The sequence below is a fragment of the Streptomyces atratus genome (genome assembly GCF_014648655.1).
GTDB lineage: Bacteria > Actinomycetota > Actinomycetes > Streptomycetales > Streptomycetaceae > Streptomyces > Streptomyces atratus.
This window is the reverse complement of the sequence record NZ_BMRN01000013.1, coordinates 1-56,934: the sequence shown is the minus strand read 5'-3', so window position 1 is coordinate 56,934 and position 56,934 is coordinate 1. Positions and strand designations below refer to the sequence as shown.

The following is a 56,934-nucleotide window of genomic DNA, read 5'->3' as shown; positions in this document are numbered from 1 at the left end:
TGAGCATCCGATGGCAGCCGTCACACCGGTCAAGGCGGAGCGGCTGCGACGGCTGGCCGGGATCTGGCTCCACCGGCACGGCGGCCCGCCGCCCGGTGGGGTCCGGATCGACCTGGTCGGCGTGGTGCTGCCCAGGCGCGGAGCGCCCGTCGCCCAGCACGCGCGGGGGGTGGCCTGATGGGGTTCGCGCGGGCGTGTTCGGTGGCGCTCGTCGGCGTCGAGGGTGTGGTGGTGGAGGTCCAGGCGGACCTGGAGGCGGGGGTGGCCGCATTCACCCTGGTGGGGCTGCCGGACAAGAGCCTGGTGGAGAGCCGGGACCGGGTCAGGGCCGCGGTTGCGAACTCGGGGGCCGAGTGGCCGCAGAAGAAACTCACGGTGGGCCTGTCGCCGGCCTCCGTACCCAAGGGCGGCTCCGGTTTCGATCTGGCGGTTGCCTGTGCGGTGCTGGGCGCGGCCGAGCGGATCGACCCGGCCTCCATCGCCGATGTGGTGATGATCGGTGAGCTCGGGCTGGACGGCCGGGTGCGGCCGGTGCGCGGCGTGCTGCCTGCCGTGCTTGCCGCGGCGGAGGCCGGGTACCGCCAGGTCGTCGTGCCCGAGCAGACCGCGGGGGAGGCGGCGCTGGTGCCCGGGGTCTCGGTCCTCGGGGTACGGAGCCTGCGGCAGTTGATCGCGGTGCTCTGCGACGAGCCGGTGCCGGACGAGCGGCGGGCTCACGACGAGGGGCGCCCCGACACCATGCTGGCCGGGCTGATGGTTCCCGGCGCGGGTATCGGCACGGGGCTCGCCCGGGTACCCGGACAGGGTGATGGCAGCCCACCGGATCTGGCGGATGTGGCGGGGCAGGAGCGGCCCCGCAAGGCGCTGGAGGTTGCCGCGGCGGGCGGTCACCATCTGCTGCTCTCCGGACCGCCGGGCGCCGGCAAGACCATGCTGGCCGAAAGGCTGCCGGCGATTCTTCCGGCGCTGACCAGGAAGGAGTCCCTGGAAGTCACGGCGGTGCACTCGGTAGCAGGCATTCTGCCGCCGGGGGAACCACTGGTCACCCGTGCGCCGTACTGCGCACCGCACCACTCGGCGACCATGCAGTCGCTGGTGGGCGGGGGCAACGGGCTGCCGCGGCCCGGTGCGGTCTCTCTGGCCCACCGGGGGATTCTCTTTCTGGACGAGGCGCCGGAATTCTCCGTGCGGGCGCTGGACGCGCTGCGCCAGCCGCTGGAGTCGGGGTATGTGGTGGTGGCACGCAGCGCCGGGGTGGTGCGGCTGCCCGCCAGATTCCTGATGGTCTTGGCCGCCAATCCCTGCCCCTGCGGTCGGCACACCCTCAGCGGTGCCGGTTGCGAGTGTGCGCCCTCGACGGTCCGGCGGTATCAGGCGAGACTCTCCGGGCCGTTGCTGGACCGGGTGGATCTGAGGGTGGTTGTGGACCCGGTCAGGCGCGAGGACCTGATGGGGCAGGGCGGCAGGGGTGAGTCGACGGCCACCGTCGCGGCCCGGGTCCGGGAGGCCAGGGCGCGGGCGGCGGACCGCTTGGCCGGCACCGTGTGGACCACCAACAGTGAGGTGCCCGGCCATGAGTTGCGGACGCGGCTGGTCGCGGCGCCGGGCGCGCTGATGCAGGCCGAACGGGACATGGAACGGGGCGCGCTCACCGCACGTGGCCTGGACCGGGTGCTCAGGGTGGCGTGGACGGTCGCCGATCTGCGCGGTGCCGACCGCCCGGACGCCTCCGACATCGCAGTGGCGCTGGAACTGCGGACCGGGATCCCACGGGGCGCCTTGACGAAGGCCGGAGCGTCATGAATCCGCGGGCGGACCCCGGGCAGGGGCTGGAACCGGGGTGCCTTCCGGAGCGGGACCCGGAGCGGGACCCGGGGCCGGGGGCGGCGGTGAGCGATCGGGAACGGCTGGCGCGGGCTGCGCTGACCCGCATCCTGGAGCCGGGGGACGAGCGCGGCGGCCGCTGGCTGCGCGAGGTCGGTGCCGTAGAACTGTTACGGCGGATCACCACCAGGGACGGGGCCGCGGAGCGGCTGAGCGGAATGACTCCGAAACGGCTGGACGGATACCGGTTACGGGCCGAGAGTGTCGAGCCCGAGCGGGACCTGGCGGCGGTCGCCGTGCTCGGCGGGCGGTTCGTCTGCCCCGGCGACCGGGAATGGCCCAGCCAGCTCGACGACCTGGCAGACGCCAGGCCGACCGGCCTCTGGGTGCGGGGGCCGCGCGATCTGCGGCTCTGGGCGCTGCGCTCGGTCGCCGTGGTCGGCAGCCGTGCCTGCACACCGTACGGATCCCATATGGCGGCGAGCCTCGGCGCGGGGCTCGCGGAGCTGGGGTGGGTGGTCGTGTCGGGAGCGGCGTTCGGGGTGGACGGGGCAGCCCATCGTGGTGCGCTCGCCGTTGACGGGGCGACGATGGCGGTCCTGGCCTGCGGGGTGGACGTCGCCTATCCCCGGGGACATGCCGAGCTGATCGGACGCATGGCGGAACAGGGGCTCGTCATCGGCGAATTACCACCGTCCGAACATCCGACCCGCAGCAGATTCATTCTGCGGAACCGGGTCATCGCCGCGTTGACGCGCGGGACGGTCGTGGTCGAGGCCGAATACCGCAGCGGTTCGCTGGTCACCGCACGCAGCGCGCAGCGGCTCGGCCGCTTCACCATGGGCGTGCCGGGCCCCGTCACCAGTGGGTTGTCAGCAGGAGTCCATGAACTCCTCCGCGGGGAGGGCATCCTGGTGACGGATGCCTCGGAAGTCGCCGAACTGGTGGGGGACATCGGCGAACTCGCTCCGGCCAGACGCGGCCCCATACACCCCAGGGACCTGCTGGACGCGGTCTCCGACAGGGTTCTCGACGCGCTGCCGGCCCGCGGCGCCGTCGGCGGGCGCGATGTGGCCCGCGGCGCGGGAACCAGCATCGATGAAGCGCTCGGCAGACTGTACGAACTGCACTCACTGGGGTTCGTCGAACGCGATGGCGATGGATGGCGGTTGACGGCGAGACCGACATGCGATGGCGACGCGCGGCGAGGCGGTACTTGACCTGGAGCATTCGGGTGAAAAGGTGATGCCGATGACCTCGGCGGATCCTTCAGCGACGCCTCCGGGGCCGACGCACGTGGCGACGGCCCCGGACCTCAGTCATGTTCGATCGGCCGGAATCGCACTGCGCCGATCCACTGTCCTGCGCGGACCGCGACGCCTCAGTCACGCTACGCTCACATGAATTCCGACTCAGACACAAGTCCCCCAGCAATTCACAGCAGAACGGCTCAAGGCACCACATGCCCCAGCACACCTCCGGGTCTGACCGCGCGGCAGTACCACCGGCTGCGCGTGGCACTGTGCGCCCCCCTGCCCCCTCCTCGCTCGACGAGTTGTGGCGTTCGTACAAGTCCACGGGCGACGAGCGGCTGCGGGAGCAGCTGATCCTGCACTACTCCCCGTTGGTGAAGTACGTCGCGGGCCGGGTGAGTGTGGGCCTGCCTTCCAATGTCGAGCAGGCGGATTTCGTCTCCTCAGGGGTGTTCGGACTGATCGACGCGATCGAGAAGTTCGACATCGAGCGCGCGATCAAGTTCGAGACGTACGCGATCACCCGCATCCGTGGCGCGATGATCGACGAACTCCGCGCGCTGGACTGGATTCCACGTTCGGTGCGCCAGAAGGCGCGGGCCGTGGAACGCGCCTATGCCACGCTGGAGGCGCAACTGCGACGCACTCCTTCCGAGCCGGAGGTCGCTGCGGAGATGGGCATCGCACTGGAGGAACTGCACGCGGTTTTCAGCCAGTTGTCGCTGGCGAACGTGGTCGCGTTGGAGGAACTGCTGCACGTCGGCGGCGAGGGCGGTGACCGGCTGAGCCTGATGGACACGCTGGAGGACACCGCCGCCGACAATCCGGTGGAGGTCGCCGAGGACCGTGAGCTCAGACGGCTGCTCGCCCGGGCGATCAATACGCTTCCGGAGCGCGAGAAGACGGTCGTCACGCTGTACTACTACGAGGGCCTCACCCTCGCCGAGATCGGCAATGTGCTCGGGGTGACCGAGAGCCGTGTGAGTCAGATCCACACCAAGTCGGTGCTGCAACTGCGTGCGAAACTGGCCGACGCCGGACGCTGATACCACCGGTGGCCGCTGCCGGTCATGGCTGCTTCGGCCACTGATCGGGGCCGTACCCGCCCTCTCGAACACTGGTCGCCGTAGAGTGGATGCGTGCCCAGGATTCGAGCGGCCTCGGTGGCCGAGCACCGGACCATGCAGCGCGGCGCCCTCCTGGACGCCGCCCGATCCCTGCTGTCCGAGGGGGGTACGGAGGCATTGACCTTCCCCGCCCTCGCCGAACGCACGGGCCTCGCCCGGTCCTCCGTCTACGAGTACTTCCGCTCCCGTGCGGCCGTCGTCGAAGAGCTCTGTGCCGTCGACTTCCCCGTCTGGGCGGCCGAGGTCGAGAACGCGATGGAGCAGGCCACCACGCCCGTGGGAAAGATCGAGGCCTACGTAAGACGGCAGCTCGACCTCGTCTCAGACCGTCGCCACCGGGCGGTCGTCGCGATTTCGGCCAGCGAGCTGGACGCGGGCGCACGCGAGAAGATCCGGGCCGCGCACGGCGGGCTGATCGCCATGATCGTCGAGGCACTCGGTGATCTCGGCCACGAGCAGCCGCGGTTGGCGGCGATGCTGCTGCAGGGCTCGGTGGACGCCGCGGTGCGGCGTATCGAACTCGGCGTGGCGGAGGAGCCGGCCGTGATCGCGGACACCACCGCCGCCATGGTCCTGCGAGGCGTACAGGGCGTACCGGACTGACGTCGGGGCCGCGCCGCGGCAACGACGAACAGAACGCCGGGGGCGGCGAGTCCGTCCCCGGCTCCCTCGGCCGAGGGCCGGGGTTCCGGCACGCCGAACACCGGCAGCAGCCGGGACGGCCCCCGTCGCAGCAGCTCCGGCGGCAGCAGCGACAGCGGATCCAGATATTCGTCACCGCGCCGCAGTCCCCAGTGCAGACAGCCCGACGTGCAGTGGAAGGGCCCCGCCTCCACGACCGCCACTACTTGTCCTGCCGTCACCTTCTCGTCCTTCGCGACCAGCGCGTGCACCGGCTCGTACGTGGTCCGCAGAGGCGGATCGCCGGTCCCGGCCACCTCGATCGCCATCACCCCACGCCCCGCCACACGCCCTGCGAACGAGACCCGGCCCGAGGCTGCGGCGAGCACCGCCGTGCCCGGCTCTGCGGCGAGATCCACCCCGCGGTGGCCCCGTCCGTAGGCGCTGGCCGGCGGCTCCCATCCCCGTACGACCGCGGGCCGCCCGGCAAGCGGCCACAACCGGGCACCGTCCGGCCGGGGCGCCGGTGAGGGAGCGGATGCGGGAGCAGGCGCGGGCGCCGGCTCTTCGGCTGTCGCGACCGGCGCGCCGCACAGCGCTGCGAGAAGGGCCGACGCCGCCACGAGCGCGGCGTCGCAGAATCGGAATCTGTGCCTGAAAAGGGAAACGGTCGGATCCGGTGTGCATCGCATGGCAGAACCGTCCCGCACAGCTCGGAATCGCGGGGATCATGAACCGGATCTGTGGACTACCGACCGGTTGTGGACAGCGCCGTCACCCGGCACCCGACCTGTCCCGTACACTTCCTATGGCGATCCGGGTCACCGGGTCGACTTCGCACGCCCCGCCACCTCCCTCTCTGCGGAGGGTGGCCGCGCTCCTCGGTCCCTTGTGGCACGGCGCGTCGGGGCGTCAGGCGCGACAGCAATCCTGCGGTCGCGACAACCGAGCACCTCAAGGAGTACGGCCATGGCCGTCGTCACGATGCGGGAGCTGCTGGAAAGCGGCGTCCACTTCGGTCACCAGACCCGTCGCTGGAACCCGAAGATGAAGCGCTTCATCTTCACCGAGCGCAACGGCATCTACATCATCGACCTGCTCCAGTCGCTGTCGTACATCGACCGCGCCTACGAGTTCGTCAAGGAGACCGTCGCGCACGGCGGCTCCATCATGTTCGTGGGTACGAAGAAGCAGGCCCAGGAGGCCATCGCCGAGCAGGCGACGCGCGTCGGCATGCCGTACGTCAACCAGCGTTGGCTCGGTGGCATGCTCACCAACTTCTCCACCGTCTACAAGCGCCTTCAGCGTCTGAAGGAGCTCGAGCTCATCGACTTCGAGGACGTGGCCGCCTCCGGCCTCACCAAGAAGGAGCTCCTCGTCCTCTCCCGCGAGAAGGCCAAGCTGGAGAAGACCCTCGGTGGTATCCGCGAGATGCAGAAGGTGCCGAGCGCCGTCTGGATCGTCGACACCAAGAAGGAGCACATCGCCGTCGGTGAGGCGCGCAAGCTCCACATCCCGGTCGTCGCGATCCTCGACACCAACTGCGACCCCGACGAGGTCGACTACAAGATCCCGGGCAACGACGACGCGATCCGCTCCGTCACCCTGCTCACCCGCGTGATCGCCGACGCCGTCGCCGAGGGTCTCATCGCCCGTTCCGGTGCCGCCACCGGTGACTCGAAGCCGGGCGAGAAGGCTGCCGGCGAGCCGCTCGCCGAGTGGGAGCGCGACCTGCTCGAGGGCGACAAGAAGGCCGACACCGAGGTGCAGACCTCTGCCGAGACCGAGAAGGTCGCGGACGCCGCCGAGACGCCGGCCGAGGCCGCTGCCGAGGCCCCCGCTGCCGAGGCTCCGGCCGCGGACGCCGAGCAGGCCTGACACCTCCGTCACGGCTGAATGACGGCGGGGGCCGGTGCCACGGGCACCGCCCCCGCCGTCCACCCGTAGATCTTTCAGACTTCGAGAGAGAAACACAGACTCATGGCGAACTACACCGCCGCTGACGTCAAGAAGCTCCGCGAGCTGACCGGCGCCGGCATGATGGACTGCAAGAAGGCGCTCGACGAGGCCGAGGGCAACGTCGACAAGGCCGTCGAGGCGCTCCGTATCAAGGGTCAGAAGGGCGTCGCCAAGCGCGAGGGCCGTTCTGCCGAGAACGGCGCCGTCGTCTCCCTCATCTCCGAGGACAAGACCTCCGGCGTTCTGCTCGAGCTGAAGTGCGAGACGGACTTCGTCGCCAAGGGCGAGAAGTTCCAGACCGTGGCCAACACGCTCGCCGCCCACGTCGCCGCGACCTCCCCGGCCGACCTGGCCACGCTGCTCGCCTCCGAGATCGAGGCCGGCAAGACCGTTCAGGCATACGTCGACGAGGCCAACGCCAACCTCGGCGAGAAGATCGTCCTGGACCGCTTCGCGCAGTTCACCGGCGGTTACGTGGCTGCGTACATGCACCGCACGATGCCCGACCTCCCGCCGCAGGTCGGCGTCCTGGTCGAGCTCGACAAGGAGAACGCCGAGGTCGCCAAGGACGTCGCGCAGCACATCGCCGCCTTCGCCCCGAAGTACCTCAACCGCGACGAGGTCCCGGCCGAGACGGTCGAGAACGAGCGTCGTGTCGCCGAGGCCACCTCTCGCGAGGAGGGCAAGCCCGAGGCCGCCCTTCCGAAGATCGTCGAGGGTCGCGTCAACGGCTTCTTCAAGGACGTCGTCGTCCTGGAGCAGGCGTTCGCCAAGGACAACAAGAAGTCCGTCCAGAAGGTTCTGGACGAGGCCGGTGTCACCCTGAAGCGCTTCTCGCGCATCAAGGTCGGCATCTGAGTCCGTCCGCGAACAACGGTGGACCCCGATAGGGTCTGGTGCAGTCGTCGGCCGCACACATGCCGTACGACCGCAGAACTGACGAGGAGGCCATTGCCGCTGAGGGACACCAGACCCACCGGCAATGGCCTTCTTCGTATGTGCACGAGGAGAATCTCCATGAACAAGGGCGCGGACGCCGCAACAGGTGACCACAAGCGCGACGACGGCAAGGTACCCGGGCGCTTCATGCTGAAGCTGTCCGGAGAGGCGTTCGCCGGTGGCGGGGGGCTCGGTGTCGACCCCGACGTCGTACACGCCATCGCCCGGGAAATCGCGGCAGTCGTCCGCGACGGTGCGGAAATCGCGGTCGTCATCGGCGGCGGCAACTTCTTCCGCGGTGCCGAGCTCCAGCAGCGCGGCATGGACCGGGCCCGGTCCGACTACATGGGCATGCTCGGCACGGTCATGAACTGCCTGGCGCTCCAGGACTTCCTGGAGAAGGAGGGCATCGACTCCCGCGTCCAGACCGCCATCACCATGGGGCAGGTCGCGGAGCCGTACATCCCGCTGCGCGCCGTGCGCCACCTGGAGAAGGGCCGTGTCGTCATCTTCGGCGCCGGCATGGGGATGCCCTACTTCTCCACCGACACCACTGCCGCCCAGCGCGCCCTGGAGATCGACGCCCAGGGTCTGCTGATGGGCAAGAACGGGGTGGACGGGGTCTACGACTCCGACCCGAAGACCAACCCCGACGCGGTGAAGTTCGACGCCCTTGAGTACAGCGAGGTGCTCGCCCGCGATCTCAAGATCGCCGACGCCACCGCCATCACGCTCTGCCGCGACAACCAGCTGCCGATCCTCGTCTTCGAGCTGACCGCCACGGGCAATATCGCCCGCGCGGTCAAGGGTGAGAAGATCGGCACGCTCGTGAGTGACCAGGGCACCCGGGCCTGAGAACCGGGGGACCTTCCAGGGAAGTCGAGGGAAGGTCCGGGGCCTGCGGGGAACACCCCGGGACAGGTCCCGAAGGATGGACAACGGCCTGCCGGTCGGACACCGTGCAGGTGAGGACGCGACGCAGGACCCGCCGGGCCCGAGCACGCCGGGCCCACTCAAGACACGCAGGAGCACGTGGTGATCGAAGAAACCCTCCTTGAGGCCGAGGAGAAGATGGAGAAGGCCGTCGTCGTCGCGAAAGAGGACTTCGCCGCGATCCGTACCGGCCGTGCGCACCCGGCGATGTTCAACAAGATCGTCGCCGACTACTACGGCGCGCTGACCCCGATCAACCAGCTCGCCTCGTTCTCGGTGCCCGAGCCGCGCATGGCCGTCGTGACGCCGTTCGACAAGAGCGCGCTGCGCAACATCGAGCAGGCCATCCGCGACTCGGACCTCGGCGTCAACCCGAGCAACGACGGCAATATCATCCGGGTGACCTTCCCGGACCTCACCGAGGAGCGTCGCCGCGACTACATCAAGGTCGCGAAGACGAAGGCCGAGGACTCCAAGATCTCCATCCGGGCCGTGCGCCGCAAGGCCAAGGAGACGCTCGACAAGCTCGTCAAGGACAAGGAGTCCGGCGAGGACGAGGTGCGTCGCGCCGAGAAGGAGCTCGACGACACCACCGCGAAGTACGTCGCACAGGTTGACGAGCTGCTCAAGCACAAGGAAGCCGAGCTGCTCGAAGTCTGATGAACGACTCTTCCTGGGGCGCCCCGCAGGGAGCCGGCCGCTGGGGTGCGCCCGAGATGCAGGCAGCCCCGGCGGGTCCTGCATACGATGTGCATGACGCCCAGCAGACTCGGCCCATGCCCATAGTGCCGGACGTTTCCGACGCAGGTAGAGACGCTGACGACCGTGATGACCGGGACCAGGGGGCCGCACGCCTGAGCGGCGGCCCCCTGTTCCGTGACGAGAAGCCGCAGGAGCCCATGTCCACCGCGCCACCGCCCCCGCAGAAGAAACGTGCGGGCCGTGATCTGCGATCCGCAATAGGGGTCGGTGTGGGGCTCGGCGCCGTCATCGTCGCCTCGCTGTTCATCGTGAAGGCCGTCTTCGTCGGTGTGGTCGCCGTCGCCGTCGTCGTGGGCCTGTGGGAGCTCACCTCCCGGCTGGAGGAGCGCAAGGGCATCAAGGCGCCGCTCATCCCGTTGGCGGTCGGTGGCGCGGCGATGGTGGTGGCCGGATACGCACGGGGCGCCGAGGGCGCCTGGGTGGCGATGGCGCTGACCGCACTCGCGGTGCTCGTCTGGCGGATGACCGAACCGCCCGAGGGCTACCTCAAGGACGTCACGGCCGGCGTGTTCGCCGCGTTCTACGTACCGTTCCTGGCCACCTTCGTAGCCATGCTCCTGACCGCGGACGACGGCCCTCAGCGGGTGCTCACGTTCCTGCTGCTGACCGTGGTCAGCGACACGGGTGCGTACGCCGTCGGCTGGCGCTTCGGCAAGCACAAGCTCGCGCCGCGCATCAGCCCCGGAAAGACCCGCGAGGGCCTGTTCGGGGCTGTCGCCTTCGCGATGGTCGCCGGTGCGCTGTGCATGCAGTTCCTGATCGACGGCGGTTCCTGGTGGCAGGGACTGCTGCTGGGGCTCGCGGTCGCGGCCAGTGCCACTCTCGGTGACCTGGGCGAGTCGATGATCAAGCGGGACCTCGGGATCAAGGACATGGGCACGCTGCTGCCGGGCCACGGCGGCATCATGGACCGGCTGGACTCGCTGCTGCCGACCGCCCCGGTGGTCTGGCTGCTGCTGGTGCTGTTCGTGGGTTCCGGCTGACCCCGAGCTCTACTGTCCTGACCTGGGCTTTTACGAGTGAGGGTCCGTTGTCCACAGGGCGGCGGGCCCTCACTGTTGTGTCTGCGGCACTGGAAAAACCATGCCCAAGCCCGGAAAACTCAGCCGGGAACGGGGCGTAAACAGCGTTTGACCTGTGTGTTCTCCGTTGCCCGGCTGGCTCTTTACGCCGCTTGGGCCGCCTTTGGGCTTGGGCCGTCATCGCTCTCACTGCCGCGTTCGTACTGGAGATGCCGACGGCGGGCCGGTCGACGTGCATGGCGGTGATGGGGCTGACGATCAGATAGGGATTGGCGCTCAGCGGCCGGCGACGATGGCGCTCGACCAGCCAGTCCTTGACCGGCCGCAGGGCGAACTCGTCCAGGCAGACTTCGTGGTCGAGCCGATTCGGGCTGCGGATCCGCAGACGTTCTGTCGATCGGTTGAGATCGTCCGGCCGGATCCCGGCTCATCGTGGAGTACCTCGCTGACTGGCTGCGGCGCCCTTGCACTGTGTCGGGGAACCGGCGGGGCGGGGGAGGCGTTGTTCCGGCATGGTCCTGATGTTGGCCGTCTCCCTGCTGATGGCGTCCGTGATCGTCGTACCGCTGGTGCTTTCCGGGGCCCGGCGCCTGGTGCTGCGCACCGGCCGTCCCAGGTGGCTGCGACGACTTGTGGGCAAATTGACGACGGGCGGGGGCGGCAGCGGCGCGGGGGCGGCCGTCGCCGACGAGCTGGCCGCAGTCTTGAACCCGAACAAGCGGGTGGAGATCGAGCAGCGCCGCACGGAGCAGTTGGTACGTCATGACAGCGAGGCCGGTGCACCGCCACACGTCACCGGGGTGGACCTGACCACGGGGCGGGCTGTGATCAGGCGCCGCTAGACCTCTCGTGAGGAACGAGCGACCGCCGCGCCAACAGGTACAGCAGCGGCAAGAGCTGCTGGGTGTCCACAGATCAAACTGCGATGGCACGAATCCGCATCGGTCAGGACTCCATGGCAAACACTCAAGGTTCGCTGCCACTGGACAGCCGCCTTTGGTGTGATCGGTCACTGCCGTGCTCTCGGTCCTGGGCCGTCTGTGGGCCGTCGGAGGGCCGCCGATGACCACCGACGACGGCCAGCGACGACCGGCTGTGCTCCCGTCCGAGCTGGTGACGTCCTCTGGTACCACGGCGTGTCTGCGACACTGGAAGAACCATGCCTAAGCCCGGAGAACTCACTTTCGTCGCGCCCCGCGGAGCCAAGAAGCCGCCGCGGCACCTCGCCGACCTCACGCCCGCCGAGCGCAAGGAAGCCGTCGCCGCGATCGGCGAGAAGCCGTTCCGCGCCCAGCAGCTCTCGCAGCACTACTTCGCGCGGTACGCGCACGACCCGGCCGAGTGGACCAACATCCCGGCCGGTTCGCGGGACAAGCTCGCCGAGGCGATGTTCCCCGACCTGATGTCGGTGGTCCGCCACATCAGCTGTGACGACGACACCACTCGTAAGACGCTGTGGAAGCTGCACGACGGGACGCTCGTCGAGTCTGTCCTGATGCGTTATCCGGAGCGGGTGACGATGTGCATCTCGTCGCAGGCGGGATGCGGGATGAACTGCCCGTTCTGCGCCACGGGACAGGCCGGTCTCGACCGCAATCTGTCGACCGCGGAGATCGTCCACCAGATCGTGGACGGCATGCGCGCGCTGCGCGACGGGGAGGTTCCCGGTGGTCCGGCGCGGCTCTCCAACATCGTCTTCATGGGCATGGGCGAGCCGCTCGCCAACTACAACCGGGTGGTCGGCGCGATCCGCCGGCTGACCGACCCGGAGCCGGACGGGCTGGGGCTCTCGCAGCGCGGGATCACCGTCTCCACCGTGGGCCTGGTGCCCGCGATGCTCCGTTTCGCCGACGAGGGCTTCAAGTGCCGCCTCGCTGTCTCCCTGCACGCACCGGACGACGAGCTGCGCGACACGCTCGTCCCGGTGAACACGCGCTGGAAGGTGGGCGAGGTGCTGGACGCCGCGTGGGAGTACGCGGAGAAGTCCGGCCGCCGTGTCTCCATCGAGTACGCGCTGATCCGGGACATCAACGACCAGGCGTGGCGCGGTGACCGGCTCGGCCGGCTCCTCAAGGGCAAGCGGGTGCACGTCAATCTGATCCCGCTGAACCCGACGCCCGGATCCAAGTGGACCGCCTCGCGGCCCGAGGACGAGAAGGCTTTCGTCGAGGCGATCGCGGCACACGGAGTGCCGGTCACCGTGCGGGACACCCGCGGCCAGGAGATCGACGGGGCCTGTGGGCAGCTGGCGGCAGCCGAGCGCTGAGGCCACAACGTCCCGTGTAACCTGGGCCTGAAATCAACTTCATATTCCGACAGGGGAGCGCCACAGCGCTGAGAGTGCGGCACCGAGAACAGGTCGGCCGCAGACCCTCTGAACCTCGCCCGGGTCATTCCGGGTAGGAAGTTCGGTCATCAACTCATGCTGTTGCGCCCTGCCCGCTTCTCCAGGGGCGGGGCCGCGTCTCTTCCTGGCCAAAACCCAGGAGGAATCCACAATGAGCACCACCCGCAGAACCAAGCGGCTTGCGGCGACGGCTGTCGCCGCCGCGCTCGGCGTCACGGCACTGGCCGGATGCGGGAGTTCCGACACGTCGGACTCCGGTTCCGGCGGCACGAAGAGCTCCGGTTCGAAGACCGTGACTCTCGTCAGTCATGACTCCTTCAACGCCTCCAAGGATGTGCTCAAGGAGTTCACGGAGGAGACCGGGTACACCGTCAAGGTGCTGAAGAGCGGCGACGCGGGTGTCGCGCTCAACCAGGAGATCCTGACCAAGGGCTCCCCGCGCGGCGATGTGTTCTTCGGCGTCGACAACACCCTGCTCTCCCGCGCTCTCGACAGCGGTCTCTTCACGCCGTACGAGGCGAAGGGCCTCGACCAGGTGGCGGCCGGCACCCAACTGGACGCCGAGCACCGGGTCACCCCGATCGACACCGGCGACATCTGCATCAACTACGACAAGAAGTACTTCGCCGACAAGAAGCTCGCGCCGCCGCAGTCCTTCGACGACCTGGCGAAGCCCGCGTACAAGAACCTCCTCGTCACCGAGAACGCCGCGACCTCCTCGCCCGGCCTCGGCTTCCTCCTCGGCACCGTCGCCACCTACGGTGAGAAGGGCTACCAGGACTACTGGAAGAAGCTGAAGAGCAACGGCGTCAAGGTCGTCGACGGCTGGGAGCAGGCGTACAACGAGGAGTTCTCCGGCTCCGCGGGCGGCAAGAAGGCCAAGGCCGACCGGCCGCTCGTCGTCTCGTACGCCTCCAGCCCACCCGTCGAGGTGCTGTATGCGAAGCCGCAGCCGGCAAAGGCCCCGACCGGGGTCGCCACCGGGACCTGCTTCCGTCAGATCGAGTTCGCGGGTCTGCTGAACGGTGCGAAGAACGAGGCGGGCGGCAAGGCCCTGCTGGACTTCCTGATCAGCAAGAAGTTCCAGGAGGACATGCCGCTCAACATGTTCGTGAACCCGGTCACCAAGAGCGCGGAACTGCCGGAACTCTTCACGAAGTTCGGCGCGAAGGTGGACGAGCCGACGACCGTCGCCCCCGACCGGATCTCCAAGAACCGTGAGCAGTGGGTCCAGTCGTGGTCCTCGCTCGTAGTGAAGTAGCGAAGACTCCCGTACGCGGAACGGACGCGGGCGGGAAGAGCGAGCACGGGGAGGGGCCGCGCGGGAAGAGGCCGCGCGCCCGCTCCTGGCACGCGAACCCGGTGCGCGCAAAGGCGTGGCGGGGGAGCGCGGTGCGGCTCGGCCTGATGGCCGTGCCCGTCGCGTTCTTCGCGCTGTTCTTCGCCTACCCCGTCGCCGCGATCGTCGGCCGCGGGCTGAAGGCCGACGGCGTCTGGCAGTTCGGCCGGATCGGCGAGGTGCTGATCCGGCCGGACATTCGCGACGTCCTCTGGTTCACCACCTGGCAGGCGCTCGCCTCGACCGCGCTGACCCTGCTGATCGCGCTGCCCGGCGCCTATGTCTTCGCCCGCTTCGACTTCCCCGGCAAACAACTGCTGCGGGCGGTCGTCACCGTGCCGTTCGTCCTGCCGACCGTCGTCGTCGGGACCGCCTTCCTGGCGCTGCTGGGACGCGGCGGGTTCCTCGACGAACTCTGGGGCGTACGGCTCGACACCACCGTCTGGGCAATTCTGCTTGCCCATGTCTTCTTCAACTACGCGGTGGTCGTGCGGACCGTGGGCGGGCTGTGGTCACAGCTCGACCCGCGACAGGAGGAGGCCGCCCGGGTGCTGGGCGCCGGACGGTTCGCCGCCTGGCGGCGGGTCACCCTGCCGGCCCTCGCGCCCGCCGTGGCTGCCGCCGCGCTGATGGTCTTCCTCTTCACCTTCACCTCCTTCGGGGTCGTACAGATCCTCGGCGGCCCGGGGTACTCCACGCTGGAGGTGGAGATCTACCGGCAGACCGCCCAACTGCTCGCCCTGCCGACAGCCGCCGTGCTGACGCTGGTGCAGTTCGCCGCGGTCGGCGCGATCCTCGCCGTTCATGCGTGGACCGTACGGCGCAGGGAGACCGCGCTGAAGCTGGTCGACCCGGCACAGACCGCCCGCAGGCCGCGCGGCGCCGGGCAGTGGGCGCTGCTCTGCGGGGTGCTGCTGACCGTGCTCGTGCTGATACTGCTGCCGCTCGGGGTGCTGGTCGAGCGCTCGCTGGACACACCTGGCGGCCATGGCTTCGACTTCTACCGCGCCCTGCGGTCCGCCGACGCCGGCGGCGGTACGTTCCTGGTCGCCCCGCTCGAAGCGATCTGGAACTCAACTCAGTACGCACTGGTCGCGACCGTCATCGCGCTGGTCATCGGCGGGCTCGCCGCCGCGGCGCTGACCCGGCGCGGGGGGCGGCTCGTCCGCGGCTTCGACGCCTTGCTGATGCTGCCGCTCGGGGTGTCCGCGGTCACCGTCGGCTTCGGCTTTCTGATCACCCTGGACAAGCCGCCGCTGGATCTGCGGACTTCATGGATTCTGGTGCCGCTCGCCCAGGCGCTGGTCGGTGTGCCCTTCGTCGTACGGACCATGCTGCCGGTCCTGCGGGCGGTGGACGGCCGGCTGAGGGAGGCGGCCGCGGTGCTCGGGGCGTCACCCCTGCGGGCCTGGCGGGAGGTCGATCTGCCGCTGGTGCGGCGGGCGTTGCTGGTCGCGGCCGGGTTCGCGTTCGCCGTGTCGCTCGGTGAGTTCGGCGCGACGGTGTTCATCGCTCGGCCCGACCGCCCGACGCTGCCGGTGGCCGTGGCCCGTCTGCTGGGGCGGGCCGGGGAGCTCAACTACGGCCAGGCGATGGCCCTCAGCACCATTCTGATGGCGGTCTGCGCCCTGTCGCTGCTGCTGCTCGAACGTATCCGCACGGACCGATCCGGGGAGTTCTAGAGATGCTGACACTGGAATCGGCCACGGTCCGCTTCGGTGCGCGGGCGGCACTCGACAGGGTGGATCTGGAGGTCGCCGAGCACGAGATCGTGTGCGTGCTGGGGCCGAGCGGCAGCGGCAAGTCGACCCTGCTGCGGGTGGTCGCCGGACTGCACCCGCCGGACGGCGGCCGGGTGCTGCTGGACGGCGCGGACCAGGCCGGGGTGCCGGTGCACCGGCGTGGACTCGGCCTGATGTTCCAGGACCACCAGCTCTTCCCGCACCGGGATGTCGGCGCCAATGTCGCCTTCGGGCTGCGGATGCGCGGGGTGTCGCGGCGCGATCAGGAGCGCAGGGTCGGTGAACTCCTCGACCTGGTGGGCCTGCCCGGCTCCGAACGACGGGCCGTCGCCGCGCTGTCCGGCGGTGAGCAGCAGCGTGTCGCCCTCGCGAGGGCGCTCGCGCCGAGCCCGAAGCTGCTGATGCTGGACGAGCCGCTCGGCCAGCTCGACCGCGGGCTGCGTGAACGGCTCGTCGTCGAACTGCGCACTCTCTTCGGACGGTTGGGTACGACGGTGCTCGCCGTCACCCACGACCAGGGCGAGGCGTTCGCCCTCGCCGACCGGGTGGTCGTGATGCGCGACGGGCGGATCGCCCAGGTGGGCACCCCATTGGAGGTCTGGCAGCAGCCCGCCTCCGCCTTCGTCGCCCGGTTCCTCGGCTTCGACAACGTGGTGGAGGCGACGGTGGCCGGTACGACCGCCGACACGGTGTGGGGCAAGGTGCCGGTGCCCAAGGGATCGCCGCAGGGGGCGTGCGATCTGCTGGTGCGCCCGTCCGGGGTCCGGATCGGCTCCCCGGACGGGGGGCTGCGCTGCACGGTCCGGACGCGTACGTTCCGGGGCAACCGTGTCGCCGTACAGCTGACGCCGGTGGGCGGTCCGGTCCTGGAGGCGGAGTGTGCGCTGCGGGACGCCCCGGAGGAGGGCGCGACGGTCGGGGTCGGCTTCGACGCGGCGGAGACCGTCGTCCTGCCCGCCGTCTTCTGACCGGCCTCGCGCGTCCGGCGCCGGGTTCACTCGACCGGCCGAGCCGTGTCCGACGATCGTGCCCGCAGTCTCCCGGCGTCCGGAACTGCTGGAGCGGCCCGGACCGATCACACGCGGCAGGTCGGCGCAGTGGTGTCCGTGCAAGCTGGGGGAGGACATGCGGCAGACCCGGGAACGACTCCGAGAAGGACGGGAACAATGACTCAGTCAGCACGCGAGGGCATCGACATCACCCGCATCCTCGACGCCCCGCGGGAACTGGTCTTCGAGGCATGGACGACGCCCGAGCACTTCGCCGCCTGGTACGGCGGGGACGCCGAGGTGCCGCTCGACCGGGTGTCGATGGATGTCAGGCCGGGCGGCGCCTGGAGCCTGGTCCTCGTGGTGCCGGGCACCGAGATGCCCTTCCACGGGGTCTACCGCGAGGTCCTTGCCCCCGAGCGGTTGGTGTTCACGCTGAAGGACGCCACCGCACCCGCCGGCATCGAGGGCGAGACCGTCACCGTCACCTTCACCGACCGCGGCGACAAGACCACCGAAATGGTCTTCAAGCAGCGCGGCGGCAACCTCACGGCAGAGCAGTACGCGGCCGCCGAGGACGGCTGGGAGGCCTTCTTCGACGCGCTCGTGGCCCGTCTCGCGTCCCTCTGAAACGGCCTCGGCCTACCGCTTCGCCGACAACCGGGCGAGCGCCCCGGCGGCCTCGTCCACCGTGTCGACGAGCGCGATCGGCCGGCTGCCGGCCAGCGCGCGCAGCAGTGGCCACACGGGCAGGCACCGGCCTTACCGGTGGCCGGCAGGGCGGCCCCCCGGTCCGTCAGGTCGACGGACTGGACCCGGTGTCCGGCCAGCCTCCCGGAGGCGACCACCGCGTCGAATTCGGCGAGCGACTCGATCTCCGGGCCGGGTACGGGATTGCTGTCGTCCGGGTTGTCCACATTGTCATGCTACGTAGCGGCCGAGGTGCACGGGCGTGGCCGGGACCCGGCGTCCTCAGGCCGTCAGCGGCAGCGCCGCCAGCTCGGCGACCAGCCAGGTCAACGGGGCGAAGACGACGAGCAGCGCGGCGGCGCGCAGGGCCGTCGCGGCCCACAGTACCGAGGCCGGGGCACCCAGCCGCAGCAGCGCCCGCGCCGTCCGGGTGCGGTTCTGCTTCGCCTCCAGCGCCGAGGTCAGCAGCGTCGCCGACGTACAGCCGAGGACGAGCACCGCGCCCAGTGCCGTGAGCGGGCCGAAGGGGCGCGGCCCCGTCCCGTACAGCGCGTAGGCGGCGATCACCGCGGAGAGCACCGCACAGACCACACCGAGCGGCCCGCCGATCCGGCGCGCTTCGCCCATCAGCGCCCGGCCGGCCAGCAGCCGTACGGCGCCGGGCCGCACCGCCTGGAGCAGCCGCCCGCAGAGATATGCCAGGCCGGGTCCGGCCATGGCCAGGCCGATCGCCGTCAGCGTCCACCCTGCCAGCACTCCGGCCGGGGTGGCGTCGAACCTGCCGGGGAGCGGGAGCAGGCTGCGCCCCTCGTCGCGGCTCAGGTACGCCTCCACGGCGAGGCCGGCCGCGATCAGCGCCACCCCCCACGGCAGCCCGGTCGGGGGCGTCACCGAAGCGGGTGGCCGGTCCTCCGGCACGTCGTCCGGGACCGTCGCCGAGACCGGCCGGGCACGCAGCGCCAGCCCGCACGCCGTGGCCGCGGCCACCGGGGCCAGGGCCAGCAGCACGAGTACGGCCGCAAGCGGCAGCGGGGCGTCCGCGTCGAGCAGCCCTGCCGCCGCACCGTCGAACGGCAGCCCGGACAGATTGCCGCGCAGATGCAGGAAGAGCAGCAGCGCCACCATCGACCCGAGGGTGCAGGAGACGGCGGTGGAGACCGCGGCGAGCACCGTGAGCCTGACCGGCCCGAGGCCCACGGCGGACAGCCCGGAGCGTGGCCGGGTGCTCGGGTCCGTACGGGCCACCGCGACCGCGAACTGCACGGTGGCGGCGAGCGGTACGAAGCACCACAGCAGCCGCAGCACGGCCGCGGCGGAGTGCGCCGGGTGCCCCGATGCGTAGCCCAGGGCGCACAGCAGCAGGAAGCCGACCCCGGCGGAGGCGGCCGCGACCAGCAGTCGCCGCATCAGGGCCAGTGGATGGGTACTCCGGGCTAGACGGAGAGCGAGCACGCCGCCCTGCCCTCCGCATCGGATACGCCGGGCAGGGCGACGGTGGCGACGGGGCGGCCGTCCAGCAACGGGACCGTACGGTCGGCGAGGGTGGCGACCTCCGCGTCATGGGTGGCGAGCACGACCGTGATGCCGTGCGAGCGGGCCGCGCTGGTGAGGGTGCGCAGCACATGCGTCCGGTCGGCGCGGTGCAGGGCCGCGGTCGGTTCGTCGGCGAAGATCACCGAGGGAGAGGCGGCCAGCGCGCGGGCCACGGCGATCCGCTGGCGCTGCCCCTGGAGCAGCGTGTGCGGCCGCTTCTTGGCGCACACGCCGATGTCCAGCCGCTCCAGCCACTCCAGCCCGGTCTTCTTCGCCTCCCGGTGCGGGGCGCCGCGCAGCAGCAGCGGAAGAGCCACGTTCTCCCAGGCGTTCAGCTCCGGTACGAGCTGGGGCTCGGGGGCGATCCAGCCGAACTTGTCGCGGCGCAGCCGTTCGCGCAAGCGGGGGCCCATGGTGTGGACGGGGACGCTGTTGAACCACACCTCGCCCTGCTGGGGCACCAGTTGACCGGAGAGGCAGTGCAGCAGGGTCGTCTTGCCGCTGCCCCTGGGGCCGGTCACGGCGAGGATCTCGCCGTCGTGGACACCCACGGAGACTCCACTGAGTGCGGGTGAGCCGTTGTGGGAGTGGTGCAGGGAACGCGCCCAGATCACGTCGTTGTCCGGCGGGGCCTCCATGGCGTACTCCTCGGTTCAGATCGTATGTCCCGTCCCCCTTACGGGGGAACGAAGAGGGTGCCGATCGGTCACTCGGCACCGTAAGGATTCGAACCGCGGTGTGGGCACAGCACACGGCCCGGGTGCGCTCCATCCCACTCGAATGGGCGCATCCGGGCCGTGTGGACCGTATGAAATGACCGCTGGAGGCCGGTCAAGCGGTGGTCAACCGGTGGTCAAGCCGCAGGGCCGTCCGGCCGATCATGGCCGGAGGGATCCTGGCCCGTCGGGCGGACGGGCGGACAGGGGCGATCGGCTGCCCGGTCCGTGGCCGGTCAGCCGATCGAACGGCCGGTCAGAGCTTGGTCCACGCCTCGGTGAGGACGGTCCGCAGAATGCCCTCGATCTCGTCGAACGTCGACTGGTCGGAGACCAGCGGCGGCGCGAGCTGGACGACCGGGTCGCCGCGGTCGTCGGCCCGGCAGTACAGGCCGTTGTCGTACAGCGCCTTGGAGAGGAAGCCGTACAGGACGCGCTCGGTCTCCTCGTCGCTGAAGGTCTCCTTGGTGGCCTTGTCCTTCACCAGCTCGATGCCGTAGAAGAAGCCGTTGCCGCGGACATCGCCGACGATCGGCAGGTCGAGCAGCTTCTGCAGCGTCGTGTAGAAGGCGTTCTCGTTGTCCAGGACGTGCTGGTTGAGGCCCTCGCGCTCGAAGATGTCGAGGTTGGCGAGGCCGACCGCCGCGGAGACCGGGTGGCCACCGAAGGTGTAGCCGTGCAGGAAGGTGTTGCCACCCTCGTAGAACGGCGCGGCGATGCGGTCCGAGACGATGCAGGCACCGATCGGGGAGTAGCCCGAGGTCATGCCCTTGGCGCAGGTGATCATGTCCGGCACGTAGCCGAACTTGTCGCAGGCGAACATCGTGCCGAGACGGCCGAAGGCGCAGATGACCTCGTCGGAGACGAGCAGCACGTCGTACTTGTCGCAGATCTCGCGCACGCGCTGGAAGTATCCGGGCGGCGGCGGGAAGCAGCCGCCTGCGTTCTGCACCGGCTCCAGGAAGACCGCGGCGACGGTGTCCGGGCCCTCGAAGAGGATCTCCTGCTCGATCTGGTCGGCGGCCCAGCGGCCGAAGGCCTCCGGGTCGTCGCCGTGGATCGGGGCGCGGTAGATGTTCGTGTTCGGCACCTTGTGCGCGCCGGGGACCAGCGGCTCGAAGGGGGCCTTCAGAGCCGGCAGGCCGGTGATCGACAGGGCGCCCTGCGGGGTGCCGTGGTAGGCGACCGCACGCGAGATGACCTTGTACTTGGTCGGCTTGCCCTGGAGCTTGAAGTACTGCTTGGCCAGCTTCCAGGCGGTCTCCACGGCTTCGCCGCCACCGGTGGTGAAGAAGACCTTGTTGAGGTCGCCCGGCGCGTAGTCGGCGAGGCGCTCGGCCAGCTCGACGGCCTTCGGGTGGGCGTAGGACCACACCGGGAAGAAGCCCAGCTCCTGGCCCTGCTTGTACGCCGCCTCGGCGAGCTCGTGACGGCCGTGACCGGCGTTGACCACGAACAGGCCGGACAGGCCGTCGAGGTAGCGCTTGCCCTGGTCGTCGTAGATGTAGGTGCCCTCGCCACGCACGATGGTGGGAACGGGCGCGTTCTCGTAGTCCGACATGCGGGTGAAATGCATCCACAGGTGGTCGTACGCGGTTCGGCTGAGGTCCTTGCTCACGGCTATCGGGTTCCCCACATATAGGTCTGCTTCTTGAGCTTCAGGTACACAAAGCTCTCGGTGGAGCGCACACCGGGGATGGCCCGGATGCGTTTGTTGATCGTTTCCAGCAGGTGGTCGTCGTCCTCGCAGACGATCTCCACCATCAGGTCGAAGGAGCCCGCGGTCATCACCACGTACTCGCACTCGGCCATGGCCGACAGCGCCTCGGCGACGGGATCGAGGTCGCCGTCGACATTGATGCCGACCATCGCCTGTCGTCGGAATCCCACGGTGAGCGGGTCCGTGACGGCGACGATCTGCATCACGCCCTGGTCGAGCAGCTTCTGGACGCGCTGCCGCACGGCCGCCTCGGAGAGGCCGACGGCCTTGCCGATCGCGGCGTACGGACGACGCCCGTCCTCCTGGAGCTGCTCGATGATTGCGAGGGATACGGCATCGACCGCTGGGGACGATCCGTTCCCTGTCCTGGAGTCTGCGCTGCGACTGGCCACGCATCCACTGTGCACCGGGACTCGTCGGTCTGGCAACCCCAGATCGATGAAATTCGTTGTCTGAGGGCCTCAATCTCACTGAATCCGAAGTTCACGGTGGTTGGGCATGTCGAAAGCGACACCTGAGCGACTAGGCTGGGCATCTCATCCATTGGACGTGTCGACAGGAGGGGTGGTTGTGACCACCGAGGTGCGCCGTCTGCGCAACTACATCAACGGAGAGTTCCGGGACGCCGCTGACGGGCGGACCATCGACGTGGTCAACCCGGCGACGGAAGAGGTCTACGCGACCTCGCCGCTCTCCGGCCAGGCCGATGTCGATGCCGCGATGGACGCCGCCGCGGCCGCTTTCCCCGCCTGGCGCGACGCCACGCCCGCCGAGCGCCAGAAGGCCCTGCTGAAGATCGCGGACGCCTTCGAGGAGCGCGCCGAGGACCTCATCGCCGCCGAGTCGGAGAACACGGGCAAGCCGATCGAGCTCACCCGCACCGAAGAGATCCCGCCGATGGTGGACCAGATCCGCTTCTTCGCGGGTGCCGCGCGGATGCTCGAAGGCCGCTCGGCCGGCGAGTACATGGAGGGCCTCACCTCGATCATCCGCCGCGAGCCGGTCGGCGTCTGCGCGCAGGTCGCACCGTGGAACTACCCGATGATGATGGCCGTCTGGAAGTTCGCCCCGGCGCTCGCCGCGGGCAACACCGTCGTCATCAAGCCGTCCGACACCACCCCGGCGTCGACCGTGCTGATCGCCGAGATCATCGGCCAGATCCTCCCCAAGGGTGTCTTCAACGTCATCTGCGGCGACCGCGACACCGGCCGCGCGATGGTCGAGCACCCGACCCCGGCGATGGCCTCCATCACCGGTTCGGTACGGGCCGGCATGCAGGTCGCCGAGTCCGCCGCCAAGGACGTCAAGCGGGTGCACCTGGAGCTCGGCGGCAAGGCCCCGGTCGTCGTGTTCGAGGACACCGACATCGCCAAGGCCGTCGAGGGCATCTCCGTCGCGGGCTTCTTCAACGCGGGCCAGGACTGTACGGCCGCGACCCGCGTCCTGGTCCACGAGTCCATCCACGACGAGTTCGTCACCGCCCTCGCCAAGGCCGCCGCCGACACCAAGACGGGGCAGCCGGACGACGAGGACGTGCTGTACGGCCCGCTCAACAACGCCAACCAGCTGAAGCAGGTCAGCGGCTTCATCGAGCGGCTCCCCGCCCACGCCAAGGTCGAGGCGGGCGGCCACCGGGTCGGCGAGAAGGGGTACTTCTACGCCCCGACCGTCGTCTCCGGCCTCCAGCAGGACGACGAGATCATCCAGAACGAGGTCTTCGGCCCGGTCATCACCGTCCAGAAGTTCACGGACGAGGCCCAGGCCGTCGCGTACGCCAACGGTGTCGAGTACGCCCTGGCCTCCTCGGTGTGGACCAAGGACCACTCCCGCGCCATGCGGATGTCCAAGAACCTCGACTTCGGCTGCGTGTGGATCAACACCCACATTCCGCTCGTCGCCGAGATGCCGCACGGCGGGTTCAAGAAGTCCGGCTACGGCAAGGACCTCTCCGCGTACGGCTTCGAGGACTACACCCGCATCAAGCACGTCATGACCTCGCTCGACGACTGATCCCTGGTCAGTTACGGTGTGCGGCCCCGGGCATGAGCCCGGGGCCGTTTCCGTCCGGCATCGGCATCGGCATCGACAGGGTGTGCGGACGGAGCGTGTGCTGCTGGACGATTGGTCCATTGCCCCCGCCGCCGGCCGACCGGCATCCTGCGCAGGTGCGAGGAACCCCGAAGAACCCCATGTCCCGCCGGTCCCTGCTGCGCGCCTTCGGGGCCACAGCGGCCGGTGTCACGCTGGCCGGCTGCGGAGTGCCCGCCGCCTATGTGGAGCCCGGTGACCGCGCCGGACGAGACACATCGGCGCGTGACCACTCCCTGCACTTCGCGAACTGGCCCCTGTACATCGACACCGACGACGAGGACACGTCGAAGCGGCCCACCCTCGACGCTTTCAGCAAGCGGACCGGGATCTTTGTCACGTACACCGAGGAGATCAACGACAACGACGAGTTCTTCGGGAAGATCAGCCCGGCGCTGATGAATCACCAGGGGACGGGCCGCGACCTGATCGTCATCAGCGACTGGATGGCCGCACGGTTCGTCCGGCTCGGCTGGGTCCAGGAGATGGACCGGGCCAAGCAGCCCAATGTGACGAAGTACCTCGATCCGCAGCTGCGCTCGCCCGCCTTCGACAAGGGCCGGATGCACAGCGTCCCCTGGCAGTCCGGGATCACCGGCATCGCGTACAACCGCAAGAAGCTCGGCCGAGAGATCAAGCACATGAGCGATCTGTGGGCGGACGACCTGCGCGGCAAGGTGACGCTGCTGTCCGGGCTCGACGAGTCCTTCGCCCTTCTGATGCAGGGCAACGGCGTCGACATCACCCGCTGGAAGCGGGACGACTTCTACGAGGTGTGCGACCAGGTGGAGAAGCTGGTGAAGAAGAGGCACATCCGCCGCTTCACCGGCAACGACTACATCAAGGACCTGTCGACCGGCGATGTGCTCGCATGCCAGGCCTATTCCGGCGATGTCATCCAGCTGCAGGCGGACAACCCGGAGATCGAGTTCGTGGTGCCGGAGGAGGGCGCCGAACTCTGGGCGGAGTCCCTCATGATCCCCAACCTCGCCCGCCACAAGCGCAATGCCGAGAAGCTCATCGACTACTACTACGAGCCGGAGGTGGCCGCGGAGCTGGCGACCTGGGTCAATTACGTCTGCCCCGTCCCGGCCGCCCGAGAGGTGCTGGCCTCCTCCAAGGACGAGGAGGCCGCCGCGCTCGCCGAGGACCCGCTGATCTTCCCCGACGACGCCATGCGCAAACGGCTGGCGATCGCCCGGGACATCACCTCGGAGGAGCGCACCGAGTTCGCCAAGAAGTGGAACTCCGTCGTCGGCTTGTGAAGCCCTGCCAGGGGTGACGTAAAGAGCCGGTAAACCCCGGCGTACGCTGCGGACATGAGCGAGCGACGCGCCCTGCAGAGGCGTATACGCGTGTGGTTGGTCGTCTTCATCGTCTGTCTGGTACTGAGCGGGCTGACCGCCTTCCCGCTCGTCCACGAACTCCGCTGGGCCGAGGAGCTGCTGAGCTCCTCGGCCTCGCCCGTCCCCGAGCACTTCCCGGCCCTGATGGAGTGGATCACCCGGGTCCGCACCGGTCTCGACGAGGCCGACGCGAAGTACCCCTTCGTGCTGTACGGCACCGACTGGCTGGCCTTCGCGCACCTCGTCATCGCGGTCGCCTTCTACGGCCCCTACCGAGACCCGGTCCGTAACATCTGGGTCATCGAGTTCGGCATGATCGCCTGCGCCGGGATCATCCCGCTCGCGCTGATCTGCGGACCGATCCGCGACATTCCCTTCTGGTGGTCGGTCATCGACATGTCGTTCGGGGTCTTCGGGGTGATCCCGCTGCTCGTCGTACGTCGCATGATCAAGCGGCTGGAGGCCATGGAGCGGACACCGCAGCCGGTGCCCGCCCCGACGGCCGCGCCGGCGGGCTGAGTCAGCCGGACGACGGGGTGCCGAAGGCGGCCACCACGATGTTCATCGCCGTGGGATTCATGCCCTCACCCTTCGCGTCCGTCGCGTTGACGCTGTAGACGAGGGTCCGGGAGAGATCACGGGTGGCCGCAATGGCCGTGTTGTAGCCCCAGCGGCCACCCGTCTTGCCCCAGACCTCGCGCCCGCCCAGCTTCATCACCGACAGACCCACGCTGTACGCGGCAGGGCCGCCCGTGCCGTACTCGCGCACCGACGCGCCGGGCAGCGTGAACATCTCCTCCAGCAGCGGACCGCCCACCACCTGCCCGCGGAACAGCGCCCGGGTGAAGTGCTCCAGGTCGGCGGTGGTGGAGATCAGGTCACCCGCCGCCCAGGCGTCCGTCGCCCCCCACACCGACACATCGCGCAGCTCGTTGGTCCCGTCGGTCCCGGTGAAGATCTGGTAGCCGTGGTTGTACGGGCCGCGGATCGTCGGGTCGGTGCCGGGGAAGTACGTGTCCTTCAGGTGCAGAGGCTTCAGGATGCGGCGGGAGACCTCCGCCGCGTAGGTGTGGCCGGTGACCTTCTCGATCAGCAGGCCCGCCACGGTGTAGCCGATGTTGGCGTAGTGCTGCTGCGTACCGGGCGCGAAGTCCGGCTCGTGGGACGTGGCTTCGCGTACCGTGTCCGCCGCGTCGTGCAGGTCGAAGCGGTGCGCGTACCACTCGTCCAGGGTGTCGCCGCCGGAGCCGACGGACGGGATGCCGCTGGTGTGGTTCAGCAACTGGCGCACCGTGACCTTCCGGTACGTCGCGGGGATCAGCTCCGGCAGATAGTGCCGGGCCGGGCGGTTCAGGTCGAGCCTCCCCTCGCCTGCCAACTGGAGCACGACGGCGGCAGTGAAGACCTTGGTGACCGAACCGGCCCGGAAGCGGGCGTCCCGGTCCGCCGGACGGTTGGACTCCAGGTCATGGACGCCGGAACCGCCCCGCCAGTTGCCGTCGGTGCCCGCGACGCGTACGAGTGCGGCCGTGGCGTCGGCCTTCGGCAGCCCGGCGATCGCGGCGCGCAGGGCCTGCGCGTCCAGGGCCTTGGCGTCCGGCGTCTCCTGGACGGGCGTGATGGCGGCCACCGGAGCGCGGGCCGCCGCGAGCGCCGGTCCGGCCGGACCGGTGGCGATGCCGAGGACCAGGGCGGTGGCGACGGCAGTACGGGTGGCGCGGGCGTTCATGTCAGGTGCCCCCTGGGCGTTGGGATCCTCAACTGCTTCTGGACTCCATCCTGTTGATCCGCAGGCCCCGGCGGATCACCCGGCCGAGCGGTCCTCGGCATGAGCTCCTCTCACCTGTGCGGGGGAGACGGGGGCGCTTGTCCCTCCGGAGAGGGAGTGACGACACCGTATTCGTACGCACAGATCACCGCCTGGATCCGGTCGCGCAGACCCAGCTTGGACAGCACGTTGCCGACATGGGTCTTCACCGTGTGCTCGCTGACGACCAGCGCGGCCGCGATCTCCGCGTTCGACAGCCCGCGGGCCAGATGCAGCAGCGTCTCGTGCTCCCGGGCGGTCAGTACGTCCAGGCGCGCCGACGGTCCCACGGCCGAGGCGGCCGGGCGCGAGGTGTACTCCTCGATCAGCCGCCGCGCCACCGACGGCGCCAGCAGCGAGTCCCCGGCCGCCACGACCCGTACCGCGTGCACCAGGTCGTCGCGGCGCACGTCCTTGAGCAGGAAACCGCTCGCGCCCGCGTGCAGCGCCTCGTAGACGTACTCGTCGGAGTCGAACGTGGTCAGCATGACCGTCCGGCAGCCGGTCTCGGCGTTGATTGTGCGGCAGGCCTCGATGCCGTCCGTGCCGGGCATCCGGATGTCGAGCAGCGCCACCTCGGGGCCCAGCCGCCGTACCGCGTCGACCGCCGCGGCCCCGTCGCCCGCCTCGGCCACCACCTCGATGTCCGGCTGCGCGTCCAGGATCATCGCGAAGCCGCTGCGTACCAGCTCCTGGTCGTCGGCCACCACCACGCGGATCGTCAACTTCCCACTCCTGTCTGTGCCTGGGGCTGCGTCTGCGGAATCGTCACCCGGACCCGGAACCCCCGGCCGCCCGGGCCCGCGCCGGTGTCGGCCGTGCCGCCGTGTGCGGCGGCGCGTTCCCCGATGCCGATCAGGCCCATGCCGACGCCGCCCGCAAAACCGCACCCGTCATCGGTGACCGTGATGATCAACGCCCCCGTCCCGTAATCCAGTTGAACGAAGACCGTGTCGGCGGCGGCATGCTTGACCACGTTCGTCAGGGCCTCCTGCACGATCCGGTAGACGGTGGCCTCGACAGCCAGGCCGAGCGGGCGGGCCGGGCCCGTGACCTCGTACGAGATCTCCAGACCGCTGCCGCGTACCCGCTCGACCAGTCCGGGCAGTTCGTCCACTACGGGCTGAGGCTCGCGCGGCGCGCCCGGCACGCTCTCGTTCTCGCGCAGCACGCCGAGCATCCGGCGCAGCTGCACCATGGCGTCCCGCCCCGTCTCCGAGATCGCGTCGAACGCCGCCTCGGCACGCTCCGGTGCCGTGCGCACCGCCACCGGGCCGGCCTCCGCCTGCACGATCATCAGGCTCACCGCATGGGACAGGATGTCGTGCATCTCCCGGGCGATCCGGGCCCGTTCGCGCGCCGCGGCCTGCTCGGCCTCGATGCGGTGCGTCAGCTCCAGCTGACGGGCCCGGTCCTCCACCGCACGCAGATAGGCCTTGCGCGTCACGGCGAGCCGGCCGAAGGCGTAGGCCGCGGCGAACACGAAGAGGGAGAAGAGCAGTTCCCTGACGTCGTTGCTGTCGAGCCCGACCGAGCACAGCACCGCCACTGTCGTGAGCACGGCGATCCCGGTCCGCTTCGGCGGCGAGGAGAGTTCGGCCACCGTGTAGAACGCCACGAGGCCGGTGTACGGAAGCGGCTGGCCCGGGCCGTCCACCGTGAACTTGTACAGACCGCCGGCCGCGAGCACGGCGATGAGAACCGCGACCGGCGCCCGGCGACGGGCGACCAGCGGCAGCACCATCAGGGTCGTCAGCCCGTACGCCGTCCACGTGGCGTCGGGCAGCTCCGGGGCGCGCGGCACGACGAACGGCATGGTCATGGCCGCCTGTACCAGCAGAGCGATGACGAGGTCGACGGCGCGGGGACCGGCCCCGAGCACCCTCGCCCCGATGTCCTGTATCCGCATCGGGCGGCGCTGTCAGCGCTTTCGTGCCACCGCGCCGAACTGGGCGACCTCCACCGCACCGGGCTCGGCGCGCCAGCGTGCGCACGACACGATGCCCGGCTCCACGAGTTCGAGCCCCGTCAGGAACGCGGCGAACTCGGCGCGGCTGCGCGCGGTGATCGGCGGGGTGGCGTTCTCGTTCCAGAACCGCATCGCCGCCTCGTTGCCCTCGCCGCCCAGCTCCAGCGTGGGGTGGGTGAGCACCAGATGGCTGCCGGACGGCACCGCGTCCATCAGCGTCCGGACGATGCGCTGCGCCTCGTCCGTGTCGAGGACGAAGTTGAGGGTGCCGAGCAGCATGACCGCGACCGGCTTCTTCAGGTCCAGCGTCGGCTCGACGGCCCGCAGGATCCGTTCCGGGTGGCGCGCGTCCGCCTCGATGTACTCGGTCGCGCCCTCCGGTGAGCTGGTGAGCAGCGCGCGGGCGTGCACCAGCACGGCCGGGTCGTTGTCGACGTACACGATGCGGGAGTCGGGGGCGGTGTGCTGGGCGACCTCGTGCGTGTTGCCGGCGGTCGGCAGGCCGGTGCCTATGTCGAGGAACTGGCTGATCCCCGCGTCACCGGCGAGATACCGCACGGCCCGCCCCAGAAACGCCCGGTCGGCGCGCGCCACTTCGCCGATGCTCGGATACATGCCGGTGACCCGGTCGCCGACAGCGCGGTCCACGGGGTAGTTGTCCTTGCCACCGAGCCAGTGGTTCCAGACCCGCGCGTTGTGGGCGACGTCGGAACGGATGCGGTCGTTGAGAGGGATGATGCGGGCTTCGGTCACGTCTCTGCTCCTCTGGCTCCCGGCCTGGCATCACGGCGGATGCGGCGCTGTCCATGATGCCGGACCGATCAAGTGGTGCCGGTGGCAGTGGAGTTGGTGAGGACCCTCTGCAGGGCGTCGACCCGGTTGGTGGTGATCGAGTCGACCCCCTGCCGGACGAGGCGGCGCATGGTGCGCTTGGTGTCGGCCGTCCAGGCGGAGACCAGCAGTCCGTCCCGGTGGAGACGGTCCGTCAGCTCCCGGTCCACCAGACCGAACCGGTAGTTCAGCCACCTCGGCCTCACCGCGTCGAGCAGTGCGGCGCGTGGTGGCGCGAGTGTCGTCCAGGTCAGGGCGATCTCCGCGGACGGGTCGGCGGCGCGCACCCGCAGCATGGCATCCGGGCCCGCGCAGTAGTACGCCCGCTCACCGGCCCCGCATTCGCGCACCACGCCGACGATCCGGCGTACCGAATCATCGGTGGAGCCGGGCAGATCGACCATGACGCGGTGCGTCCCGGCGGCGAGCAGCGCGTCGCGCAGTGTGGGCACACCGCCCGCGGTCAGCTCGGTGAGCTCCTCGTGGGTCAGCCGGTCGAGACGCACGTCATGGCCCCACAGCCGCTCCAGCGTGGAGTCGTGCAGCAGGACCGGTACGCCGTCGCGGGTGACTCGCACATCGACCTCGACCGCGTCCGCCCCCCGTTCGAGGGCGGAGCGGATCGAGGGCAGCGTGTTCTCGCGGACACGGTATGGATCGCCGCGATGGGCTACGGCGGTGACAGTGGTGGCCATGGGGTCATTGTGGCCACCGGTGTCAGCGGCCGGTGCGCTCCAGCCAGTTCGTCGTGTACGTGTCGATCTCGGCGGCCAGCGTCCGCTTGCCGGCCGCGTCGAGGTACGACGCCTCGACCGCGTTCTTCGCCAGCGCCGCGAGACCCCGCTCGTCCAGACCGAGGAGACGGGCGGCCACCCCGTACTCGTTGTTGAGGTCCGTGCCGAACATCGGCGGGTCGTCGCTGTTGATGGTGACCAGGACACCCGCCTGCACCATCTCCCTGATCGGGTGCTGCTCGATTTCGGCCACCGCGCGGGTCGCGATGTTGGACGTCGGGCAGACCTCCAGCGGGATGCGGTGCTCGGCGAGGTGGGCCAGCAGCTTCGGGTCCTGGACGGAGTGGGTGCCGTGGCCGATGCGCTCGGCGCGCAGATGGGTCAGCGCGTCCCAGACGGTCTGCGGCCCGGTGGTCTCCCCGGCGTGCGGCACGGAGTGCAGGCCCTCGGCGATCGCCCGGTCGAAGTAGGGCTTGAACTGCGGGCGCTCCACGCCGATCTCCGGGCCGCCGAGACCGAACGAGACGAGCCCCTCGGGACGCAGGTCCACGGCGAGCCGGGTGGTCTCCTCGGCTGCTTCGAGCCCGGCCTCGCCGGGGATGTCGAAGCACCAGCGCAGAACGACCCCGAGCTCGGCCTCGGCGGCCTTGCGTGCGTCCTCTATCGCCTCCATGAACCCCTGCTCCGGGATGCCGCGCCGGGTCGAGCTGAACGGGGTGACGGTCAGCTCCGCGTAACGGATGTTCTGCCGGGCCATGTCACGGGCGACCTCGAAGGTCAGCAGCCGGACATCCTCCGGGGTGCGGATCAGGTCCACGACGGAGAGATACACGTCGATGAAGTGGCTGAAGTCCGTGAACGTGAAGTAGTCGGCCAGTGCCTCGGGGTCGGTGGGGACCTTGGAGTCGGGGTGGTGCGCGGCCAGCTCGGCGACGATGCGGGGCGAGGCGGACCCGACATGGTGGACATGCAGTTCCGCCTTGGGCAGCCCCGCGATGAAGGGGTGCAGATCGGTCATCGGTTACTCCGGGGGCGTGGGACGGTTCGGGTGCCGGGCGCGGTGGGCCGGGCAGGGGACGGGGATCATCGTAGGCCGGGTCCTGCCGGACGGTGGTGGGCCGTAGCATGACGGGATCACGATGGGGGAGGCCCATGTCAGACAACACAGAGCAGCCCGCGGGCGGGGCCGCGCCGCGCGATCCGTGGGCTCCGCCGGACAGCGGGGTGCCGCTGGAGAAGCCGGCCGGTGATCCCCGGTCGCCTGCTGGGCACGATCAGCCGACGGTGACCTCGATGCCGGGTGTGGGGGACGGCCCCGCGCCGGTCACGGGACCGGGGTTCGGCGCGGGAGGGCAGACCGGGCCGGTGTCCGAACCCGGGGCCGGGTTCGGCCCCGGGTTCGGCCCCGGGGAGGTACCGCCGCCGCCGCCGATCGCACCGAATGGACCGGGCCAGCAGCTCCCGCCGGCCGCGGGGCAGTACGGCTACCCGGCCCCGCCGGCCCCGCAGTACGGCAGCTACCCGGGGTACACCGGCTACAACCAGGCACCCTGGGGTGGAACCACGCCGTCCAACGGCATGGGTACGGCGGCCATGGTGCTCGGCATCCTGGCCGTCTGCCTGTTCTGCATCTACGGGATACCCAGCCTGATTCTGGGCGCACTCGCCCTGATCTTCGGCATCCTGGGCCGCAAGCGGGCGCAGCGCGGTGAGGCGACCAACAGCGGTCAGGCGCTCGCCGGGATCATCATGGGGTCCATCGGCATCGCTTTCGGTGTGGCGATCATCAGCTTCTTCATCTGGCTGTTCGTCACCCACGCCGATGAATTCGACGACAACTCGTACAACGACGACCCGTACTCCACGTCTCTGGTCGTCGACGTCACGCGATAGCCGACGTCGAGCGCCGGTGCCGGATCCCTTGCGGTGCCGGTGCCGTATCCCACCCGATGGCCGGGCGGGCCGGACTCCGGCCCGCCCGGCCATCGGTCATCCCGGCCGCCTCATGGAGCGCGCAGCTCCGCCCGCGCGTCCATCAGCGCGAACCCCAGCAGATTCAGCCCCCGCCAGGTCGCCGGATTCTCCGCACGCGGGTCGTCCGCCGCCAGCCCGATGCCCCAGATCCGGTCCATCGGGCTCGCCTCGACCAGCACCCGGTTCCCGGTGTTCAGCAGGAACTCCCGCAGCTTTGGGGCCTGGGCGAACTTGTGGACGCTGCCGGCCACCACCAGTGCGTACCGCTCGCGCTCCCACACCGCCTCGTCGAAACCGCGGACCAGCCGGCCCACCTTCTTCGCCTGGGCCGGGCTCTTCGCCGACACGGCCTCGGCCTCCGACTCCGCGTCGCCGAAGAGCCGCGCCTTGGCGGCCATCATCCAGTGCTCGGCCGACGCATAGGTCACCCCGTCGACCGTGAAGGGCGCCGGCCACCACTGACTGAGACAGCTCGCACCGATGCTGCCGTCGGGCCGCGGGCGATGCCCCCAGAAGTGCAGATACTTCACCTTCTCGCCACGCCCGGTCCGAGCCAGTAGATCGTGCATGTGTTCCATGACACGCGAGTCTGGCATCCGCCACTGACACTCCGTACGGGGAATTCCGCAACAACGCGACACATGGTCGACAGATTCCGTTGCGTAACCAAAAGGCAACAACGGAATCACTTGTTGGGGTCGATCCACTCTGTCAGGATCGGCACTCAAATCGAGCAGAAGCTACGCCGCCCCGTGCTCCGGGGACTGCGGCGGAGGAGAGCGTCATGGACAACGGCATCCAGGTGCGGGACCGCTTCGCGGACGGCGCACAATTCATCGGCGGAAAGCTGCGGTCCGGTACATCGGGACGTCATCACGAGGTGGTGAACCCGGCGACGGGCGAGACCGTCTACACCTACGAACTGGCGGGCACCGCCGATGTCGACGCGGCCGTCGCCGCCGCACGCGAGGCGTTCCCCGGCTGGTCGGGCGCGACTCCGGCGGAGCGGGCCGAGGCGATGCACCGCTTCGCCGCCGTCCTCGCCGGGCAGGCCGACGACTTCGCCTACGTCGAGTCCCTCCAGTGCGGCAAGCCGATCAAGCTCTCCACCGAGTTCGATGTGCCCGGCACCGTCGACAACACCTCCTTCTTCGCGGGCGCCGCCCGCCATCTGGAGGGCAAGTCGGCCGCCGAGTACGACGGCGACCACACCTCCTACGTACGCCGTGAGGCGATCGGCGTCGTCGGCTCCATCGCGCCTTGGAACTACCCGCTCCAGATGGCCGCCTGGAAGATCCTCCCGGCCATCGCCGCGGGAAACACGATCGTGCTGAAGCCCGCCGAGATCACCCCGCTGACCTCGCTGATGTTCGCCCAGGCCGCCACCGAGGCGGGCATCCCGGACGGCGTGATCAACATCGTCACCGGTGCGGGCAAGGACGCCGGCGAGCACCTCGTCGGCCACCCGGACGTCGTCATGACCTCATTCACCGGCTCCACCGCCGTCGGCAAGCGGGTCGCGGAGATCGCCACCTCCACCGTCAAGCGCCTCCACCTCGAACTCGGCGGCAAGGCCCCCTTCGTGGTCTTCGACGACGCCGACCTCGAAGCCGCGGTCAACGGCGCGGTCGCCGGAGCGCTCATCAACACCGGCCAGGACTGCACCGCCGCCACCCGCGCCTATGTCCAGCGCCCGCTGTACGACGCCTTTGTGCAGGGCGTCGCCGAGCTCATGGAGACCGTCCGGCTCGGCGACCCCTTCGACCCGTCGACCGACCTCGGCCCGCTGATCAGCCACGCCCAGCGGGACCGGGTCGCCGGATTCGTCGAGCGAGCCCGCGCCTACGCCACCGTCGTGACCGGCGGCGAGGCCCCCGGCGGCGAACTGGCGGCCGGTGCCTACTACCGGCCGACGCTGGTCGCCGGTGCCGCCCAGGACAGCGAGATCGTCCAGTCGGAGATCTTCGGCCCGGTCCTGGTCGTGCTGCCCTTCGACACCGACGACGAGGGCATCCGCCTCGCCAACGACACCCCGTACGGACTCGCCGCCTCCGCCTGGAGCCGCGACCTGTACCGCGCCAACCGCGCCACCCGCGAGATCAAGGCGGGCTGCGTCTGGGTCAACGACCACATTCCGATCATCAGCGAGATGCCGCACGGCGGATACAAGGCCAGCGGCTTCGGCAAGGACATGTCCTCGTACTCCTTCGAGGAGTACACGCAGGTCAAACACGTCATGTACGACAACACCGCGGTCGCCCGGAAGGACTGGCACCGCACGATCTTCGGGGACCGATAACCCGGCCGACCCCGGCCACACACACCCGAAAGGGCAACGCGCATGGAGCAGTACGAGCCCGAGCGTCTCTCTGCGGCCCAACTGGCCGCGATGCGACGCAGTCTGACCGGCGGCCGGGGCGCCCTGACCCGCCGATCGCTGCTGCGCGCCTCCGGCATGGGGGCGCTCGCGATCGGCGGTCTCGGTACGCTGAGCGCCTGCGGCATCCCGCCGGCGAAGCGGGAGGGGGACGCCGCGGCGGCTTCCGACGACCACTCGGCGAAGGAGAAGCAGGTCAACTTCTCCAACTGGACCGAGTACATGGACGTCACCGACGACGGCAAGCACCGGCCCACCCTGGAGGCGTTCACGGAGCGCACCGGGATCAAGGTCAAGTACACCGAGGACATCAACGACAACGTCGAGTTCTTCGGCAAGGTCAAGCCGCAGCTCGCGGCCGGCCAGGACACCGGCCGCGACATCATCTGTGTCACCGACTGGCTCGCCGCCCGCATCGTCCGACTCGGCTGGGCGCAGAAGCTCGACCCCTCGCACCTGCCGCACGCCTACGCGAACCTGTCGGCCCAGTTCCGCTCCCCGGACTGGGATCCGGGCCGTGCCTACTCGTACCCGTGGGCGGGCATCCCCGCAGTCATCGCCTACAACTCCAAGGCGACCGGGGGCCGCAAGGTCGATTCCGTCAGCCAGTTGCTCGACGACCCGAAGCTCAAGGGACGGGTCAGCTTCCTCTCGGAGATGCGCGACTCCATCGGCATGACCCTGCTCGACATGGGCAAGGACCCCGGCACCTTCACCGACGCCGACTACGACGCGGCGATCGGCCGGCTCCAGAAGGGTGTCGACAAGAACCAGATCCGGCGCTTCACCGGCAACGACTACACGGCAGACCTCGACAAGGGCGACATCGCCGCCTGCGTCGCCTGGGCGGGCGACATCATCCAGCTCCAGGCCGGAAACCCGGACATCAAGTACGCCATCCCGGCCGCCGGTTACATCATTTCCAGCGACAACCTGCTCGTCCCGGTGAAGGCCCGGCACAAGACCAACGCCGAGAAGCTCATCGACTACTACTACGAGCCGTCGGTCGCCGCCGAGCTCGCCGCGTACATCAACTTCGTCTGTCCGGTCGACGGAGTCCGCGACGAACTGGCGAAGATCGACCAGGCGATGGCCGACAACGTCCTGATCCTTCCCGACAAGGAGATGGCGGCCCGGTCGCACGCCTTCCGCTCGCTGACCTCCAAGGAAGAGACGGCGTACGAAGAGAAGTTCGCCAAGCTCATCGGCGCCTGACCGACCCGCCTTTCCCTCCCCCCGATCTCCCCCTGACACCACTGGGACTGCGACCCATGACACAGCAGCAGACAGAAGGCGGCGACGTCCGCCTCACCGGGATCAGCAAGACGTACGGCTCCTTCAAAGCCGTCAAGCCGCTCGATCTGACCGTTCCGCAGGGCTCCTTCTTCGCGCTGCTCGGCGCGTCCGGCTGCGGCAAGACCACCACCCTGCGGATGATCGCGGGGCTGGAGGAGGCCACCACCGGCACCATCTCGCTGGGCGGCCGGGACATCACCGACCTCCCTCCGTACAAGCGGCCCGTCAACACCGTCTTCCAGAGCTATGCGCTCTTCCCGCATCTCGACATCACCGAGAACGTCGCCTTCGGTCTGCGCCGGCGCGGCATCAAGTCGGTCAAGAAGCAGGTCGACGACATGCTGGAGCTCGTCCAGCTCGGCGACTTCGCCAAGCGCAAGCCGCACCAGCTCTCCGGCGGCCAGCAGCAGCGCGTCGCCGTCGCCCGCGCCCTGATCAACCACCCGCAGGTGCTCCTCCTCGACGAGCCGCTCGGCGCCCTCGACCTCAAGCTGCGCCGCCAGATGCAGCTGGAGCTCAAGCGCATCCAGACCGAGGTCGGCATCACCTTCATCCATGTCACCCACGACCAGGAGGAGGCCATGACCATGGCCGACACCGTCGCGGTGATGAATGGCGGCCGGGTCGAGCAGCTGGGCGCCCCCGCCGATCTGTACGAGAACCCGAAGACGACCTTCGTCGCCAACTTCCTCGGCACGTCCAACCTCATCGAGGGCGAGATCGTCTCCGCGGGCACGGACATCGTCGTGGCGGCCGGCGGCGGAAAGCTGCGGCTGCCCACCGAGCGATGTTCGGCCCCGACCGCCAACGGTGGCAAGCTGCTGCTCGGCGTACGCCCGGAGAAGATCTCGCTCGCGCACGCCGACGACGCGGACGCGATAGCCGACGGCCGCAACCGGGTCACCGGCCGCATCGTCGACTCCAGCTTCATCGGTGTGTCGACGCAGTACGTGGTGGAGAGCCCGGCGGGCAAGGCGCTCCAGGTGTACGAGCAGAACGTCGAGAGGCGCGCGGGACTCAGGGCCGGGGCCGAGGTCGTCCTGCACTGGAACCCGGCGCACACCTTCGGTCTGGACGCCGCTCAGGACATCGACGCCGGTGTGGAGACGGTGGAGGACGCGGCGTGACCGTCACCAAGGAGGCGCCACCCGCCGCGCCCGTCACAGAACTGAAAGTGCGCAAGGCCTCCACCCGCAAGCGCCTCGTCCCCTACTGGCTGCTGCTCCCCGGCATCCTGTGGCTGGTCGTCTTCTTCGCGCTGCCGCTGGTCTACCAGGCATCGACCTCCGTACAGACGGGATCCCTGGAGAAGGGATTCGAGGTCACCTGGCACTTCCAGACCTACTGGGACGCGCTGAAGGACTACTACCCGCAGTTCATCCGGTCCCTGCTGTACGCGGGCACCGCCACGCTCCTGTGCCTGCTGCTCGGCTACCCGCTCGCGTACCTCATCGCCTTCAAGGCGGGCCGCTGGCGCAATGTCGTCCTGGTGCTGGTCATCGCACCGTTCTTCACCAGCTTCCTGATCCGTACGCTCGCCTGGAAGACGATCCTCGCGGACGGCGGCGCGGTCGTGGACGTACTGAACACGCTGCACATTCTGGACGTCACCAGCTGGCTCGGCTGGACCGAGTCGAACCGGGTGCTGGCCACGCCGATGGCGGTGGTCTGCGGTCTCACGTACAACTTCCTGCCGTTCATGATCCTGCCGCTCTACACCTCGCTGGAGCGGATCGACGGCAGGCTGCACGAGGCGGCCGGCGATCTGTACGCCACCCCCGCCACCACCTTCCGCAAGGTGACCTTCCCGCTCTCCATGCCGGGTGTCGTCTCCGGAACGCTGCTGACCTTCATCCCGGCCAGTGGTGACTACGTCAACGCGGAACTGCTGGGCTCCACCGACACCAAGATGGTCGGCAGCGTCATCCAGACCCAGTTCCTGCGCGTCCTCGACTATCCGACGGCGGCCGCGCTCTCCTTCATCCTCATGGCGGTCGTCCTGATCATGGTCACCGTCTACATCCGCCGCTCCGGGACGGAGGACCTGGTCTGATGCCCGTACTGCGCTGGATACGCCGGAACCTGATCGTCATCGCGGGTCTGCTGACCCTCGCGTACCTGATCCTTCCGAACGTCGTCGTGATGGTGTTCTCGTTCAACAAGCCGAACGGGCGCTTCAACTACGCCTGGCAGCACTTCTCCCTGGATGCCTGGAAGGACCCCTGCGGCGTCGCCGACATGTGCGGCTCGCTCTCGCTGTCCCTCCAGATCGCCACGTGGGCGACGATCGGCGCGACCGTCCTGGGCACGATGATCTCCTTCGCGCTGGTCCGCTACCGCTTCCGGGCGCGCGGCGCGATCAACTCGCTGATCTTCCTGCCGATGGCGATGCCCGAGGTCGTCATGGCCGCCTCGCTGCTCACGCTCTTCCTCAACATGGGCGCACAGCTGGGCTTCTGGACGATCCTCATCGCGCACGTCATGTTCTGCCTGAGCTTCGTCGTGACGGCCGTCAAGGCGCGTGTGATGTCGATGGACCCGCGGCTGGAGGAGGCGGCCCGCGACCTGTACGCGGGACCCGTGCAGACCTTCCTGCGGGTGACGTTGCCGATCGCCGCCCCCGGAATCGCGGCGGGAGCGCTGCTCGCCTTCGCGCTCTCCTTCGACGATTTCATCATCACCAATTTCAACGCGGGCTCCACCGTGACCTTCCCCATGTTCGTCTGGGGATCGGCACAGCGCGGCACGCCCGTGCAGATCAACGTCATCGGTACGGCGATGTTCATCATTGCTGTGCTGGTGGTTGTCGCCGGCCAGCTGATCGCGAACCGGCGGAAGAACAGCGCACGATAGAAAGCCCTGAAGGAGTTGGAAACCATGGCCCCAGTTGCCATGCGTACTGCTGCACAATCACTTGCCGACGCCAAGCCGGTCTCGTTCTGGCTCGACGACCCCGGCAGGCCCGAAGCGCTGCCCGCGCTCACCGGCGACGAGCACTGCGATCTCCTCGTCATCGGTGGCGGCTACAGCGGACTGTGGACTGCGCTGATCGCCAAGGAACGCGACCCGGAGCGGGACGTCGTACTGATCGAGGGGCACGAGGTGGGCTGGGCCGCGTCGGGCCGCAACGGCGGATTCTGCGCAGCCTCCCTCACCCATGGCCTGCCCAACGGCCTGGAGCGCTGGCCGGACGAGATCAAGAAGCTGGAGGAGCTGGGCGAGCGGAACCTCGACGCCATCGAGGCCGCCGTCGCCCGCTACTCCATCGACTGCGAATTCGAGCGCACCGGCGAAATCGATGTCGCCACCGAACCCCATCAGCTCGAAGAACTTCTCGAATGGCACCAGGAGACCGAAAAGCTCGGCTTCACGGGTGTGGAATTCCTGGACCGGGATGCGCTGCGCGCCGAGGTCGACTCGCCCACTTTCCTGGGTGGGCTCTGGGACCGGAACGGGGTCGCCATGCTGCATCCCGCCAAACTGGCCTGGGGTCTGAAGCGGGCCTGTCTCGACCTGGGGGTGCGGATGTACGAGCACACCCGGGGCCTCGAACTGGCCAGGTCCACCACCGGAATGGCGGTCCGTACGCCGTACGGGAGGGTCTTCGCACGCCGTGTCGCCCTCGGTACGAACATCTTCCCTTCGCTGGTCAAGCGGGTACGCCCGTACACCGTGCCGGTCTACGACTACGCGCTGATGACCGAGCCTCTCACCAGCGACCAGCTCGCCTCGATCGGCTGGAAGAACCGGCAGGGACTGGGCGACAGTGCCAATCAGTTCCACTACTTCCGGATGTCGGCCGACAACCGGATTCTGTGGGGCGGATATGACGCGATCTATCCGTACGGGGGCCGGCTGAGCGCCGATCTCGATCAGCGCCCGGAGACCTTCCTCAAGCTCGCAGGCCAGTTCTTCGACTGTTTCCCGCAGTTGGCCGGGGTCCGTTTCAGCCATGCCTGGGGCGGGGCGATCGACACCTGTTCCCGCTTTTCCGCATTCTTCGGTACGGCCCATCAGGGCCGGGTCGCCTATGCCGCCGGATATACCGGACTCGGCGTCGGAGCCACGCGGTTCGGGGCCGATGTGATGCTCGATCTGCTGGCGGGCGAACAGAATGAGCGGACCGCTCTGGAAATGGTCCGCAGCAAGCCGATGCCGTTCCCGCCGGAACCCTTCGCCTGGGCCGGGATCGAGCTCACCAAGCGGTCCCTGGCCAGGGCGGACAGCAATGGCGGACATCGCAATCTGTGGCTGCGGACGATGGACCGGCTGGGGCTCGGCTTCGACAGCTGAGCACGGCGGACCCCCGCACCCGGGGGCGTGATCCAGTTCACTGCCAACCGGTAGCCCGAACCCGCGTAATGGATCGGCGTCACCCCTCTCTTCCGTGTGCACCGGCAACGCATCGCCGGTGCACACGGAATGGAGGCCGGTCATGACCGGCGCGGGGGTCGGCGCAGCAGTCGAGTGGCTCGCATCGGTGGCACCGGAGCCGGACGCCTGCCGGTGGGAGTGGGAGCGCAATCCCCAGGGGGTCGCGCTCCTTCCCGCCGGCCGGCGCCGGGACGTACTGATTCTTTCGTCAACCTGATCTCCGCGGTGAAGACCCTCAAGGCCAAGTACGGCGACAAGTTCGTCCTGACCACGGCGCCCGAGACCTTCTTCGTGCAACTCGGCTACCAGTACTACGGCTCCGGCCCCTGGGGCGGCCAGGACCCGCGCGCCGGTGCCTGCCTCCCGGTCATCCACGCCCTGCGTGACGACCTCACCCTGCTGCACGTCCAGGACTGCAACTCGGGTTCCATCATGGGTCTGGACAACCAGTACCACTCGATGGGCGGCGCGGACTTCCACATCGCCATGACCGACATGCTGCTCGCCGGATTCCCGGTGGCCGGCGACCAGGCCAAGGTCTTCCCCGGGCTCCGTCCCGACCAGGTCTCCGTCGGTCTGCCGGCCTGCATCCAGGCGGGCAACGGCTGCACCACGCCCGCCGAGGTCACCAAGGCGCCGAACTGCCTGACGAAGAGGACCGACTGCGGCTCGTACGCCACCCGCGGGACGTGGCCGGGGCTGCGCGGACTGATGACGTGGTCGATCAACTGGGACCGCTTCAACAACGGGGAGCTTTCGAAGAACTTCGACGCCTACTTCGGCAGCTGAGGCCCAGCGGCAGGAGCAGCAGCCCGCACAGGAACCAACTGGCCACCACGTCCAGCGGCCAGTGGTAGCCCTGTCGGACCAGCCCGAAGGAGACGCCGAGGACCAGGGCGGCACAAGCGGCGAGGAGTGTGAGGCGGGTGCGGGCTGAACGGAGCCAGGGCAGGAGGAGCAGGGCCGCGGAGCCGTACGCGACGGCGGCGGTGGCGGTGTGCCCGGAGGGGTAGTAGTCGCCCCCCGGCGGCACGACCGGGGTGCCGTGGCGGCCGGTCCACTCCTTCAGGGGCATGATGATCGCCGGCACCAGGGCCATGAGCACGGCCGCAACGAGCGGCGGCAGCCACCAGCGGCCCGTCCCGGTGGCACGGCCCCGCCAGGCGACGTACACCGCGACCAGCGCCAGCGAGGGCACGGCGACCTGACCATTACCGAGGTCGGAGAGCAACTCGGACACCCGGTTCGGATGGATCAGCGCATGGCTGATCCGTTCGTCCACGCCCAGGAGAGGGCCATCGGTGACCACCTGCCAGGTGATCAGCGTGAAGGGGAGGGCCGACAGGCCGCACACCAGGAGGAACACGCGAAGGGAGAGACGCAGGGATTCCGGTCGCTCGGCGACCCGTGGGGCGGGCGCACTCCCGGTCTGCGGGTCGGGGCAGGTCGGCAACATGAGGTCCAGCGTCTCAGATCCGGCCGTCCGAGCCGGGTCGGCCCAAACGCAGCCTCAGGTCCGGGGCCGGGAACCGCATGTCCGTCCACCACGGTCCGCTCGGGCCGGATGGCGCGCCCGCATCGGCCCGGATCGCCGGACAGGCCCAAGCACCGGACAGGCCCGGGCAAGGGCCCGTCCGGCGGATCATGCAGGTGCAGGGCAATACACCTAGGGCTGTGACCGACCGGGCCCGTTGGTCCGGCCGAGACCGGACAGGTGTCCGAGCTTCGCGACTCTTCTGAGTCTCCTGCGGCCGATCTGCTTGCTGAGGCCGGTCAGCCTCCTGCGTACGCGCCGCTTGAACCCTTTCGAGATCTGCTTCGTCTGGGAGACGCGGGTGATGTGCAGGCTGAGGTTGGCGAAGCCCTGGGTGTAGTACGGATCTACTTCCAGGGGTCCGCTCCGGCCGCCGCGGGCCGGAGCCAGGTCGTCCGCCTTGCGGGCGCCGAACCTGCGCTGGGTGCTCAGGCCCTGGGAGCGGACGTTGAGGTACACGTCCCACACCCCCGTCGGCAGCGGGGCGCCGTCCAGGGCGTGGGTGATGTCGATGTCGGCGGTGAAGCCCGCCGTACTGTGGTCGCAGTCGTGCCCCCGGACATGGGCGTGGGCGGACAGCGGTGCGCTGCGGGTGGGGACGCGCACCTCGCGCCCGTCGTTTCGCAGCCGCAGGATCAGCTCGGTGGCGGGCTCCTGTGTGTCCACGTTCTCGATGTAGCCATGGCCGCGCAGCCGCAGGACGCCGCGTCGCCCGGTCCGGTGCCATTCGACGGCGTCCAGCCGGTCGTCCTGCTGCAGCCCGGAGGTGACGTCGTAGCAGGAGTCGGGGATACCGGCCTTCGCGTCGCCGAAATACGGGTAGGCGGCGTAGGCGCGCCCGTTCTTGACGGCAATCTCGTGGGGAGGCCGGTGCTTGTCCCTCTCCGCGGTCAGGAAATCGATGATGTCGATCAGTTCCCGCTGCAGTCCGTGCTGTGCGCAGTGGGCGACCAGCCGGAGCGGTGCGGTCATCTGGACGGCGAGTTCCGGGGTGTAGAACTCGTCCAGCTGCTCCTTGGCGATCCCCATGGCCTTCAGCCGGTCGCTCTCCTCCAACAGCGGGAAGCGCCAGGAGAAGGAGTCCAGAAGGCCGCCCCTGAAGTGCCGCAACAGAGCGGCGTCACGAACGGGTCCGGGTTCGCTGTGCGTGGTGATCGCGGTCATCAGGCGTCGGGCGACCTCAAGACGTTTCATCACGTCACTGAAGTTGTTGGTGAGGTTGCCCATGTCGTCGCGCTGCACCTTGAAGTAGCAGTCCTCGTCGGCGACCACCGAGATCACGGAAGCCTGCAGGTAGGCCTTGGTCACGAAGAGGCGGTCCTCGCCCATGTGGATGTCCTCGTCGAAGCGCAGTCGGCGCTCCTCCAGGAACGAACGCCGCATGAGCTTGTGCGGCGTCAGGGCGTACCAGACGCGGGAGGTGGCCAGATCGACGACCTCCTGGTCGGCCTCGAACATGGAACGGGGCACGGTGCAGTTGACACCCACGTACTTGCCCAGCGTTATGTCGGAGCCGTTGCGCTCGGCCATGTCGATCATGCGGCGCAGAGCATGGGGGCCGAGGTAGTCGTCGGCGTCCAGGAAGAAGACGTAGCGGCCCCGGGCCAGGCCGAGAGCGACGTTGCGCGGGCCGCTCGGCCCTCCGGAGTTCTGCTGGTGGATGACGCGCACCGTGCCAGGATGCTCGGCGGCGAACCGGTCCAGCTCCTGCCCGGTGCCGTCGGTCGATCCGTCATCGACGGCCAGGCATTCCAGTTCGTACGTGCCCAGCGACTGTTCGACCACCGATTCCAGGCAGCGCGTCAGATAGGGCATGGCGTTATAGGCGCCGATGATGACTGTGACTATAGGGTCCGACACTAATTCCCCCCCGGGAACCGTTCATGACGAGTATGGTCACATATTTACCCGTTGTTCACGGCGTGTGCCAAGTTTTCAACTGTCTTTGGCCTGCCAACGCTTGATCTCCACCCGTACGACAGCGAGAGCCGCCGGAGGGAACGGGACGGCTCGAGCGAGCCGGGGCGTCGAGGCGTCGGCGCAAGGGGTGGGAGAGGAGCCGGCCGCCCGGGAACAGGGGGGGTGGTTCCGGGGCGGCCGGTCGGATCGGTTTGCCGCGCGCCCCGGGGGGTTTGGGGCGAGCGGCCATCCGATCGGTGAGGAGTTCCGGAGCCAGAGGCTCCAGTGGTGTGCGCGAAGGCACGGCCAGGACGGTGCTGGGGAAGCTCCGGCCCGGCGTCGCCGGCAGTCCCCTGCGGGCGGGGTGTTTCTCTCATCTGCGGAAACCGTACGTCAGCCGACGGGGGACCGACAGACGCAAACGGATCCCGCCATCGGCCCCCCACACGTTCTTCACAGGCCCTCACGCGGGCCCCCTGCATCCCCGGCGGGAACGCCGTCCGTCACCGCCGGGGTTCGAACAGGTCAGATCTGGCCGAAAGCCTGCTCGATGACGTCGAGAGCCTCGTTCAGCAGGTCCTCGCCGATCACCAGCGGCGGCAGGAAGCGCAGGACGTTGCCGTACGTGCCACAGGTCAGGACCAGCACGCCCTCTGCGTGGCAGGCCTTGGCGAGCTTCGCGGTGGCCTCCGGGTTCGGGTCCTTCGTGCCGGACTTCACCAGCTCGATCGCGATCATCGCGCCGCGGCCACGGATGTCACCGATGACATCGCCGTTCGGCAGCTTCGCCTGCATCTCGGTGAGGCGGCCCTTCATGACCTCCTCGATGCGCTTCGCCTTACCGTTCAGGTCCAGCTCGCGCATCGTCTCGATGGCACCGAGCGCGCCCGCACAGGCCACCGGGTTTCCGCCGTAGGTGCCGCCGAGGCCACCGGCGTGGGCGGCGTCCATGATCTCGGCACGGCCGGTCACGGCGGAGAGCGGCAGACCGCCCGCGATGCCCTTGGCAGTGGTGATCAGGTCGGGAACGATGCCCTCGTCCTCGCAGGCGAACCACTGACCGGTGCGGCAGAAGCCGGACTGGATCTCGTCGGCGACGAAGACGATGCCGTTGTCCTTGGCGAACTGCGCGATCGCCGGGAGGAAGCCCTTGGCCGGCTCGATGAAGCCGCCCTCGCCGAGCACCGGCTCGATGATGATCGCGGCGACGTTGTCGGCGCCGATCTGCTTGGTGATCTGGTCGATGGCCTGGGCGGACGCCTCGGCACCGGCGTTCTCGGCACCGGTCGGCCAGCGGTAGCCGTACGCCACCGGCACCCGGTAGACCTCGGGCGCGAACGGGCCGAAGCCCTGCTTGTACGGCATGTTCTTGGCGGTCAGCGCCATCGTCAGGTTGGTGCGGCCGTGATAGCCGTGGTCGAACACGACGACGGCCTGGCGCTTGGTGTACACACGCGCGATCTTGACGGCGTTCTCCACGGCCTCGGCGCCCGAGTTGAACAGCGCGGACTTCTTGGCGTGGTCGCCCGGCGTCAGCTCGGCGAGCTGCTCACAGACCTCGACGTACCCCTCGTACGGCGTGACCATGAAACAGGTGTGGGTGAAGTCGGCGAGCTGCGCGGACGCACGGCGTACGACGGCCTCGGCGGAGGCGCCGACCGACGTCACGGCGATACCGGAACCGAGGTCGATCAGACGGTTGCCGTCCACGTCCTCGATGATCCCGCCACCGGCGCGGGCGGTGAACACCGGCAGGGTGGAGCCCACACCTGCGGCCACCGTCGCGAGACGGCGAGCCTGCAGCTCCACCGACTTCGGGCCGGGAATGGCAGTGACGACGCGGCGCTCCTGCGGAATTGCGGTCATGAGGGGCTCCTGTGGGGTGTTTCGGACGCTTCTCTCTCTGCAGGCTATGGGCGAGGCCCGGGGTCCGGCATGTTCCGTTCGGGAGTGGTGGCCGTACGCGGTTGTCCTCCACGGACATAGCGACGGGGTGCGGGGCCGGGGTGCGGCGGTACGCGGGCGGGACGAAAGGCCCCGGGGCACGGGCGAAGACTTCCCGCCGGACCGCGTCTGACGGGGTGGTACGGGGCACTAGATTGATGACTTCGGGCGCCTGCGCCCGGAGTTACCGGTCAGCGCTGGTCAGGGGACGAGGGACAGCACATGGACACCGAGGGCACGTACGACTCACGCGGCACCCGCTCCGGTCATCCGGTGCCGCGCCCGGCCGGCCCGCCACCGCCCGAACTGCCGCCCAGGCCGGGCTACGCCCCCGCCTCCGGCCCCTCCCTCGGGGACTGGCTCCGCACCCCGAGGCCCGCCGCGGAACCAGGTGTCTGGCGGCTCGGCCATGCCCCCCGGCCCGCCGAGGAGAAGGAGCGCACCCCGGACCGCACGCTGGTGAGCGGCGCGGTGATCTCGCTGCTGGCCTGCATCCTGCTCTGGTCGCTCTGGCGCAACAACTACATCCCGTACTGGCGGGTTCCGCTGAAGCTCTTCACCCCCGGCGACTGGTGGGGACCGTTCGGCGACGCGCCGCAGACCCGGGGCGCGGTCCGTGCGCTCGACATCTACCGCCTGCTGATCACCGGGGGCCTCGTCTACGGATTCGGCCGACTGGGCAACTGGCCGGCTGCCTTCGAGCGGTGCGTCGCCGCCAGGGGGGCCGCCGCACGGGCGGGCGGTGCGGCGATCGGTGCGCTGCTGGTCTGGATCCTTGTCTGGAACGGGACCGTGCCGGGGATGGGGCTGGCCTTCGGCCTGGTTCCCGGCTCCTGGCTGGGCCCCGACCAGCCGATGTCCCCGGTGGTCAGCTACGGGCTGTACGTCCTGCTCACCCTGGTGATCGTGTGGCCGTTCGCCAGGCTGGGGCGCTGGACCGAGGTGTGGCGCCGCGGCGGGTCCCCGCAGCAGGCACCGGGCCGGGACGGCCGCGACCCGGCGAAGCCGCACACGCCCGGCGGTGCGGACGCCATCGTCGAAGGCAGCGAGGAGGACCCGGCCGAATGGCCGGATCTGCGCGCCGCCGGACAGCACCAGGCCGCCGCCGCGCTCGCCAGGGAAACCCGGTCCGGACGGATGAACGATGTCGACTACGCCCGCATCCGCCGCGCCTGGACGTCCGTGCGCGCCGACCACTCCAGGCTCTCCGCCTTCACCGACACCGTGCTGCGCAACGGCCCCGCCGCCTGCACCCACCCCTCCGGCGCACGTGACCTCCCGGTCCGCGCCGCCCGGCACGATCTGCTGGTCCAGCAGGTCAGACTCGGCACCGTCGAGGACGGCGAGCGCAACCCGTACGCCCGTCGCGGCAGCGGCATCGCCCTCGATCCCGGGCTGCTGGGCACGTCCCTGCTCGCCGTCGGCCCGCCCGGCGCGGGCAAGAGCCGGGCACTGATCCGGCCCGTCGTCGAATCCCTCGCACTGCAGGCGCTCGCCGGACAGGCCGCCGTCGTCGCCGTGTGCGCCGCCGGTACCCAGCTCGGCGGCGACCAGGGGTTCGACGTCGTCATCAAGGTCGGCGACCCGTCATCCGTGCACGATCTCGATCTGTACGGCGGTACCAACGACCCCGACGAGGCCGCGGCCGTCCTCGCCGACGGCCTGGTCGGTGACCTCCCCGAGGTGGACAGCAGACGCGCAGCCACGGCCCTCGCCCAGCTACTCGGCCCCTTCCGGGCCGCCCACGGCCGTTTCCCCTCCGTGCCGGAGCTGCGGGAACTCCTGGACGGTGTGCCCGGTGCCCTCGCCGCCCTGCGGGAGGCGCTCGACGCGACGGGACACCCCGGCATGCAGCGCGAGCTCGACGGCCGCGCCCGCCAGTCCGGTGCGCCCGGCGACCCGGGCCCGGCTCTCGCCGATCGCGTCGCCCTGCTCGACCGGCCCGCCTTCACCGAGTTCTTCGACACCACGGGCAAGGCCCGCCCCTTCTCGCTGCGCGCCCTGGAACACCCGCTCCGGGTCCGTATCGATCTGCCCGAACGCGGCCACGCCGAGGCGTCCCGGGTACTGGCACGTCTGGTACTCGCCCAGTTCACCGCAAGCGCCGCGGCCCGTACCGACCGTTCCCTCTTCGCCTGTCTGGTCCTCGACGACGCGACCCACACCCTGACCCCCGACACCGTCCGCGGAATCCAGCGGCTGCGCTCCGCGCACGCCGGGGCCGTACTCACCCTGCGCACCCTCGACGACGTACCGGAGCAACTGCACACGGCGCTGCTCGGTGCGGTCGGCTGCCGGATGGCGTTCTCCGGAATCACGACGTGGGACGGGAAGAAGTTCGCCGAGGCCTGGGGAACGGAGTGGGTCGAGACCCGCGACGTCACCCAGCGCACCGTCTTCGCCGACCAGCCGATGACCCGGGCCATCCACGCCTTCCGCAAACTGGTCACCGGCAAGGCGGTCACCACGGACGCGGTGACCGTGCGCCAGGTCGAGCGGGAACGCTGGTCGGCCTCCGAACTGGCCCACCGGGTACCGGCCGGACACGCGGTGCTGTCCCTGACGACCGTACGGGGGGAGCACGCGCCGCCCCTGCTGGTGGATCTGAACGGCTGAGCGGTACGCAGAGTGGCCCGCGGCGCCGGAGCGGTTACGGCGGACCCTGCCGCCCTGGCAGAATCGGTAGGAGCCGTTCATACGGGACGGCGAAAATCGACTCCCCGAGGTCCCGCGGTCCCCATGCCCCCCACTCTCGCCTCGCTCGTCCAGCATTCGGCACTCAAACTCACGGTGCGTGCGGGGGCGGACCGGCTCGACGCGCCCATCCGCTGGGCGCACGCCAGCGAGCTGACCGACCCCGTCCCGTACATGGAGGGCGGTGAGCTCCTGCTCGTCACCGCCACCAACCTCGACGCCGAGAATCCCGAGGCGATGCGGCGGTATGTGCGGCGGCTGGCCGGGGCCGGAGTCGTCGGGCTGGGCTTCGCCGTCGGCGTCCACTACGACGACGTACCGCAGGCGCTGATCGACGCTGCCGAGGAATCGGGACTGCCGCTTCTCGAAGTGCCGCGCCGCACCCCGTTCCTCGCCATCGCCAAGGCCGTGTCGTCGGAGATCGCCGCAGATCAGTACCGGGCGGTGACAGCGGGGTTCGAGGCCCAGCGGGAGCTGACGAAGGCCGCACTCGCGGGCGACGGCCCCGGCGAGATCCTCACCCGTCTGGCCGCGCACGTCGACGGCTGGGCGGCGCTGTACGACGCCTCCGGCGCGGTCGTCGCCGCGGCCCCCGACTGGGCCGCACGCCGGGCCGCCCGGCTCACCCCCGATGTGGAACGGTTGCGGGAGCGCCCCGCCCCGGCCAGCATGGTCGTCGGCGACACCGACGACCGGGTCGAGCTCCAGTCCCTGGGCACCGGCCGCCGGGTCCGGGGCGCGCTGGCCGTCGGTACCGGCGCGGCACTGGGCACCGCCGAGCGGTACGCCGTGCACTCGGCGGTCGCGCTGCTGACCCTGACCACTGCCCGCTCCCGGTCCCTCCAGGGCGCGGAGCAGCGACTGGGCGCGGCGGTGCTGCGCATGCTGCTCGCCGGCCAGCCGGACCACGCACGGGCCGTCGCCGGGGATCTGTACGGCGGGCTGCTCGACGCCCCGTTCCGGCTGCTCATCGCGGAGGCGTCCGCCCCTTCGACAACGGCCCCGCTCGGCGAGGCGATGGAGGCGGCGGCCTTCCGGACCGGCGAGACCCTGCTGGCCGTGCCCGAGGGCGAACGGCTCGTCGTTCTGGCCGCAGACGGCGGAGCGGCGGTCGAGGCCTGCGCGGCGTACGCGGTGGCCCAGGAGGCCCACGAGGCGCGGCCCCCGCGCGAACCGGCGGCGCCGGAGGAGGGCCAGGTGGTCGTCGGCCTGTCCGCACCAGCGGGCCCCATCGCCGTCTCCGCCGCGTACAAGCAGGCGGAGCAGGCCCTGTCGGTGGCCCGCCGCCGGGGCAGGGCACTGGTCGAGCACGAGGAGCTGGCGACCGGCTCGGTGCTGCCGCTGCTGGCGGACGACGCCGTACGGGCCTTCGCCGACGGAATGCTCCGCGCCCTGCACGAACACGATGCCAAGGGCCGCGGCGACCTGGTCGCCTCGCTGCGGGCCTGGCTCTCCCACCACGGCCAGTGGGACGCGGCAGCGGCAGACCTGGGCGTGCACCGCCACACCCTGCGCTACCGGATGCGCCGGGTGGAGGAGATCCTGGGCCGTTCACTGGACGATGCGGACGTCCGGATGGAGCTGTGGCTGGCACTGAAGGCCACGAGCTCCCCGTCGACGCCGGAGCCGTAGCGATTGCCGCTGTCGTCGACGGAAGGGCCACGAGCTCCCGGCCGGCGCCGGCGCCGGAGTCGTAGCGGTTGCCGTTGTCGTCGGCGGAAGGGCCACGAGCTCCCCGCCGGCGCCGGTGTCCCAACCGCTACCGGAAGGCCATGCGCCCCAGCTCACGCCGACGCATCCGACAAACCGGCGTGTACCCGTCGTGCTCTGCTCCACACCGGACAAACGCCAGGTCGGCCGCACGGCCCTACGGTGGGGGCAGGACACCCCACGACTCCGAAGGGCCGGAACCTCCATGACTTCCACCCACGCCTTCTGGCTCGCCGGCCGCCAGGCCACCGGCGAGGACAGCTTCGACGTCACCAACCCCTGGGACGGTCGTCTCGTCGGCACGGTCAGCGTGCCGACCGATGCGCAGATCGAGGAAGCCGTCGCCGCCGCGCACGCCGTGCGCGAGGAGTTCGCCGCGACTCCCGCTCATGTCCGCGCCGCCGCGCTCGACCACGTCGTGCGGCGTCTCGTGGAGCGCACCGAGGAGATCGCCCAGCTGATCTCCGCCGAGAACGGCAAGCCCATCAAGTGGGCGCGCGGCGAGGTCGGCCGCGCCGTCTCCGTGTTCCGGTTCGCCTCCGAGGAGGCCCGCCGCTTCAACAGCGGTGACGCCCAGCGCCTCGACACCGACGCCGGTGGCACCGGTCGTCTCGGCCTGACCCGGCGCTTCCCGCGCGGCACGGTCCTCGGCATCGCACCGTTCAACTTCCCGCTGAACCTGAGCGCCCACAAGGTGGCCCCGGCCATCGCCGTCGGTGCCCCGATCATCCTGAAGCCCGCCCCGGCCACCCCGATCTCGTCGCTGATCCTGGGCGAACTGCTGGCCGAGACCGACCTGCCGGCCGGTTCGTGGTCCGTGCTGACGGTCCCCAACGACCGGATGCCCGCCCTCGTCCAGGACGAGCGGCTGCCCGTGATCTCCTTCACCGGGTCCGCCCCGGTCGGCTACTCGATCATGGAGTCGGTACCGCGCAAGCACTGCACCCTGGAGCTCGGCGGCAACGGCGCCGCGGTCGTCCTCGGCGACTACGCCTCCGACGAGGACCTGGACTGGGCCGCGACCCGTATCGCGACCTTCTCCAACTACCAGGGTGGCCAGTCCTGCATCTCGGTGCAGCGCGTCATCGCGGACGCCGCGGTCTACGACCGGCTCGTCCCGAAGATCGTCGCGGCCGTAGAGACCCAGGTCACCGGCGACCCGTCCGACGCCGCCACCGACGTCGGCCCGCTGGTCAACGAGGACGCCGCCAAGCGCGTCGAGTCCTGGGTCGACGAGGCCGTGCAGGCCGGTGCCCAGCTGCTCACCGGAGGCAAGCGGGACGGTGCCACCTACGCGCCGACCGTGCTCGCCGAGCTCCCGGACAACGTCACCCTCTTCTCCGAAGAGGTCTTCGGGCCGGTGCTGTCCGTGCAGAAGGTGGACGGCGAGACCGAGGCCTTCGCCGCCGTCAACTCCTCCAAGTACGGCCTGCAGGCAGGCGTGTTCACGCACGACCTGCAGACCGCCTTCCGCGCCCACCGTGCCCTCGAGGTCGGCGGCGTGATCATCGGCGACGTCCCCTCCTACCGCGCGGACCAGATGCCGTACGGCGGCGCCAAGCAGTCCGGCGTCGGCCGTGAGGGCGTCCGCTACGCCATGGACGACTACACCTACGAGCGCGTGCTGGTCCTCACCGGCCTCGCCCTGTAGGTCCGCGAACAGGATCGAACCGATCCACCAGCGCCGCCTGTGATCCGCCTGGACAGCACGACAGCAGGCGGCAGATGAACGGCCGGAGCCCACTGTGCGGGGGCTCCGGCCGTTCCTGCGTATCTGCACCCTGAGCTGCGACGATGGTCGGATCTTGGCTGGTTCAGATGGGGTAGTGGGAGCACCGTGGGAGCACCGTGGGAGCACGAGCCGCTAATCGCCGCGTATGGCGAACCTTGTTGCGCGTAGGAACAGGGCTGGGGAGGTCTCCAGTTACCAGGTGAGGTGGCGCGAAGGCGGTGTGAGGGCCGGCGAGCAGCAGACCGAACGCTTCGATGACGAGGACTCGGCCAAGGTCTTCAGGGACGCCGTTGACGAGGCCGGGCAGCACTGGCCCCCGGCTGGGTGAAGGGCAAAGGCTACGTCGACCCCGCAGCCGCCGACCAGTTGCGATACCGCTTCGACCGCTGGGCCGTTGAGTCCGTCGAGAACCGCACCGCGAGCAAGCGCTACAAGCAACAGCGCATCCGCGCGCTGGAGATGTACATGTTCCCGACCTTCGGCAACTGCGACATCCGCTCCGCCGAGCACTTCAGCAAGGCCACGATCGGCGCGTGGGTCAACAAGATGCTGAAGACGAAGGTCAAGCGCGGGTCGAAGATCAAGGACATGTCGCCGGAGACGCTGTGGGGTCTGCACGGGCTGCTGTCGTCGGTTCTGAAGGAGGCCGTAGTCGCCGAGCCGCCGCTTCGGGACCGCAACCCGTGTGACCTGACCCGGCTGCCGAGCAATGACGACTGGGGCATCGGCGACGACGTGTCGAGCGATGACATGGAGTTCATGACTCCTGAAGAGGTCGCCGGCCTTGTCGAGTATTTCTCTCGCCCCAGTGATCGGATGCTCGTGCGGACGGCGGACGGCGGACGGCGTACGGGAGCGGACTGCGGTGGGGCGAGATCAGCGCGCTCGCGGCGCGGCATGCCCGCAACCCCCGGCCCGGCGAGTACGAGCTGCGCGTCACCCGGGCGTGGAAGCGGGTGCCGGGCGAGGAGCGGTACTTGGGACCGCCGAAGTCGAAGGCGGGGCGGTGGACGGTCGAGTTCACGGTCGGACTCTGGCAGGAGCTCCTCGAGTACGGCCTCGCCGAGATGGGCAAGGACGATCTGCTCTTCCACGACGGGAGCGGTGGCCGGCTGCCCTACTCGACGTTCTACGACCGGTGGATGGCTGGGGTCGCTGAGGCCAAGAAGCGGGGGGTGTTGCCGCAGTGGAAGTTCCCCACCTTCCATGATTTGAGGCACTCGCACGTTGCGGCGCTGCCGTCGGACAGGCACAGCTTGACCTACGTGCAGCGTCGCTTGGGGCACGAGTCGATCACGACCACCTCCGACCGGTACGGGCACCTCCCCGAGGCCACTGACCCACTCACTCGATCTCACCGAGGAGGGTCTCGCCTGCCGGCATCGTCCTTGGACGACATGCTGCGCGCCAGGCGCGAGGCTGCTGCAGCGCCGCCCCCGGAGCCGAGCATCATCCCGGAACCGACGTACCCGTACGGCTTCACCATGCATCGGCTGGCGGGTACGGTCCGGTGGTCCTGCGTGCACGGGTGCGGCTGGGCACACGACGAGAACTCTGGCCTCGATGTGACGTCGATGCGGGTCGTCCTGCCGACAGGCTTCACTGGCCGGGACATCGGCGACGCGCTCACGGCCCAGGCGAACGAACGGCACAACGCGATGCGGCAGCGGGTCGAGGACGCGCTCACCGAGCACTACGCGAGTGCGCACCCCGACCGGCAGCGCGACGACCGGACCTGACAACGACCGGTGTCGGTGGCCGCGGCTACGGTGGTGCCGTCCTTTGCACACGATTGCCGTGCGCTGCTGCTACTCGGACGGGTCCGGCCCCGCTGGCGTGGAACCCAGGCGGGGCCCCGCTCCCTGGACTGGGCGGCCTTCGCCCACTGGACGAGCCTGGAGGAACGGCGCTGAGTAGCGACCCAAATTTGGGCCGTGCGGCTGTTCTCGTGGATTGCCGGGGTCACCGGCGGCATGGGCCTCTGGAACAGCCCTTGCTTCCTCCATTCCTCGTACGGGGGCGGCCCGGCGGCGTCACGACGTGCACGATGGTGGTCGGTGGCGTCGGACCGCGGCTTTGCCGGGATGCGCCGGTTCCCGCCCGGAGCCGGCCGGGTGGTCAGCCCAGTGCGGGGCGTGTGCGGCGTGCGGTGTGTGCGGACCCCTCCGCTGTGGTGAACCAGAACAGGGCCGCGCACAGGAAGGCCGCTGCCGCGAAGACCAGCGATTGTGTGACGGAGTCGTCCCGCGCGCCGGCGACGAGCGCGCCGGCCGCTGACAGTGCCAGGGCGACCGCCGACAGCGCACGAGGGCGCCGCGTGACGCCTGGTGCCGCGGCCGGTGGCAGCAACCGGACCGCGAGGCTGTAGCAGGCGCAGGCCAGCAGTGTGGAGCCCAGTACGTCGCTGGGCCGGTGGTGGTAGGTGGCCTGGACGGCGCCGGCGGAGACGGCGAGCCACAGCATGCCGGCCGCGGTGGCGTAGGGGCGGATGCGGGGGGAAGCGACGAGGGTGGCGCCGAGGGCCAGCCCGGCGGGGATGGCTACGTGTCCGCTGGGGAAGCTCGGCTCGATGAGCGAGACGTGCGCGTCCACCAGATCGGGGCGGGGCAGGATCATCCTGGTGAGTTCCTTGGTCCCGAGCGTGACCATGACGATCCCGGTCGCCGCGCAGCCTTGCCACCAGCACCTCCGCACCAGAGTGACGGCCGCGATGACCGCGATGCCCACGAGCAGGGTGGGCATGGCGGTCTGTTCCAGCGGCGGCATGGCCGATGAACCGTAGGCCGCCCCCGACCAGTCGTAGATCCATGCCGGTTCGGCGCCGTATCCGCTGAGCAGGGCGTTCTCCGCCCGTTGCCCGAACGGGGTGCAGACAGCGATCACGTAGACCGCCAGGAACCCCAGGAGGCACAGCGGAGCCGAGACCCGTAGCCGTATCGTCCCCGCAGGGCTGGGTTCGGCCGTGGTTCCCGGGACCTGGCCGGGGCCAGGGTGCGTGGACAGGGTCGAGGGATCTTGCTGAGTCATCGCTTTCTCTGTCTTCGTGGGGGAGCGGTGCGGGCCCGCACCGCTTTGGGCGCGAGGTGGGCCGGCAGGCTCTGCCGGCCCACCGGGGATCTGCTCCTATTCGAGGAGCGCCCGGCTCTGCCGGCGCTGGGCGGCGATCGCCAGGGTCGGGAGGGGTGCGATGAGGAGGAGGAGGACGACCAGGTCCGGCAGGGACCGTATGAACTCGTTCGGCTGGATGACGATCGCCTGTGTGCGGATGAACGCGAACGCCGCGACGGGGATCAGCCACCGGTAGTCGCCGGTGGCGGCCGTCGCCACCCACGCGGCGATCAGCGCAGCGACTTCGAGGGCGAACAGGCCGCGTTGGAAGGCCGGACTGACGGAGATGATGTGCAGGCTCCCGGCCACGAACATGGCGAGGACGACGGGGATTAGCCAGCGGTACGAGTGGCGCCGCAGCCGGCCATGACGGCAGGCCGCCAGCACGGCGCACGCGGTGCACAGTGCCCCGGACAGCACCAGGTCACGGGCCGTTATCGGGGTGCCCAGCCCGTAGTAGCCCAGGCCCGCCTTGCCCTCGTCGCCGAAGAGCGTATTGCTGTTGGACGTGGCACCGGCATAGATCATCGCTGCTGCGGCCGGCAGGGCGATCCACGGCTTGCCGCGCAGCAGGGCGATTAGGCAGACCAGAGGAAGCAGCCCGTAGGGCAGGAGCCGTGTCTGCGTGCCGGGACCTTGCGCCCACGGGTACCAGCCGGAGAAGTGGAAGGCGATGGCATGCCGGCCGGGATCGATGTGCAGTGCCCAGTGCCACACATCCTGCAGGTACGGCACCAGCGCCAGCGTGGCGAGGACGAGAGTGGTCAGATGGATGCCGTCCAGCCACCACGGCCGGGCCGTGTCGTCGACGACGGCACGGGCGCGGGCCTGCACCCCGGCACGGACCAAGGCGACAACCTCCCGCGGCGGGGGCCAGGAACGGCCGGGATACGCCTCGGACAGGCAGGTCAGCAACTCCTTTCCCTGCCGGGAGCGGTAGGGCTCGGGGTAGGCCGCAAGCAGCAGACGGTTCATGCCGGGGCCACCCCGGCATCCCGCGAGCGCCCGAGGACGACAGCCGCCGCCTGCCGCATCCGCAGCGCCTCCCGGCCGAGCGCCTCGGTGCCGTCCTCCGTGAGCCGGTAGTAGCGCCGCGCCCGCCCGTCCACGATCTCTTCGTCGCCGGCGGCCACCAGCCCGGCCCGCTCCAACCGCTCCAGCGCGCCATAGAGAGTGCCGACAGCGATCCGGAGCCGCCCGTCGGTGGCCTGCTCGGCAGCCTTGATGATGCCGTAACCGTGCAACGGTCCATCCATGAGCGCAGCAAGGATGAAGTACTGCGGTTCCGTCAAGGACGGGTTCCGTCGTGTCATGCGTCGAGTATATATCGAGCTACGAAATATATCTGCCAGCCTTGGGTGATCACCGACAGTGCCTCCACGCCCGCGGCGAGCGCCACCCTCTCCCGGCCGGCGGGCGCGACGGCGGTCTCCTCGACGCGCCCGCGCGGCATCGGCGGATGCTCACCGAGACCTGGTCCGGGCCGAGCGGAACGTCATTCCCGCTGTGTCCGCCGGACCCGTCTCCCCTCCGTTGAACTGCCTGTGGATCAGAATCTGTTCGCCCGGACCGGCCGCGCGCAGTCGGCGAGGCAGCATTCGATGAGGCCCGACCCGAGCGGCCGCTTCCCCAGGTCACGTCCGGTGGCGTGGTGTAACGACGGCCACTCGGTGATCCGTTGTTCAGGTTAGGCGGGCAGGGCTTCGGGGGCGGGGTGTACTGGGTCTGATGCTCGGATTCCTTCAGGTCGGCTCCGGCTGGCCGTTGAAGCCGACCTCATGCGATCTGTCGCTGCGATGCAGCGCATAGGGCCGGACCGTCTCGGCCCTGTGCTCGTCTACCCGTCAGCCGACCTTGCATGGTGGCTCGTCCCCTGTGGGGCTGAGGACGTGCTGGACGACCTCGGACGGCTCACTGTCCAGCCCAAGGGGTGGATGCTGCGGTGTCCGCCGGCTGAGTGGTACGTCGGCGGCCGGGGGTGGCTGGAGAAGCCTGACGGCT

General features: G+C 69.7%; 48 protein-coding genes and 4 pseudogenes (1 of these 52 only partly in view). 33 read left to right on the top strand and 19 right to left on the bottom strand.

The genetic code is table 11. The features are described from left to right. From IEZ15_RS22055 to IEZ15_RS22035, 5 genes are all read left to right on the top strand, one after another. On the top strand, positions 1 to 178 hold the final stretch of the coding sequence (locus IEZ15_RS22055; protein WP_189279052.1) for a YraN family protein. It extends 182 nt beyond the left edge of the window; only the last 178 of its 360 coding nucleotides appear in the window; the start codon falls outside the window, past its left edge; the stop codon is at positions 176 to 178. Next, entirely contained in the window at positions 178 to 1,803 is a 1,626-nt protein-coding gene (locus IEZ15_RS22050) for a YifB family Mg chelatase-like AAA ATPase (RefSeq protein ID WP_189279051.1), read from the top strand. The genes IEZ15_RS22055 and IEZ15_RS22050 overlap by 1 nt, the downstream gene beginning before the upstream one ends. Next, on the top strand, positions 1,800 to 3,044 hold the full coding sequence (gene dprA / locus IEZ15_RS22045) for a DNA-processing protein DprA (RefSeq protein WP_189279050.1): 1,245 nt from the start codon (positions 1,800 to 1,802) through the stop codon (positions 3,042 to 3,044). Before IEZ15_RS22050 ends, dprA begins: the two co-directional genes overlap by 4 nt. A gap of 242 nt (positions 3,045 to 3,286) precedes the next feature. Beyond that, positions 3,287 to 4,123: an RNA polymerase sigma factor WhiG gene (whiG, locus tag IEZ15_RS22040; RefSeq protein ID WP_093899085.1), complete on the top strand. Its 837-nt coding sequence runs from the start codon at positions 3,287 to 3,289 to the stop codon at positions 4,121 to 4,123. A gap of 117 nt (positions 4,124 to 4,240) precedes the next feature. Beyond that, the gene (locus tag IEZ15_RS22035; protein WP_114246921.1) at positions 4,241 to 4,807 is read left to right on the top strand and encodes a TetR/AcrR family transcriptional regulator; all 567 of its coding nucleotides are present in this window, start codon (positions 4,241 to 4,243) and stop codon (positions 4,805 to 4,807) included. A gap of 215 nt (positions 4,808 to 5,022) precedes the next feature. On the opposite strand, the pseudogene IEZ15_RS47105 reads toward IEZ15_RS22035, so the two are convergent. Next, positions 5,023 to 5,517: pseudogene (locus IEZ15_RS47105) on the bottom strand (peptidoglycan DD-metalloendopeptidase family protein); the annotation flags it as partial. A gap of 277 nt (positions 5,518 to 5,794) precedes the next feature. On the opposite strand from IEZ15_RS47105, the gene rpsB reads away from it, so the two are divergent. The 11 genes from rpsB to IEZ15_RS21975 all read left to right on the top strand — a co-directional run bounded on the left by rpsB (position 5,795) and on the right by IEZ15_RS21975 (position 17,487). After that, on the top strand, positions 5,795 to 6,703 hold the full coding sequence (gene rpsB, locus IEZ15_RS22025) for a 30S ribosomal protein S2 (RefSeq protein ID WP_114246922.1): 909 nt from the start codon (positions 5,795 to 5,797) through the stop codon (positions 6,701 to 6,703). 102 nt (positions 6,704 to 6,805) lie between these two features. Then, entirely contained in the window at positions 6,806 to 7,642 is an 837-nt protein-coding gene (gene tsf, locus IEZ15_RS22020) for a translation elongation factor Ts (protein WP_114246923.1), read from the top strand. Positions 7,643 to 7,801: 159 nt separating this feature from the next. Continuing rightward, positions 7,802 to 8,578, top strand: coding sequence for a UMP kinase (pyrH, locus tag IEZ15_RS22015; RefSeq protein ID WP_114246924.1), 777 nt, complete (start codon positions 7,802 to 7,804; stop codon positions 8,576 to 8,578). A gap of 180 nt (positions 8,579 to 8,758) precedes the next feature. Continuing rightward, a complete protein-coding gene (gene frr / locus IEZ15_RS22010) occupies positions 8,759 to 9,316 on the top strand; it encodes a ribosome recycling factor (RefSeq protein WP_093899080.1) in 558 nt (185 codons plus the stop codon). Beyond that, the gene (locus IEZ15_RS22005; protein WP_114246925.1) at positions 9,316 to 10,401 is read left to right on the top strand and encodes a phosphatidate cytidylyltransferase; all 1,086 of its coding nucleotides are present in this window, start codon (positions 9,316 to 9,318) and stop codon (positions 10,399 to 10,401) included. The genes frr and IEZ15_RS22005 overlap by 1 nt, the downstream gene beginning before the upstream one ends. Before the next feature lie 551 nt (positions 10,402 to 10,952). Continuing rightward, on the top strand, positions 10,953 to 11,282 hold the full coding sequence (locus IEZ15_RS22000; protein ID WP_157987174.1) for a DUF6191 domain-containing protein: 330 nt from the start codon (positions 10,953 to 10,955) through the stop codon (positions 11,280 to 11,282). Positions 11,283 to 11,599: 317 nt separating this feature from the next. Next, positions 11,600 to 12,706, top strand: a complete 1,107-nt coding sequence (gene rlmN, locus IEZ15_RS21995; protein ID WP_114246927.1) for a dual-specificity RNA methyltransferase RlmN — start codon at positions 11,600 to 11,602, stop codon at positions 12,704 to 12,706. A 232-nt stretch (positions 12,707 to 12,938) separates the two neighbouring features. Next, positions 12,939 to 14,048 (top strand): thiamine ABC transporter substrate-binding protein, encoded by a 1,110-nt coding sequence (locus IEZ15_RS21990; protein ID WP_189279049.1) that lies wholly within the window; start codon positions 12,939 to 12,941, stop codon positions 14,046 to 14,048. A 146-nt stretch (positions 14,049 to 14,194) separates the two neighbouring features. After that, positions 14,195 to 15,808, top strand: coding sequence for an ABC transporter permease (locus tag IEZ15_RS21985; protein WP_114249327.1), 1,614 nt, complete (start codon positions 14,195 to 14,197; stop codon positions 15,806 to 15,808). A gap of 2 nt (positions 15,809 to 15,810) precedes the next feature. Then, positions 15,811 to 16,836, top strand: coding sequence for an ABC transporter ATP-binding protein (locus tag IEZ15_RS21980; RefSeq protein ID WP_189279048.1), 1,026 nt, complete (start codon positions 15,811 to 15,813; stop codon positions 16,834 to 16,836). Positions 16,837 to 17,034: 198 nt separating this feature from the next. Beyond that, entirely contained in the window at positions 17,035 to 17,487 is a 453-nt protein-coding gene (locus tag IEZ15_RS21975) for an SRPBCC family protein (protein ID WP_189279047.1), read from the top strand. A 342-nt stretch (positions 17,488 to 17,829) separates the two neighbouring features. On the opposite strand, the gene IEZ15_RS21970 is transcribed toward IEZ15_RS21975, so the two are convergent. The 4 genes from IEZ15_RS21970 to IEZ15_RS21955 all read right to left on the bottom strand — a co-directional run bounded on the left by IEZ15_RS21970 (position 17,830) and on the right by IEZ15_RS21955 (position 21,908). Next, positions 17,830 to 18,999, bottom strand: a complete 1,170-nt coding sequence (locus tag IEZ15_RS21970) for a hypothetical protein (protein WP_189279046.1) — start codon at positions 18,997 to 18,999, stop codon at positions 17,830 to 17,832. Beyond that, complete coding sequence (locus IEZ15_RS21965) at positions 18,981 to 19,718, bottom strand: ABC transporter ATP-binding protein (protein WP_114246932.1); 738 nt, start codon at positions 19,716 to 19,718, stop codon at positions 18,981 to 18,983. Before IEZ15_RS21965 ends, IEZ15_RS21970 begins: the two co-directional genes overlap by 19 nt. 334 nt (positions 19,719 to 20,052) lie before the next feature. Continuing rightward, positions 20,053 to 21,432, bottom strand: a complete 1,380-nt coding sequence (locus IEZ15_RS21960; protein WP_189279045.1) for an aspartate aminotransferase family protein — start codon at positions 21,430 to 21,432, stop codon at positions 20,053 to 20,055. Then, positions 21,417 to 21,908, bottom strand: coding sequence for an Lrp/AsnC family transcriptional regulator (locus tag IEZ15_RS21955; RefSeq protein ID WP_176740396.1), 492 nt, complete (start codon positions 21,906 to 21,908; stop codon positions 21,417 to 21,419). Before IEZ15_RS21955 ends, IEZ15_RS21960 begins: the two co-directional genes overlap by 16 nt. Before the next feature lie 178 nt (positions 21,909 to 22,086). Between IEZ15_RS21955 and IEZ15_RS21950 the strand changes: the two genes are divergently transcribed. From IEZ15_RS21950 to IEZ15_RS21940, 3 genes are all read left to right on the top strand, one after another. Continuing rightward, positions 22,087 to 23,526 carry a gamma-aminobutyraldehyde dehydrogenase gene (locus tag IEZ15_RS21950; RefSeq protein ID WP_093899070.1) on the top strand — a complete coding sequence of 480 codons (1,440 nt, stop codon included), beginning with the start codon at positions 22,087 to 22,089 and terminating at the stop codon, positions 23,524 to 23,526. A 179-nt stretch (positions 23,527 to 23,705) separates the two neighbouring features. Beyond that, complete coding sequence (locus IEZ15_RS21945; protein WP_114246933.1) at positions 23,706 to 24,869, top strand: ABC transporter substrate-binding protein; 1,164 nt, start codon at positions 23,706 to 23,708, stop codon at positions 24,867 to 24,869. A 54-nt stretch (positions 24,870 to 24,923) separates the two neighbouring features. Then, complete coding sequence (locus tag IEZ15_RS21940; protein ID WP_189279044.1) at positions 24,924 to 25,469, top strand: hypothetical protein; 546 nt, start codon at positions 24,924 to 24,926, stop codon at positions 25,467 to 25,469. A gap of 1 nt (position 25,470) precedes the next feature. Here IEZ15_RS21940 and IEZ15_RS21935 read toward each other — a convergent pair whose 3' ends face one another. The 6 genes from IEZ15_RS21935 to IEZ15_RS21910 form a co-directional block, all read right to left on the bottom strand. Then, positions 25,471 to 26,679 (bottom strand): serine hydrolase domain-containing protein, encoded by a 1,209-nt coding sequence (locus tag IEZ15_RS21935; RefSeq protein WP_189279043.1) that lies wholly within the window; start codon positions 26,677 to 26,679, stop codon positions 25,471 to 25,473. Positions 26,680 to 26,789: 110 nt separating this feature from the next. Beyond that, complete coding sequence (locus tag IEZ15_RS21930; protein ID WP_189279042.1) at positions 26,790 to 27,482, bottom strand: response regulator; 693 nt, start codon at positions 27,480 to 27,482, stop codon at positions 26,790 to 26,792. Further along, a complete protein-coding gene (locus IEZ15_RS21925) occupies positions 27,479 to 28,666 on the bottom strand; it encodes a sensor histidine kinase (protein ID WP_189279041.1) in 1,188 nt (395 codons plus the stop codon). The genes IEZ15_RS21930 and IEZ15_RS21925 overlap by 4 nt, the downstream gene beginning before the upstream one ends. A 12-nt stretch (positions 28,667 to 28,678) precedes the next feature. After that, on the bottom strand, positions 28,679 to 29,479 hold the full coding sequence (locus tag IEZ15_RS21920; RefSeq protein ID WP_229846038.1) for an SAM-dependent methyltransferase: 801 nt from the start codon (positions 29,477 to 29,479) through the stop codon (positions 28,679 to 28,681). A gap of 68 nt (positions 29,480 to 29,547) precedes the next feature. Continuing rightward, positions 29,548 to 30,252 carry a glycerophosphodiester phosphodiesterase gene (locus IEZ15_RS21915; RefSeq protein ID WP_189279040.1) on the bottom strand — a complete coding sequence of 235 codons (705 nt, stop codon included), beginning with the start codon at positions 30,250 to 30,252 and terminating at the stop codon, positions 29,548 to 29,550. Between the two features lie 22 nt (positions 30,253 to 30,274). Next, on the bottom strand, positions 30,275 to 31,309 hold the full coding sequence (locus tag IEZ15_RS21910) for an adenosine deaminase (RefSeq protein WP_189279039.1): 1,035 nt from the start codon (positions 31,307 to 31,309) through the stop codon (positions 30,275 to 30,277). A 134-nt stretch (positions 31,310 to 31,443) separates the two neighbouring features. Between IEZ15_RS21910 and IEZ15_RS21905 the strand changes: the two genes are divergently transcribed. Next, a complete protein-coding gene (locus IEZ15_RS21905; RefSeq protein WP_189279038.1) occupies positions 31,444 to 32,184 on the top strand; it encodes a DUF4190 domain-containing protein in 741 nt (246 codons plus the stop codon). 110 nt (positions 32,185 to 32,294) lie between these two features. On the opposite strand, the gene ybiA is transcribed toward IEZ15_RS21905, so the two are convergent. After that, a complete protein-coding gene (ybiA, locus tag IEZ15_RS21900; protein WP_373302599.1) occupies positions 32,295 to 32,834 on the bottom strand; it encodes a riboflavin biosynthesis intermediates N-glycosidase in 540 nt (179 codons plus the stop codon). 215 nt (positions 32,835 to 33,049) lie between these two features. On the opposite strand from ybiA, the gene IEZ15_RS21895 reads away from it, so the two are divergent. The 7 genes and pseudogenes from IEZ15_RS21895 to IEZ15_RS21865 form a co-directional block, all read left to right on the top strand. Then, complete coding sequence (locus tag IEZ15_RS21895; RefSeq protein WP_114246942.1) at positions 33,050 to 34,564, top strand: gamma-aminobutyraldehyde dehydrogenase; 1,515 nt, start codon at positions 33,050 to 33,052, stop codon at positions 34,562 to 34,564. A gap of 42 nt (positions 34,565 to 34,606) precedes the next feature. Next, complete coding sequence (locus IEZ15_RS21890; RefSeq protein WP_189279036.1) at positions 34,607 to 35,857, top strand: ABC transporter substrate-binding protein; 1,251 nt, start codon at positions 34,607 to 34,609, stop codon at positions 35,855 to 35,857. Positions 35,858 to 35,913: 56 nt separating this feature from the next. Further along, a complete protein-coding gene (locus IEZ15_RS21885; protein ID WP_114246944.1) occupies positions 35,914 to 37,065 on the top strand; it encodes an ABC transporter ATP-binding protein in 1,152 nt (383 codons plus the stop codon). Beyond that, entirely contained in the window at positions 37,062 to 37,991 is a 930-nt protein-coding gene (locus IEZ15_RS21880) for an ABC transporter permease (protein WP_114246945.1), read from the top strand. Before IEZ15_RS21885 ends, IEZ15_RS21880 begins: the two co-directional genes overlap by 4 nt. Next, entirely contained in the window at positions 37,991 to 38,791 is an 801-nt protein-coding gene (locus tag IEZ15_RS21875) for an ABC transporter permease (RefSeq protein WP_189279035.1), read from the top strand. The genes IEZ15_RS21880 and IEZ15_RS21875 overlap by 1 nt, the downstream gene beginning before the upstream one ends. 24 nt (positions 38,792 to 38,815) lie before the next feature. Further along, a complete protein-coding gene (locus tag IEZ15_RS21870) occupies positions 38,816 to 40,231 on the top strand; it encodes an NAD(P)/FAD-dependent oxidoreductase (protein ID WP_189279034.1) in 1,416 nt (471 codons plus the stop codon). Positions 40,232 to 40,513: 282 nt separating this feature from the next. Next, a pseudogene (locus IEZ15_RS21865) lies at positions 40,514 to 41,101 on the top strand (chitinase); the annotation flags it as partial. Here IEZ15_RS21865 and IEZ15_RS21860 read toward each other — a convergent pair. The 4 genes and pseudogenes from IEZ15_RS21860 to gabT all read right to left on the bottom strand — a co-directional run bounded on the left by IEZ15_RS21860 (position 41,052) and on the right by gabT (position 45,611). Beyond that, the gene (locus tag IEZ15_RS21860) at positions 41,052 to 41,768 is read right to left on the bottom strand and encodes a phosphatase PAP2 family protein (RefSeq protein WP_189279033.1); all 717 of its coding nucleotides are present in this window, start codon (positions 41,766 to 41,768) and stop codon (positions 41,052 to 41,054) included. The pseudogene IEZ15_RS21865 and the gene IEZ15_RS21860 sit on opposite strands and share 50 nt — an antisense overlap. Before the next feature lie 210 nt (positions 41,769 to 41,978). Then, positions 41,979 to 43,706: a glycosyltransferase gene (locus tag IEZ15_RS21855; RefSeq protein ID WP_189279032.1), complete on the bottom strand. Its 1,728-nt coding sequence runs from the start codon at positions 43,704 to 43,706 to the stop codon at positions 41,979 to 41,981. A 191-nt stretch (positions 43,707 to 43,897) separates the two neighbouring features. Continuing rightward, positions 43,898 to 44,122, bottom strand: a pseudogene (locus IEZ15_RS44915) (phosphatase PAP2 family protein); the annotation flags it as partial. A gap of 148 nt (positions 44,123 to 44,270) precedes the next feature. Next, positions 44,271 to 45,611 carry a 4-aminobutyrate--2-oxoglutarate transaminase gene (gene gabT / locus IEZ15_RS21850; RefSeq protein WP_114246950.1) on the bottom strand — a complete coding sequence of 447 codons (1,341 nt, stop codon included), beginning with the start codon at positions 45,609 to 45,611 and terminating at the stop codon, positions 44,271 to 44,273. A gap of 300 nt (positions 45,612 to 45,911) precedes the next feature. On the opposite strand from gabT, the gene IEZ15_RS21845 reads away from it, so the two are divergent. The 5 genes from IEZ15_RS21845 (at position 45,912) to IEZ15_RS21830 (ending at position 53,564) form a co-directional block, all read left to right on the top strand. Continuing rightward, entirely contained in the window at positions 45,912 to 48,305 is a 2,394-nt protein-coding gene (locus tag IEZ15_RS21845; RefSeq protein ID WP_189279031.1) for a type IV secretory system conjugative DNA transfer family protein, read from the top strand. Between the two features lie 123 nt (positions 48,306 to 48,428). Next, a complete protein-coding gene (locus tag IEZ15_RS21840) occupies positions 48,429 to 50,015 on the top strand; it encodes a PucR family transcriptional regulator (protein WP_189279030.1) in 1,587 nt (528 codons plus the stop codon). A gap of 283 nt (positions 50,016 to 50,298) precedes the next feature. After that, entirely contained in the window at positions 50,299 to 51,744 is a 1,446-nt protein-coding gene (locus IEZ15_RS21835; RefSeq protein WP_189279029.1) for an aldehyde dehydrogenase family protein, read from the top strand. Positions 51,745 to 52,024: 280 nt separating this feature from the next. Next, positions 52,025 to 52,153 (top strand): hypothetical protein, encoded by a 129-nt coding sequence (locus IEZ15_RS46425; RefSeq protein WP_268250408.1) that lies wholly within the window; start codon positions 52,025 to 52,027, stop codon positions 52,151 to 52,153. Between the two features lie 649 nt (positions 52,154 to 52,802). Continuing rightward, the gene (locus IEZ15_RS21830) at positions 52,803 to 53,564 is read left to right on the top strand and encodes a site-specific integrase (protein ID WP_189279028.1); all 762 of its coding nucleotides are present in this window, start codon (positions 52,803 to 52,805) and stop codon (positions 53,562 to 53,564) included. A 379-nt stretch (positions 53,565 to 53,943) separates the two neighbouring features. Here the strand turns inward: IEZ15_RS21830 and IEZ15_RS21825 are convergent, their stop codons facing one another. From IEZ15_RS21825 to IEZ15_RS21815, 3 genes are all read right to left on the bottom strand, one after another. Beyond that, positions 53,944 to 54,852: a phosphatase PAP2 family protein gene (locus IEZ15_RS21825; RefSeq protein ID WP_189279027.1), complete on the bottom strand. Its 909-nt coding sequence runs from the start codon at positions 54,850 to 54,852 to the stop codon at positions 53,944 to 53,946. Between the two features lie 96 nt (positions 54,853 to 54,948). After that, complete coding sequence (locus IEZ15_RS21820) at positions 54,949 to 55,908, bottom strand: hypothetical protein (RefSeq protein ID WP_189279026.1); 960 nt, start codon at positions 55,906 to 55,908, stop codon at positions 54,949 to 54,951. Beyond that, positions 55,905 to 56,246, bottom strand: a complete 342-nt coding sequence (locus IEZ15_RS21815; RefSeq protein WP_114248512.1) for a PadR family transcriptional regulator — start codon at positions 56,244 to 56,246, stop codon at positions 55,905 to 55,907. The genes IEZ15_RS21820 and IEZ15_RS21815 overlap by 4 nt, the downstream gene beginning before the upstream one ends. A 465-nt stretch (positions 56,247 to 56,711) precedes the next feature. Between IEZ15_RS21815 and IEZ15_RS44910 the strand changes: the two are divergent. Continuing rightward, positions 56,712 to 56,934, top strand: a pseudogene (locus IEZ15_RS44910) (hypothetical protein); the annotation flags it as partial.

Excerpts from the sequence above, each read along its gene's own strand:
- IEZ15_RS21910 (WP_189279039.1), bottom strand. The coding sequence starts at position 31,309 with ATGACCGATCTGCACCCCTTCATCGCGGGGCTGCCCAAGGCGGAACTG.
- IEZ15_RS21890 (WP_189279036.1), top strand. The coding sequence starts at position 34,607 with ATGGAGCAGTACGAGCCCGAGCGTCTCTCTGCGGCCCAACTGGCCGCG.
- IEZ15_RS21925 (WP_189279041.1), bottom strand. The coding sequence starts at position 28,666 with ATGCGGATACAGGACATCGGGGCGAGGGTGCTCGGGGCCGGTCCCCGC.
- gabT (WP_114246950.1), bottom strand. The coding sequence starts at position 45,611 with ATGACCGCAATTCCGCAGGAGCGCCGCGTCGTCACTGCCATTCCCGGC.
- IEZ15_RS21835 (WP_189279029.1), top strand. The coding sequence starts at position 50,299 with ATGACTTCCACCCACGCCTTCTGGCTCGCCGGCCGCCAGGCCACCGGC.
- IEZ15_RS21825 (WP_189279027.1), bottom strand. The coding sequence starts at position 54,852 with ATGACTCAGCAAGATCCCTCGACCCTGTCCACGCACCCTGGCCCCGGC.
- IEZ15_RS22000 (WP_157987174.1), top strand. The coding sequence starts at position 10,953 with ATGGTCCTGATGTTGGCCGTCTCCCTGCTGATGGCGTCCGTGATCGTC.
- IEZ15_RS21820 (WP_189279026.1), bottom strand. The coding sequence starts at position 55,908 with ATGAACCGTCTGCTGCTTGCGGCCTACCCCGAGCCCTACCGCTCCCGG.
- IEZ15_RS21975 (WP_189279047.1), top strand. The coding sequence starts at position 17,035 with ATGACTCAGTCAGCACGCGAGGGCATCGACATCACCCGCATCCTCGAC.
- IEZ15_RS21895 (WP_114246942.1), top strand. The coding sequence starts at position 33,050 with ATGGACAACGGCATCCAGGTGCGGGACCGCTTCGCGGACGGCGCACAA.
- rlmN (WP_114246927.1), top strand. The coding sequence starts at position 11,600 with ATGCCTAAGCCCGGAGAACTCACTTTCGTCGCGCCCCGCGGAGCCAAG.
- IEZ15_RS21915 (WP_189279040.1), bottom strand. The coding sequence starts at position 30,252 with ATGGCCACCACTGTCACCGCCGTAGCCCATCGCGGCGATCCATACCGT.
- IEZ15_RS21940 (WP_189279044.1), top strand. The coding sequence starts at position 24,924 with ATGAGCGAGCGACGCGCCCTGCAGAGGCGTATACGCGTGTGGTTGGTC.
- IEZ15_RS21905 (WP_189279038.1), top strand. The coding sequence starts at position 31,444 with ATGTCAGACAACACAGAGCAGCCCGCGGGCGGGGCCGCGCCGCGCGAT.
- ybiA (WP_373302599.1), bottom strand. The coding sequence starts at position 32,834 with ATGCACGATCTACTGGCTCGGACCGGGCGTGGCGAGAAGGTGAAGTAT.
- IEZ15_RS22050 (WP_189279051.1), top strand. The coding sequence starts at position 178 with ATGGGGTTCGCGCGGGCGTGTTCGGTGGCGCTCGTCGGCGTCGAGGGT.
- rpsB (WP_114246922.1), top strand. The coding sequence starts at position 5,795 with ATGGCCGTCGTCACGATGCGGGAGCTGCTGGAAAGCGGCGTCCACTTC.
- IEZ15_RS21815 (WP_114248512.1), bottom strand. The coding sequence starts at position 56,246 with ATGACACGACGGAACCCGTCCTTGACGGAACCGCAGTACTTCATCCTT.
- IEZ15_RS21980 (WP_189279048.1), top strand. The coding sequence starts at position 15,811 with ATGCTGACACTGGAATCGGCCACGGTCCGCTTCGGTGCGCGGGCGGCA.
- dprA (WP_189279050.1), top strand. The coding sequence starts at position 1,800 with ATGAATCCGCGGGCGGACCCCGGGCAGGGGCTGGAACCGGGGTGCCTT.
- IEZ15_RS21985 (WP_114249327.1), top strand. The coding sequence starts at position 14,195 with ATGGCCGTGCCCGTCGCGTTCTTCGCGCTGTTCTTCGCCTACCCCGTC.
- IEZ15_RS21860 (WP_189279033.1), bottom strand. The coding sequence starts at position 41,768 with ATGTTGCCGACCTGCCCCGACCCGCAGACCGGGAGTGCGCCCGCCCCA.
- IEZ15_RS22005 (WP_114246925.1), top strand. The coding sequence starts at position 9,316 with ATGAACGACTCTTCCTGGGGCGCCCCGCAGGGAGCCGGCCGCTGGGGT.
- IEZ15_RS21885 (WP_114246944.1), top strand. The coding sequence starts at position 35,914 with ATGACACAGCAGCAGACAGAAGGCGGCGACGTCCGCCTCACCGGGATC.
- IEZ15_RS21840 (WP_189279030.1), top strand. The coding sequence starts at position 48,429 with ATGCCCCCCACTCTCGCCTCGCTCGTCCAGCATTCGGCACTCAAACTC.
- IEZ15_RS21945 (WP_114246933.1), top strand. The coding sequence starts at position 23,706 with ATGTCCCGCCGGTCCCTGCTGCGCGCCTTCGGGGCCACAGCGGCCGGT.
- IEZ15_RS21935 (WP_189279043.1), bottom strand. The coding sequence starts at position 26,679 with ATGAACGCCCGCGCCACCCGTACTGCCGTCGCCACCGCCCTGGTCCTC.
- IEZ15_RS21990 (WP_189279049.1), top strand. The coding sequence starts at position 12,939 with ATGAGCACCACCCGCAGAACCAAGCGGCTTGCGGCGACGGCTGTCGCC.
- IEZ15_RS21870 (WP_189279034.1), top strand. The coding sequence starts at position 38,816 with ATGGCCCCAGTTGCCATGCGTACTGCTGCACAATCACTTGCCGACGCC.
- IEZ15_RS21845 (WP_189279031.1), top strand. The coding sequence starts at position 45,912 with ATGGACACCGAGGGCACGTACGACTCACGCGGCACCCGCTCCGGTCAT.
- whiG (WP_093899085.1), top strand. The coding sequence starts at position 3,287 with ATGCCCCAGCACACCTCCGGGTCTGACCGCGCGGCAGTACCACCGGCT.
- pyrH (WP_114246924.1), top strand. The coding sequence starts at position 7,802 with ATGAACAAGGGCGCGGACGCCGCAACAGGTGACCACAAGCGCGACGAC.
- tsf (WP_114246923.1), top strand. The coding sequence starts at position 6,806 with ATGGCGAACTACACCGCCGCTGACGTCAAGAAGCTCCGCGAGCTGACC.
- IEZ15_RS21875 (WP_189279035.1), top strand. The coding sequence starts at position 37,991 with ATGCCCGTACTGCGCTGGATACGCCGGAACCTGATCGTCATCGCGGGT.
- IEZ15_RS21965 (WP_114246932.1), bottom strand. The coding sequence starts at position 19,718 with ATGGAGGCCCCGCCGGACAACGACGTGATCTGGGCGCGTTCCCTGCAC.